The 55,657-nt window shown below is 65.0% G+C and carries 56 protein-coding genes and 1 tRNA gene (2 of these 57 running past the window's edge); 19 read left to right on the top strand and 38 right to left on the bottom strand.

All coding sequences use genetic code 11. The annotated features are described in order from the left end of the window. A protein-coding gene (locus ASC89_RS07910) for an ATP12 family chaperone protein (protein WP_055996492.1) crosses the window boundary here: on the top strand, positions 1-522 show its 3' portion. Its footprint begins 255 nt before the window's first position; the window shows 522 of its 777 coding nt (coding positions 256-777); the start codon falls outside the window, past its left edge; it ends in the stop codon at positions 520-522. A gap of 111 nt (positions 523-633) precedes the next feature. On the opposite strand, the gene folK is transcribed toward ASC89_RS07910, so the two are convergent. The 4 genes from folK to rimO are packed head-to-tail and all read right to left on the bottom strand — an operon-like array spanning position 634 to position 3,698. After that, the gene (gene folK, locus ASC89_RS07905; RefSeq protein WP_055996489.1) at positions 634-1,092 is read right to left on the bottom strand and encodes a 2-amino-4-hydroxy-6-hydroxymethyldihydropteridine diphosphokinase; all 459 of its coding nucleotides are present in this window, start codon (positions 1,090-1,092) and stop codon (positions 634-636) included. After that, on the bottom strand, positions 1,092-1,478 hold the full coding sequence (folB, locus tag ASC89_RS07900; RefSeq protein WP_244488413.1) for a dihydroneopterin aldolase: 387 nt from the start codon (positions 1,476-1,478) through the stop codon (positions 1,092-1,094). The genes folK and folB overlap by 1 nt, the downstream gene beginning before the upstream one ends. Positions 1,479-1,488: 10 nt before the next feature. Continuing rightward, entirely contained in the window at positions 1,489-2,334 is an 846-nt protein-coding gene (folP, locus tag ASC89_RS07895) for a dihydropteroate synthase (protein WP_055996483.1), read from the bottom strand. Continuing rightward, a complete protein-coding gene (gene rimO / locus ASC89_RS07890) occupies positions 2,334-3,698 on the bottom strand; it encodes a 30S ribosomal protein S12 methylthiotransferase RimO (protein ID WP_055996480.1) in 1,365 nt (454 codons plus the stop codon). Before rimO ends, folP begins: the two co-directional genes overlap by 1 nt. A 191-nt stretch (positions 3,699-3,889) precedes the next feature. Between rimO and ASC89_RS07885 the strand changes: the two genes are divergently transcribed. Then, positions 3,890-4,318, top strand: coding sequence for a DoxX family protein (locus tag ASC89_RS07885; RefSeq protein WP_055996474.1), 429 nt, complete (start codon positions 3,890-3,892; stop codon positions 4,316-4,318). Positions 4,319-4,391: 73 nt separating this feature from the next. Here the strand turns inward: ASC89_RS07885 and ASC89_RS07880 are convergent, their stop codons facing one another. Together ASC89_RS07880 and lipB are read right to left on the bottom strand one after the other, a co-directional pair. Further along, entirely contained in the window at positions 4,392-4,859 is a 468-nt protein-coding gene (locus tag ASC89_RS07880; protein ID WP_055996471.1) for a DUF4282 domain-containing protein, read from the bottom strand. 42 nt (positions 4,860-4,901) lie between these two features. Continuing rightward, on the bottom strand, positions 4,902-5,648 hold the full coding sequence (gene lipB / locus ASC89_RS07875) for a lipoyl(octanoyl) transferase LipB (protein WP_055996468.1): 747 nt from the start codon (positions 5,646-5,648) through the stop codon (positions 4,902-4,904). A 67-nt stretch (positions 5,649-5,715) separates the two neighbouring features. On the opposite strand from lipB, the gene ASC89_RS07870 reads away from it, so the two are divergent. Beyond that, positions 5,716-5,949 (top strand): FliM/FliN family flagellar motor switch protein, encoded by a 234-nt coding sequence (locus ASC89_RS07870; protein WP_055881391.1) that lies wholly within the window; start codon positions 5,716-5,718, stop codon positions 5,947-5,949. Positions 5,950-6,064: 115 nt separating this feature from the next. Beyond that, positions 6,065-6,149, top strand: a tRNA-Leu gene (locus tag ASC89_RS07865). Between the two features lie 82 nt (positions 6,150-6,231). Here ASC89_RS07865 and ASC89_RS07860 read toward each other — a convergent pair. Next, positions 6,232-8,478 (bottom strand): heavy metal translocating P-type ATPase, encoded by a 2,247-nt coding sequence (locus ASC89_RS07860; RefSeq protein WP_055996465.1) that lies wholly within the window; start codon positions 8,476-8,478, stop codon positions 6,232-6,234. 78 nt (positions 8,479-8,556) lie between these two features. Here ASC89_RS07860 and ASC89_RS07855 point away from each other — a divergent pair, with 78 nt between their 5' ends. Continuing rightward, complete coding sequence (locus ASC89_RS07855) at positions 8,557-8,979, top strand: helix-turn-helix domain-containing protein (RefSeq protein WP_055882505.1); 423 nt, start codon at positions 8,557-8,559, stop codon at positions 8,977-8,979. A gap of 114 nt (positions 8,980-9,093) precedes the next feature. On the opposite strand, the gene ASC89_RS07850 is transcribed toward ASC89_RS07855, so the two are convergent. From ASC89_RS07850 to metH, 4 genes are all read right to left on the bottom strand, one after another. Continuing rightward, the gene (locus tag ASC89_RS07850) at positions 9,094-9,360 is read right to left on the bottom strand and encodes a hypothetical protein (RefSeq protein WP_055996462.1); all 267 of its coding nucleotides are present in this window, start codon (positions 9,358-9,360) and stop codon (positions 9,094-9,096) included. A 100-nt stretch (positions 9,361-9,460) separates the two neighbouring features. Then, positions 9,461-9,778: a hypothetical protein gene (locus ASC89_RS07845; RefSeq protein ID WP_055881383.1), complete on the bottom strand. Its 318-nt coding sequence runs from the start codon at positions 9,776-9,778 to the stop codon at positions 9,461-9,463. Beyond that, complete coding sequence (locus ASC89_RS07840) at positions 9,778-10,152, bottom strand: hypothetical protein (RefSeq protein WP_055996459.1); 375 nt, start codon at positions 10,150-10,152, stop codon at positions 9,778-9,780. The genes ASC89_RS07845 and ASC89_RS07840 overlap by 1 nt, the downstream gene beginning before the upstream one ends. Continuing rightward, entirely contained in the window at positions 10,149-13,913 is a 3,765-nt protein-coding gene (gene metH / locus ASC89_RS07835) for a methionine synthase (protein WP_055996456.1), read from the bottom strand. The genes ASC89_RS07840 and metH overlap by 4 nt, the downstream gene beginning before the upstream one ends. A 232-nt stretch (positions 13,914-14,145) precedes the next feature. On the opposite strand from metH, the gene ASC89_RS07830 reads away from it, so the two are divergent. The 9 genes from ASC89_RS07830 (at position 14,146) to ASC89_RS07790 (ending at position 22,592) form a co-directional block, all read left to right on the top strand. Then, complete coding sequence (locus ASC89_RS07830; protein WP_055996453.1) at positions 14,146-14,841, top strand: alpha/beta fold hydrolase; 696 nt, start codon at positions 14,146-14,148, stop codon at positions 14,839-14,841. A 212-nt stretch (positions 14,842-15,053) separates the two neighbouring features. Beyond that, a complete protein-coding gene (locus ASC89_RS07825; protein ID WP_055996450.1) occupies positions 15,054-15,989 on the top strand; it encodes a septal ring lytic transglycosylase RlpA family protein in 936 nt (311 codons plus the stop codon). Positions 15,990-16,029: 40 nt separating this feature from the next. Then, entirely contained in the window at positions 16,030-17,181 is a 1,152-nt protein-coding gene (locus tag ASC89_RS07820; RefSeq protein WP_244488412.1) for a D-alanyl-D-alanine carboxypeptidase family protein, read from the top strand. Positions 17,182-17,300: 119 nt separating this feature from the next. Then, positions 17,301-17,984 carry a dTMP kinase gene (tmk, locus tag ASC89_RS07815; RefSeq protein WP_055996444.1) on the top strand — a complete coding sequence of 228 codons (684 nt, stop codon included), beginning with the start codon at positions 17,301-17,303 and terminating at the stop codon, positions 17,982-17,984. Between the two features lies 1 nt (position 17,985). Then, the gene (locus tag ASC89_RS07810; RefSeq protein ID WP_055996441.1) at positions 17,986-19,011 is read left to right on the top strand and encodes an AAA family ATPase; all 1,026 of its coding nucleotides are present in this window, start codon (positions 17,986-17,988) and stop codon (positions 19,009-19,011) included. Continuing rightward, the gene (gene metG, locus ASC89_RS07805) at positions 19,008-20,555 is read left to right on the top strand and encodes a methionine--tRNA ligase (RefSeq protein WP_055996438.1); all 1,548 of its coding nucleotides are present in this window, start codon (positions 19,008-19,010) and stop codon (positions 20,553-20,555) included. The genes ASC89_RS07810 and metG overlap by 4 nt, the downstream gene beginning before the upstream one ends. Positions 20,556-20,559: 4 nt before the next feature. After that, on the top strand, positions 20,560-21,336 hold the full coding sequence (locus tag ASC89_RS07800) for a TatD family hydrolase (RefSeq protein ID WP_055996435.1): 777 nt from the start codon (positions 20,560-20,562) through the stop codon (positions 21,334-21,336). After that, positions 21,336-22,175, top strand: a complete 840-nt coding sequence (locus tag ASC89_RS07795) for an MBL fold metallo-hydrolase (RefSeq protein ID WP_055996432.1) — start codon at positions 21,336-21,338, stop codon at positions 22,173-22,175. The genes ASC89_RS07800 and ASC89_RS07795 overlap by 1 nt, the downstream gene beginning before the upstream one ends. 36 nt (positions 22,176-22,211) lie before the next feature. Then, positions 22,212-22,592 carry a RidA family protein gene (locus ASC89_RS07790; protein WP_055996429.1) on the top strand — a complete coding sequence of 127 codons (381 nt, stop codon included), beginning with the start codon at positions 22,212-22,214 and terminating at the stop codon, positions 22,590-22,592. Between the two features lie 60 nt (positions 22,593-22,652). Here ASC89_RS07790 and ASC89_RS07785 read toward each other — a convergent pair whose 3' ends face one another. Both ASC89_RS07785 and ASC89_RS07780 read right to left on the bottom strand, forming a co-directional pair. Next, entirely contained in the window at positions 22,653-25,697 is a 3,045-nt protein-coding gene (locus ASC89_RS07785; RefSeq protein ID WP_055996426.1) for an autotransporter outer membrane beta-barrel domain-containing protein, read from the bottom strand. 249 nt (positions 25,698-25,946) lie between these two features. Continuing rightward, positions 25,947-27,512 (bottom strand): hypothetical protein, encoded by a 1,566-nt coding sequence (locus tag ASC89_RS07780; RefSeq protein WP_156384541.1) that lies wholly within the window; start codon positions 27,510-27,512, stop codon positions 25,947-25,949. Positions 27,513-27,799: 287 nt separating this feature from the next. On the opposite strand from ASC89_RS07780, the gene ASC89_RS07775 reads away from it, so the two are divergent. The 3 genes from ASC89_RS07775 to ASC89_RS07765 are packed head-to-tail and all read left to right on the top strand — an operon-like array spanning position 27,800 to position 30,198. Next, complete coding sequence (locus tag ASC89_RS07775; protein ID WP_055996423.1) at positions 27,800-28,537, top strand: hypothetical protein; 738 nt, start codon at positions 27,800-27,802, stop codon at positions 28,535-28,537. An 8-nt stretch (positions 28,538-28,545) separates the two neighbouring features. Further along, positions 28,546-29,352, top strand: coding sequence for a nucleoside triphosphate pyrophosphohydrolase (gene mazG, locus ASC89_RS07770; protein ID WP_055996420.1), 807 nt, complete (start codon positions 28,546-28,548; stop codon positions 29,350-29,352). Positions 29,353-29,370: 18 nt separating this feature from the next. Then, positions 29,371-30,198: a hypothetical protein gene (locus ASC89_RS07765; RefSeq protein WP_055996417.1), complete on the top strand. Its 828-nt coding sequence runs from the start codon at positions 29,371-29,373 to the stop codon at positions 30,196-30,198. On the opposite strand, the gene hflX is transcribed toward ASC89_RS07765, so the two are convergent. From hflX to dusB, 7 genes are all read right to left on the bottom strand, one after another. After that, complete coding sequence (hflX, locus tag ASC89_RS07760; RefSeq protein ID WP_055996415.1) at positions 30,184-31,566, bottom strand: GTPase HflX; 1,383 nt, start codon at positions 31,564-31,566, stop codon at positions 30,184-30,186. The genes ASC89_RS07765 and hflX overlap by 15 nt on opposite strands. A gap of 8 nt (positions 31,567-31,574) precedes the next feature. After that, positions 31,575-31,823, bottom strand: coding sequence for an RNA chaperone Hfq (gene hfq, locus ASC89_RS07755; RefSeq protein WP_055881338.1), 249 nt, complete (start codon positions 31,821-31,823; stop codon positions 31,575-31,577). Positions 31,824-32,006: 183 nt separating this feature from the next. Then, the gene (locus ASC89_RS07750) at positions 32,007-33,386 is read right to left on the bottom strand and encodes a sigma-54 dependent transcriptional regulator (RefSeq protein WP_055881337.1); all 1,380 of its coding nucleotides are present in this window, start codon (positions 33,384-33,386) and stop codon (positions 32,007-32,009) included. Continuing rightward, positions 33,386-35,779 carry a PAS domain-containing sensor histidine kinase gene (locus tag ASC89_RS07745; RefSeq protein WP_055881334.1) on the bottom strand — a complete coding sequence of 798 codons (2,394 nt, stop codon included), beginning with the start codon at positions 35,777-35,779 and terminating at the stop codon, positions 33,386-33,388. The genes ASC89_RS07750 and ASC89_RS07745 overlap by 1 nt, the downstream gene beginning before the upstream one ends. A gap of 188 nt (positions 35,780-35,967) precedes the next feature. Continuing rightward, on the bottom strand, positions 35,968-37,416 hold the full coding sequence (gene ntrC / locus ASC89_RS07740) for a nitrogen regulation protein NR(I) (protein WP_055996412.1): 1,449 nt from the start codon (positions 37,414-37,416) through the stop codon (positions 35,968-35,970). Then, on the bottom strand, positions 37,413-38,549 hold the full coding sequence (locus tag ASC89_RS07735) for a nitrogen regulation protein NR(II) (RefSeq protein WP_055881328.1): 1,137 nt from the start codon (positions 38,547-38,549) through the stop codon (positions 37,413-37,415). The genes ntrC and ASC89_RS07735 overlap by 4 nt, the downstream gene beginning before the upstream one ends. Then, positions 38,546-39,526 carry a tRNA dihydrouridine synthase DusB gene (gene dusB / locus ASC89_RS07730; protein WP_156384540.1) on the bottom strand — a complete coding sequence of 327 codons (981 nt, stop codon included), beginning with the start codon at positions 39,524-39,526 and terminating at the stop codon, positions 38,546-38,548. The genes ASC89_RS07735 and dusB overlap by 4 nt, the downstream gene beginning before the upstream one ends. A gap of 193 nt (positions 39,527-39,719) precedes the next feature. Here dusB and ASC89_RS07725 point away from each other — a divergent pair, with 193 nt between their 5' ends. Together ASC89_RS07725 and ASC89_RS07720 are read left to right on the top strand one after the other, a co-directional pair. Beyond that, a complete protein-coding gene (locus ASC89_RS07725) occupies positions 39,720-40,913 on the top strand; it encodes a bifunctional 2-C-methyl-D-erythritol 4-phosphate cytidylyltransferase/2-C-methyl-D-erythritol 2,4-cyclodiphosphate synthase (RefSeq protein ID WP_055996406.1) in 1,194 nt (397 codons plus the stop codon). 1 nt (position 40,914) lies between these two features. Further along, positions 40,915-41,406 carry a CinA family protein gene (locus tag ASC89_RS07720; protein ID WP_055996403.1) on the top strand — a complete coding sequence of 164 codons (492 nt, stop codon included), beginning with the start codon at positions 40,915-40,917 and terminating at the stop codon, positions 41,404-41,406. A 182-nt stretch (positions 41,407-41,588) separates the two neighbouring features. Here ASC89_RS07720 and ASC89_RS07715 read toward each other — a convergent pair whose 3' ends face one another. The 18 genes from ASC89_RS07715 to ASC89_RS07630 all read right to left on the bottom strand — a co-directional run. Next, positions 41,589-42,023: a type II toxin-antitoxin system RatA family toxin gene (locus ASC89_RS07715; protein WP_055877795.1), complete on the bottom strand. Its 435-nt coding sequence runs from the start codon at positions 42,021-42,023 to the stop codon at positions 41,589-41,591. Next, positions 42,016-42,972: a lipoyl synthase gene (gene lipA, locus ASC89_RS07710; RefSeq protein WP_055996399.1), complete on the bottom strand. Its 957-nt coding sequence runs from the start codon at positions 42,970-42,972 to the stop codon at positions 42,016-42,018. The genes ASC89_RS07715 and lipA overlap by 8 nt, the downstream gene beginning before the upstream one ends. 9 nt (positions 42,973-42,981) lie before the next feature. Beyond that, entirely contained in the window at positions 42,982-43,233 is a 252-nt protein-coding gene (locus ASC89_RS07705; protein WP_055877802.1) for a GlsB/YeaQ/YmgE family stress response membrane protein, read from the bottom strand. A gap of 120 nt (positions 43,234-43,353) precedes the next feature. After that, positions 43,354-43,611 carry a GlsB/YeaQ/YmgE family stress response membrane protein gene (locus ASC89_RS07700; protein ID WP_055879759.1) on the bottom strand — a complete coding sequence of 86 codons (258 nt, stop codon included), beginning with the start codon at positions 43,609-43,611 and terminating at the stop codon, positions 43,354-43,356. Between the two features lie 59 nt (positions 43,612-43,670). Further along, complete coding sequence (gene lpdA / locus ASC89_RS07695) at positions 43,671-45,113, bottom strand: dihydrolipoyl dehydrogenase (RefSeq protein ID WP_055996396.1); 1,443 nt, start codon at positions 45,111-45,113, stop codon at positions 43,671-43,673. Then, the gene (locus tag ASC89_RS07690; RefSeq protein WP_055996393.1) at positions 45,106-45,708 is read right to left on the bottom strand and encodes a GNAT family N-acetyltransferase; all 603 of its coding nucleotides are present in this window, start codon (positions 45,706-45,708) and stop codon (positions 45,106-45,108) included. Before ASC89_RS07690 ends, lpdA begins: the two co-directional genes overlap by 8 nt. After that, positions 45,705-46,349 carry an SGNH/GDSL hydrolase family protein gene (locus ASC89_RS07685; RefSeq protein WP_055996389.1) on the bottom strand — a complete coding sequence of 215 codons (645 nt, stop codon included), beginning with the start codon at positions 46,347-46,349 and terminating at the stop codon, positions 45,705-45,707. The genes ASC89_RS07690 and ASC89_RS07685 overlap by 4 nt, the downstream gene beginning before the upstream one ends. A gap of 16 nt (positions 46,350-46,365) precedes the next feature. Further along, a complete protein-coding gene (locus tag ASC89_RS07680; RefSeq protein ID WP_055996388.1) occupies positions 46,366-47,709 on the bottom strand; it encodes a pyruvate dehydrogenase complex dihydrolipoamide acetyltransferase in 1,344 nt (447 codons plus the stop codon). A 6-nt stretch (positions 47,710-47,715) separates the two neighbouring features. Further along, positions 47,716-48,162, bottom strand: a complete 447-nt coding sequence (locus tag ASC89_RS07675; RefSeq protein ID WP_055877817.1) for a nucleoside deaminase — start codon at positions 48,160-48,162, stop codon at positions 47,716-47,718. A gap of 5 nt (positions 48,163-48,167) precedes the next feature. Beyond that, a complete protein-coding gene (locus ASC89_RS07670) occupies positions 48,168-49,562 on the bottom strand; it encodes a pyruvate dehydrogenase complex E1 component subunit beta (RefSeq protein ID WP_055996384.1) in 1,395 nt (464 codons plus the stop codon). Next, positions 49,563-49,898, bottom strand: coding sequence for a hypothetical protein (locus tag ASC89_RS07665; protein ID WP_055996381.1), 336 nt, complete (start codon positions 49,896-49,898; stop codon positions 49,563-49,565). Between the two features lie 10 nt (positions 49,899-49,908). Continuing rightward, on the bottom strand, positions 49,909-50,919 hold the full coding sequence (gene pdhA / locus ASC89_RS07660) for a pyruvate dehydrogenase (acetyl-transferring) E1 component subunit alpha (RefSeq protein ID WP_055877824.1): 1,011 nt from the start codon (positions 50,917-50,919) through the stop codon (positions 49,909-49,911). A 127-nt stretch (positions 50,920-51,046) separates the two neighbouring features. Continuing rightward, a complete protein-coding gene (locus ASC89_RS07655) occupies positions 51,047-51,442 on the bottom strand; it encodes a septum formation initiator family protein (RefSeq protein ID WP_055996378.1) in 396 nt (131 codons plus the stop codon). Between the two features lie 303 nt (positions 51,443-51,745). Beyond that, the gene (locus ASC89_RS07650) at positions 51,746-52,324 is read right to left on the bottom strand and encodes a nucleotidyltransferase family protein (protein WP_320410457.1); all 579 of its coding nucleotides are present in this window, start codon (positions 52,322-52,324) and stop codon (positions 51,746-51,748) included. 175 nt (positions 52,325-52,499) lie between these two features. Beyond that, on the bottom strand, positions 52,500-53,774 hold the full coding sequence (gene eno / locus ASC89_RS07645; RefSeq protein ID WP_055877832.1) for a phosphopyruvate hydratase: 1,275 nt from the start codon (positions 53,772-53,774) through the stop codon (positions 52,500-52,502). Positions 53,775-53,876: 102 nt separating this feature from the next. Further along, positions 53,877-54,278 carry a hypothetical protein gene (locus ASC89_RS07640; RefSeq protein ID WP_055996375.1) on the bottom strand — a complete coding sequence of 134 codons (402 nt, stop codon included), beginning with the start codon at positions 54,276-54,278 and terminating at the stop codon, positions 53,877-53,879. A 3-nt stretch (positions 54,279-54,281) separates the two neighbouring features. Then, complete coding sequence (locus ASC89_RS07635; RefSeq protein WP_055996372.1) at positions 54,282-55,109, bottom strand: GyrI-like domain-containing protein; 828 nt, start codon at positions 55,107-55,109, stop codon at positions 54,282-54,284. Positions 55,110-55,154: 45 nt separating this feature from the next. Then, positions 55,155-55,657: the 3' portion of an NAD(P)-dependent oxidoreductase gene (locus ASC89_RS07630; protein ID WP_055996369.1), read on the bottom strand. Its footprint extends 463 nt past the window's final position; the window shows 503 of its 966 coding nt (coding positions 464-966); its start codon lies beyond the right edge, outside the window — the gene reads right to left on this strand; its stop codon occupies positions 55,155-55,157.

The raw sequence follows: 55,657 nt of genomic DNA, 5'->3' as shown, positions 1-55,657 counted from the left end.
AAGACCATGCCGATGGTTCGTCTGGTCAACTCGGCGGTCGAGGCTGGCGACGAACGGCTCGAAGCGCTGCGCGAGGAGATCGTCAAATATTCGGGCAACGACCTGCTGCTCTATCGCGCCGACACGCCGCGTGAGCTCGTCGCCGAGCAGGAGCGGGTGTGGGACGCGGTGCTGGTGAAGCTCGCCCGCCATTTCGAGATCGGCTTCCAGCCCACGATCGGCATCCTGCACCAGCCGCAGCCGGCGCCGACGCTGGAGCGCCTGCGCGCCTCGCTGGCCGATGCCGAGCTGATCGAGGCGGTCGCGCTCAACTCGCTGACCGGCATTACCGGTTCGGGCCTCCTCAGCATCGCGCTGCGGGAAGGGTTACTGACCTCGGAAGAGGTCTGGACCGCCGCCCATGTCGACGAGGACTACAACATCCGGCTCTGGGGCGAAGTCGAGGAAGCCACGGAGCGCCGCGCCAAGCGTCGGATGGAGTTCGACGCAGCAGTGCGGGTGCTGGAGATGGTGAGGGGCTAACTGCCGGCCGCCGTGCTTGCGGCCACCCCCACCCTCAATCCCTCCCCACAAGGGGGGAGGCGCATGGCGAGGCCGCGGTTCCATCGTCTCCCTCCCCTTGATGGGGAGGGATCAAGGGTGGGGTGGGGCCTCAGGCGCTGAATGCCGTCCCACGATCCACTCGGCCACCGCAGGCGCAATCTCGCGCAGTGGGTCGAGGACGAAGTCGCGCTCGTGGGCGTGCCGGTGCGGCACGTGCAGGCGCTCGGTGTCGAGTTCCAACCGCTCGTAGGCCACCACGTCGATGTCGATGCGCCGGGGGCCCCAGCGGATGTCGCGGACCCGCCCCATCTCGCGCTCAATGCCGAGACAGGCGTCGAGCAGCTCGAGCGGCGCAAGGCTGGTCTCGACCTCTACCACCATGTTGGAGAAATCCGGCTGGTCGGTCTTGCCCCAGGGTTTGGTGATCAGCGTCGTGGACTGCGCCACGATGGCGATGCCCGGCCAGGCGTTCAGCCGGTCCACTGCCTCGCGCACCTGCGCTGAGGGATCGCCGATATTGGCCCCGAGGCCGAGCCACGCGCGGGCCATCAGCGATCATCCCGGTGGCGATGCAGCTCGATGGCGGCCTCGCCAGCCACCATGGCGATCGGCGCCGAGGGCTTTCTCACCCGCACCTCTATCCAGCGGATCGCTGGAAACGCCTCGAACAGCCGGTCGACGATGTGCTGGCCTACCGCCTCGATCAGCTTGAACCGCTGCGCCTCGAACGCTGCCTTCGCCACCTCGTAGATCTCCGCATAGGAGATCGAGTGCTCGAGCTCGTCGCTGCGGCCGGCTTGGCCGAGGTCGACGCCGCACACCAGGTCGACGAAAAAGCGCTGCCCCAGCACCGCTTCCTCCGGCATCACGCCGTGATAGCCGAAGAACCCCAGGTCGCTGAGGATGATGCGGTCGCCGCTGAAGTCTTTGGTCACGTCTGAATTCCTAATCTGCGGGTCCATATAGGGCCGCCTCGGCGACGCGCAAGGCATCGCGGTTGGGCCGGATATCGTGGACCCGGAAGATGTGGGCGCCGGCGGTGTAGCCGAGCACCGAGGTCGCGATGGTGCCCGCCAGCCGCTCGTTGGGCGGCATATCGAGCAATTTGCCGATCATCGATTTTCGCGAGGTGCCGACCAGCACCGGAAAGCCCATAGCCACCAGCTCCGGCAGCCGCCGCAGGATCTCGTAGTTCTCGCTCAGCGATTTGGCGAAGCCGAAGCCGGGGTCGAGCACGATGCGGTCACGCGTCACGCCGGCCTTGTCGGCGATATCGAGGGTGACGTCGAAGTACCTGGCCATCTCGGCCATCACGTCGCGGCCGGTGTCGCGCGCCTTGTCCCAGTGCATCACCACCAGCGGGGTGCCGTGCTCGGCCGCTACCGCCGCCACCTCCGGCTCGCGCTGCAGTCCATGGACGTCGTTGATGATAGTCGCTCCGGCAGCAATCGCCTGTTCGGCGACCTCGGCCTTATAGGTATCGATTGAGATCGGCGCCGTGATCCCGTCGGCCCGCAGGGCCGCGATCACCGGCAGGACCCGCGTCAGCTCGTCGGCCACCGAAACCTCCTCGGCTCCTGGTCGCGTGCTCTCGCCGCCGATGTCGATGATATCGGCCCCCTCGGCCAGCATCAGCCGCGCCTGCGCCAATGCCGCCGGCGCCGCATCGAAGCGGCCGCCGTCGGAAAAGCTGTCGGGGGTGACGTTGAGGATGCCCATCAGCCGGGCGGTGCGGCCAAGCCGCAGGGCGGCGCCGCGAGGCGCCAGCTCATACTCGCGGTGCCCAGGCATCAGCCGGCGACGGCGGTCGGCTTCAGGTCGTCCTTGGCGGCCACCGCAGAGGGCACCGCGAACAGGTCGTACTCGTCCGACTCGGTCACCAGCACCGACACCTTGTCACCGACCTTGATGCCGTCGGCTTCGTGGATGATCACGGTGCCGTCGATCTCGGGCGCATCCCACTGGCTGCGACCGATGGCGCGGCCGGTGTCGGGCTCGACGTCGTCGACCAGCACGTCGATGGTGCGGCCAACCTTCTTACTCAACACGTGGGCCGAGATGTCCTGCGCCACTTCCATCAGGCGCTCGTAGCGCTCGCGTTTCAGCTCGTCGGGGACGATGCCCTCGATATCGTTGGCGGGCGCACCGGTCACCGGCTCATACTCGAAGCAGCCGATGCGATCGATCTCGGCCTCTTCCAGCCAATCGAGCAGGAACTCGAAATCTTCCTCGGTCTCGCCGGGGAAGCCGACGATGAAGTTGGAGCGGATGGCCAGGTCGGGGGCGATGGCGCGCCAGGCCTTGATCCGGTCGAGCGTCTTCACCTGATTGGCCGGGCGGCGCATCGACTTCAGCACCGACGGGGCGGCGTGCTGGAACGGAATATCGAGATAGGGGAGGATCTTCCCCTCGGCCATCAGCGGAATGACGCTGTCGACATGCGGGTAGGGGTAGACGTAGTGGAGCCGGGTCCACACGTCCATCTTGCCCAGTTCCTCGGCGAGGGTCTGGAAGCGCGCCTCGATATCGCGGCCGCGGAACTTCGAGCTCTGGTACTTGACGTCGAGGCCGTAGGCCGAGGTGTCCTGCGAGATCACCATGATCTCCTTGACGCCCGTCGCCACCAGCCGCTCCGCCTCGTACAGCACCGAAGCAATCGGGCGGGAAACGAGGTCGCCGCGAATCTGCGGAATGATGCAGAAGGTACAGCGGTTGTTGCAGCCTTCGGAAATCTTCATGTAGGCGTAGTGCCGCGGCGTCAGCTTCAGGCCGGCTTCCGGCACCAGGTCGACGAACTTGTTCGGCACCGGCGGCACATGCAGGTTCACCGCGTTGACCACATCCTCGTACTGGTGCGGCCCGGTGACGGCGAGCACACTCGGATGGGTGGCGCGGATCATCTCTTCTTCGACGCCGAGGCAGCCGGTGACGATGACGCGGCCATTGGCGCCGACGGCCTCGCCGATTGCCTCTAGGCTTTCCTTCTTGGCGCTGTCGAGGAAGCCGCAGGTATTGACCAGCACGACGTCCGCGCCGGCGTAGTCGCGCGAGAACGAATAGCCCTGCGAACGCAGCGTCGTCATGATGCGTTCGGAGTCAACGAGAGCCTTGGGGCAGCCGAGGCTGACCAGACCGATTTTCGGAGCTTGTGTCATTGGCGCGTGCCTATGCGCCAAACTCGGGAAAAAAGCAATGATCGGCACTCTGCGATGGAAGCAGGGCAGCCCTGATCACGGCCGATCACGAGCCCGTCAGATTACCAAACCTTCAGTTGACCCGAATCCTGAGCCTCGTGCTCTTGTTTCCGATGCGCCCACCTCCGAGGCGTCCAGCAGGAAAAAGACCCATGAATCTCGAAGCCCTCAACCGGTACCAGCCGCAGGCGCTGGCCGTTCTCCGCATCATCGCCGCGCTCTGCTTCATGGCCCATGGCACGCAGAAAATGTTCGGCTTTCCGGCCTCAGGTGGCGGCGGCGGGTTCGAGCTGTTCTCGCTGATGGGCCTCGCGGCTGTGCTCGAAGTGTTCGGCGGCCTCGCCATCCTGCTTGGCGTCTTCACCCGCCCGGTGGCTTTCATCCTCGCCGGCCAGATGGCCTATGCGTTCTGGTTCGTGCACGTGCCGATGATGGGGCAGGGCAACATCATCCCGGTCGCCAATGGCGGCGATGGGGCCGTGCTGTTCTGCTTCATATTCCTCTACCTGGTCTTCGCCGGCCCCGGCGCCTGGAGCGTCGACGAAGTCATGAAGTCGCGGCGCTCGCTTGTCACTGCCTGATCCCTGGAGATCATCGAAGTGGGCGAGCCACCCGCCCCAACGAAAAAGGCCGCCCTCGGGCGGCCTTGCTGTTTCAGATATCGGGCTTTTCGGTCGGTGGCGGCGTGCGCCTCGCGGTCCGTCGCACCGCAGGCGTGGTTGGCTCTACACCCGCGCCCTCGCTCGTCTCGTCTTCGTAAGGTTCGTCCTCGGCGATGTCGTGGATGGCGTCGCGCACTTCGTCGATCAGCGAGGTCGGCACGCGGCTGAGGCTCACGGTGCGGGTGACTGTCTCGTTCGCCTTGAAGAACACCAGCAGCACTTCGCACACGATGCGCAGCACGATCAGGAACAACGCGCCATACACCGCGATCTCGAGGATGCCCCACAGGCCATCGCCGAAATTGCGGCCGAAGCTGACGAACAGGTGCCCCACCGACCAGAGCAGCAGTGCCGCCAGCCCGGTGACGTAAAGCACCGGCACCAGTCGCGGCGAGAGGATGGTCTCGAGCCTGAACAGCGTCGGGCTGAGGAAGATTTTCTTGAGATCGTCCAGCGTCATGGCCTCACCCCCATGGAATCGGTCACCCAGAAAATGCGTGCGTCACGCGGCACTGACAAGGCCTTCCGGGCGCAGATCTGCCGTGGCGCCAAAGCGCCGCTCGAAGGCGGTGCGCAGCGCGGCATCGACTTCGGCCATCGCAACCAGCTGTCCGAGATCCTCAAAACTGGTCACGCCCTGGTCGGAGATGCCGCACGGCACGATGCCATCGAAGTGTGAAAGGGTCGGCGACACATTGATTGCAATGCCGTGGAAGGTCACCCAGCGGCTGACCCGCACGCCGATCGCCGCCACCTTGTCCTCGCGGCCAAAGCCCTTGTCCGGCCGCGCCACCCAGACGCCGATCCGGCCGTCGCGCCGCTCGCCGCGGATGTTGAAGGCGGCGAGCGTATCGATGATCAGCCCCTCGAGCCCCTGTACCAGGCAGCGTACGTCGCGGCCGCGCTGGCGCAGATCGAGCATGAAGTAGACCACCCGCTGGCCAGGGCCGTGATAGGTGTACTGCCCGCCGCGCCCGGCGTCATAGACCGGGAAGCGGTTGGGCGACAGCAGGTCCTCGGGCGCTGCCGAGGTGCCCGCCGTATAGAGCGGCGGATGCTCGAGCAGCCATACCTGCTCGCTGGCCGCACCGTCCGCAACGGCTGCCGCCCGCGCCTTCATCGCCTCCAGCGCTTCGGGGTAGGGCACGTACCCCTCCGAGATTCGCCACTCGACCGGCACCCCATCGGCGCGGAACAGCTTGGTCCCGGTGTCGCAAGTTGGGTCAGTCGTTAACGCTTCGGTAAGCATGGGTGTCCAATGCTCTCTCACAAGGGGCCCGCGCGATTCAGCCGGGATGGTCGGTCGCGGTTTATGTATGAACACTCTAGACAATATTGAAGTCGATATCACCGTCGAGCTGGGCGCGGCGATCATGCCGGTGCACCACCTGCTGCGCATGGGCCGCGGCGCGGTGATCGAGCTCGACACGGGCGAGAGCGACCCATTGCGCGTCTATGCCAACAACACGCTGATCGCGCGCGGCGAAGTGAAGGTCGAGGACGGCCGCCTCAGCGTCGAGCTCACCGAAAAAGTCCGCCGCCCGGCCTGATTTCGAGTTTGGCGGCGAGCGTTTGCATAACGGCAATTAATCGCTTGCACCCGCCAACGAGCGTTGCTACACGCTGCCTCGCTTCGCCGCTTCGGCGTCGCTCCTACCTCGGCGTGCGGTCGTGGCGGAATTGGTAGACGCGCAGCGTTGAGGTCGCTGTGCCGCAAGGCGTGGAAGTTCGAGTCTTCTCGACCGCACCAGGTTCTCATCAGATCCTGCAGTCCAAAACAAACGGCTCCCCTCGGGGAGCCGTTGTTGTTTGGAGCATTGGAAGCTGAACCGCTATTTTCCCTTCCAGCCCAACAGCCGCATGGCGTTGATCGTCACCAGCACCGTCGCGCCAGTATCCGCGAGGATCGCCGGCCACAGGCCCGTGACGCCGATAATCGTGGTGACGAGGAACACCGCCTTGAGCCCCAGCGCCACGGTGATGTTCTGGGCGATGTTGCCCATCGTGGCTTTCGACAGCCCGATCATGTTGGCGATGTCGACGACGCGGCCGTGGAGGATGGCGGCGTCGGCGGTTTCGAGCGCCACGTCGGCGCCGCCGCCCATGGCGATGCCGATATCGGCGGCGGCGAGGGCAGGGGCGTCGTTGATGCCGTCGCCGACCTTGGCGACGACGCGGTCCTGCTGCTGCAGCTCGCGCACGATGCGCTGCTTATCCTCGGGGAGGAGGCCGGCGCGGACCTCGATGCCAAGAGCGGCGCCGATGGCTTGGGCGGTCCGTTCGTTGTCGCCGGTGAGCATGACAGTCCTGACGCCCTCGGACTGCAACCGGCGCAGCCCATCGGCGGCGTCGGCGCGCGGCTCGTCGCGGATGGCGAGCAGCCCCGCCACCTCTGCGCCAACCAGCAGCACCGAAACGGTCTTGCCGGCATCATTGAGCGCACCGATCCGCTCGCGCAGCGCGGCTTCGAACGGCACCTGCTCCTCGGCCGCCTTGGGGGAGGCGAGGAACAGGGCTTCGCCGCCGACCTTGCCGGTGACGCCCTTCCCAGGCACCGCCTTGGCGCCGGCCGCAGGTGGTACGAAGGCCTTGTCGGTCTGGGCGCGGGCCAGCACGGCCAGCGCCAGCGGATGGCTTGAGCCGCTCTCCAGCGCTGCGGCCAATGACAACACCTGAGCTTCCGAGCGCCCGATGCCGACAATGTCCGTGACCTGCGGCTTGCCTTCGGTGAGCGTACCGGTCTTGTCGAGCGCGACGGTGTCGATCCGGCGCAACTGCTCGAGCACGGCGCCACCCTTCAGCAGCAGCCCGCGACGGGCGCCGGCCGAGAGGCCAGCGGCGATCGCCGCCGGGGTCGAGATTACCAGCGCGCAGGGGCAGCCGATCAGCAGGATGGCGAGCCCCTTGTAGATCCACTCGTCCCAGGGTTGGCCGGCCAGCAGCGGCGGCAGGATGGCGACCAGCGCGCCGACCACCAGCACGGCTGGCGTGTAGTATTTCGAAAACTTGTCGATGAACCGCTCGGTCGGCGCCTTGCTTTCCTGCGCTTCCTCGACCAGTCGCACGACGCGGGCAATGGTGTTGTCGGCGGCGGCCGCAGTCACCCGCACGCGCAGCACGGCATCGGCGTTGATGGTGCCGGCGAATACCTCGTCGCCGACGCTCTTGGTCCTGGGCACGCTCTCGCCGGTCACCGGGGCTTCGTTGATGGCGGAACTGCCGTCGACGATGACACCGTCCGCGGCGATGCGGTCGCCAGGCCGAACGAGGATGGTGGCGCCGACAGCCAGTTGCGCCGCGGGGACCTCGGTGGTCGTGCCGTCCTTCTCGACCAGCGCCAGCTTGGGCACCAGGTCGGCGAGGCCCCGAATGCTGGCGCGGGCCCGGCCGGCGGCAACGCCCTCGAGCAGCTCGCCGACGAGGAACAGCAGCACCACGGTAGCCGCTTCCTCGGTGGCGCCGATGAACACCGCGCCGATGGCGGCAATGGTCATCAGCGTCTCGATCGAGAACGGCGTGCCGGTCATGCCGGCGACGACGGCGCGCCGCGCCACCGGGATCAGGCCCACCGCCATGGCGACGAAGAACGCCCAATGGCCGATTTGAGGGAACAACTGCCCGGCAACATAGGCCGCCGCGAGCGCGCCACCGGAGATGAAGGTCAGCAGGGCCTTCCGCGTTTTCCACCACGGGCCATCAATGATCTCGCCATGCCCAGAGTGATCGTGATCATCTCCGGAGTGATCATCCCCGGAGTGGTCGTGGCTGTGATCGGAGTGGTCATGATCGTGCCCATGATCATGTCCGGCATGGCTATGGTTTCCCGCCGCGGCAGCGGCAGGCCCGGTATGGGCGGATCGGGCGGGGGCGATCTGGTAGCCAAGCGCCTTGACCTGCCGCTCGATGGCGCCCTTGGCGACCTCACCCGAGCGCGTCACGGTCATCGTGCCATTGGGGAGCGACACGCCGACCCCGCCGACGCCGGGAAGCCGACTGACGGCGTTCTCGATCTTGGTCACACAGGCGGCGCAGTCCATGCCGCCAATGCGGAATTTCAGCTTCTCGGCGGCCTCGGACATGCGGCACTCCTTGGATTCTTCATCATGTCCGCATACATCTAGGACCTCTAGCCACTAGAGGATCAAGGGGTGAATGCAATGAATTTGCCGATCGGCGAATTGTCACGGCGGACCGGCGTCAAGGTCCCGACCATCCGCTTTTACGAGCAGATCGGCCTGCTGCAGTCGCCGCCGCGGACCGAGGGCAATCAGCGCCGCTACGGCAAGCCCGAGGTGGAGCGGCTCAACTTCATCCGCCACTCGCGCGAGCTCGGCTTCGAGGTCGAGGATATCCGAGAGCTGCTGGAAATGGCCGCGTCGCCGCAGGCCTCGTGCCACCAGGCCGACAGCATCGCCCGCAACCACCTGACCGAGATCGATCGCCGTATCGCCAGCCTCTCGGCGCTGCGCGGCGAACTGACCCGGATGGTCGAGGAATGCGGCCATGGGCGAATCTGCGATTGCCGGATCATCGAAGTGCTGGCCGACCACGGCGAGTGCGTGACCGAGCACGCGCACTAGAGCGCTTCACATGGTGCGCAGCGGCCGAGCTGACCAACTACGATCACCTCACCCACGATGACAGCGGGTGGGTTGGTGAAGGGTCGAGCCCAAGCTGCAGCCCAATCCTGGACCTTACTCCCGGCGAGCCGACGGTGGGTATTTGCCGTTGGCGTAGCCGAGGAAGATGCCGGCGATGATGCCGAGCACCACGCCGCCGACCAGCAGCATGATGCCGGGTCCTACGGCGCCGCCGATCGCTTCTGGGCTGGCGTTCGGGCCGAAGGCGGTCAGCAGCGGCCCCAGGATGGCGCCGATCAGGCCGAGCCCCATCAGCATGATGGCGCCGAAGAGCAGCTTGCTCCCGACATTGACCGAGAACGGATCCGGATGCTCTGCCATTTGCCACGCCCCCTCAAGCGTCCACGCCCCTACCAATAGGCGTGAACCACAGCTTAGCGCGACGAGGCTACACTGCAAGTAATACTGAGGTTTGGCGCGGCTAGGCTTGCCAGGCGAGCACAGTGTTGCCGGCCCGACAGAAGCTCACGCCAAGCTGGCCGGATTCACCGACCCAGCTATGCGTCTCGCCGTCGCGGCTGAGGGCATGACCGGCACGGCGGAGTTCGGCGACGATCATGCCCACCTGATTGTGCCAGTCGCGCGTCCCGGGCGCCGCCGCCAACCGGGAGCGGATCGCTGCCTGCTGTTCGTCGAGCCGTTGGGTTCGCTCGGCTGCGTCGAGAGCCAGCAGCGCGGCGCGGCTGATTGGGTGGATGTCGTCGGCCGCGGGCCGGATGAAGAGATCAAGCGCGGCCATCAAACCACCTCCGCCAGATGAAAGTTGCGGGCCACGGTGAAGTCGCGGAGCCCGAAGGCCGGCAGCTTGCCGGGGACAATGGCGTCAGCGACGGCCGTGCGATCTTCAACGTCGGTGGCGTCCACCACCACCCGGACGAACGGCTCGGCCATGCCGAGCCGCACCTTTTCCTGCAGCTCGAACAGCAGGACCCGCACATTGCCGCGGCTCTCGCAGGCAATGCACTCGGTGCCCGGGTCATGGGCATGCAGTGGTGGATCGAGATGCACCACGGCCGTGTCGCGCCCACCGAAGCGGCCAAGGGCCGCCTTGTCGGTGACCACGGTTACCGGCACGGAAGTGGCGCGGCGGGCGAACGGGGCAGGGGAGGTCATACCGCCTCCTTGTCCGAGCTCGGGATGTAGTTGAGGATCGGGCCGAGCCAGCGTTCGACCTCGCGGATCGCCATGCCCTTGCGCCGGGCATAGTCCTCCACCTGGTCACGTTCCACCTTGGCGACACCGAAATAGAAGCTCTCGGGGTGGCTCAGATACATGCCAGACACCGATGAGCCCGGCCACATGGCGTAGCTCTCGGTCAGCTCGACGCCGATGCGCTGCTTGGCGTTGAGCAGGTGGAACAGCGTCGTCTTCTCGGTATGGTCCGGCTGGGCCGGGTAGCCCGGGGCAGGGCGGATGCCCTGGTAGGGTTCGCCGATCATTTCGTTGGGTGCAAAGGTTTCCGCGGCGCCGTAGCCCCAGAATTCCTTGCGTACCCGCTCGTGCATCAGTTCGGCGAAGGCCTCGGCGAAGCGATCGGCCAGCGCCTTGATCAGGATCGACGAGTAGTCGTCGTTCCGCCGTTCGAAGCGCTCGGCGATGATGTTCTCCTCGAGCCCCGCCGTGACCACGAAGCCCCCCAGATAGTCCGGGATGCCCTCCGGCGCGACGAAATCGGCCAGGGCCATATGCGGCTTGCCGCCGGTCTTCGAAAGCTGCTGGCGCAGGGTGAAGAACGTCGCCAGCTGGTCCTTGCGGTCTGCATCGGTATAGAGCCGAATGTCGTCGCCGACCTGGTTGGCGTGCCAGAAGCCGATCACCGCCTTGGGGCGGAACCAGTTCTTCTGGATCACTTCCTTCAGCATCTTCTGCGCGTCGTCCCAGAGCTGGCGCGCCGCCGGCCCCTGGTCCTTGTCCTCGAGGATTGCCGGGAAGCGGCCCTTCAGTTCCCAGGCCTGGAAGAACGGCGTCCAGTCAATGTACCTGGCGATCTCAGCCAGGTCGTAGTTCTCGAACACTCGCGTGCCGAGGAAGCTCGGCTTGGGCGGCACGTAGCCATCCCATTTCGGCTGGAAGCGGTTGGCGCGGGCGGTTGCCAGCGATGTCCGCTGCTTTTCGGCCTCGCTCTGCCGGTGCTTTTCGGCCAGCCGTTCGTACTCGGCCTTCACGTCCTGGACGTAAGCCGGGCGCTGCTCCTGCGACAGCAGCGACGACACCACGCCCACGGCGCGGCTGGCGTCGTGCACATGCACGGTCGGGCCGCCATGATACTGCGGGTGGATTTTCACCGCGGTGTGGACGCGCGAGGTGGTGGCGCCGCCGATCAGCAGCGGCACGTGGAAGCCTTCGCGCTCCATCTCGGAGGCAACATGCACCATCTCGTCAAGCGACGGGGTGATGAGGCCGCTGAGCCCGATGACGTCGACATTCTCCGCCTTCGCCACCTCGAGGATCTTGGCCGTCGGCACCATGACGCCGAGGTCGATGATCTCGTAGTTGTTGCAGGAGAGGACCACGCCGACGATGTTCTTGCCGATGTCGTGCACATCGCCCTTCACCGTCGCCATCAGCACCTTGCCGGCGCTGCGGCGGCCGGTAGCGTTGCCATCGGCGTTCTTCTCCGCTTCCATGAACGGGAGAAGGTGCGCCACGGCCTGCTTCATGACGCGGGCGGATTTCACCACCTGCGGCAGGAACATCTTGCCCGAGCCGAACAGGTCACCGACCACGCTCATCCCGGCCATCAGCGGGCCCTCGATGACGTGCAGCGGCCGTGCCGAAGCCAGCCGGGCTTCCTCGGTGTCGGCGTCGATGAACTCGGTGATGCCGTTGACCAGCGCATGCGAGATGCGCTCGGCCACGGGCTTGGTCCGCCAGGTCAGGTCCTTGGCCTTCTGCTCGCCGCCGGCCTGGCCCTTGAACTGCTCGGCAATCTCCAGCAGCCGCTCGGTCGAATCCGCCCGGCGGTTGAAGATCACGTCCTCGCAGGCCTCGCGCAGCTTCGGTTCCAGCGTGTCGTAGACCGCCAGCTGGCCGGCATTGACGATGCCCATGTCCATGCCCGCCTGGATGGCGTGGTAGAGGAACACCGAGTGCATCGCCTCACGCACCGGCTCATTGCCGCGGAAGGAGAAGCTGAGGTTGCTGACGCCACCAGAAATATGTGCGTGCGTAAGGGTTTGCCGGATGGTCCTCGTGGCTTCGATGAAGGCGATGCCATAGCCGACATGCTCCTCGATGCCGGTGGCGACAGCGAAGATGTTGGGGTCGAAGACAATGTCCTCGGGCGGAAAGCCAACTTCCTCGGTCAGGAGCTTATAGGCCTTGGTGCAGATCTCGACCTTGCGCTCATAGGTATCGGCCTGGCCCTGCTCGTCGAACGCCATCACCACCACGGCGGCGCCGTAGGAGCGCACCAGGCGGGCGGTCTCGAGGAATTTCTCGACGCCTTCCTTCATGGAGATCGAGTTGACCAGCGCCTTGCCCTGCACGCATTTGAGGCCCGCCTCGATCACCTCGAACTTCGAAGAATCGATCATCAGCGGCACGCGGGCGATATCGGGCTCGGCAGCGAGCAGGTTGAGGAACTCGACCATCACCTTCTGGCTGTCGAGCAGGCCCTCGTCGACGTTGATGTCGATAACCTGGGCGCCGTTCTGCACCTGGTCGCGCGCCACTTCCAGCGCGGCGGTGTAGTCGCCGGCGGTGATGAGCTTGCGGAACTTGGCCGAGCCGGTGACATTGGTGCGCTCGCCGATGTTCACGAACGGGATGTCGCCGGTGAGCGTAAACGGCTCGAGGCCGCTCAGCCGCAGGAAGGTCGGCACCTCGGGGATCCTGCGCGGCTTGTACTTTCCCACTGCTTCCTTGATCGCCCGGATGTGGTCCGGGGTCGAACCGCAGCAGCCGCCGACGATGTTGAGGAAGCCATCGCGCGCAAAGCCCTCAAGCTGGCGCGCCATGAATTCCGGCGTCTCGTCATAGCCGCCGAACTCGTTGGGCAGGCCCGCATTGGGATAGGCGCAGATCAGCGTGTCGGCGACATCGGAGAGTTCGTTGATATGGGCGCGCATGGCATTGGCGCCGAGCGCGCAGTTGAGCCCGATGGTGAAGGGCTTGGCGTGCCGCACCGAGTACCAGAACGCCGTCGGCGTCTGGCCGCTCAGCGTACGGCCGCTGAGGTCGGTGATGGTGCCGGAGATCATCACTGGCAGCTCGTTGCCGCGCTCTTCGAAGATGCGCTGCGCCGCAAAGATGCCGGCCTTGGTATTGAGCGTGTCGGTGATGGTCTCGAACAGCAACAGGTCGGCGCCACCGTCGATCAGCCCATTGATCTGCTCGCCATAGCCTTTCACGATCTCATCGAAAGTGATCGCCCGGTGCCCCGGCGAGTTCACGTCCGTCGACATCGATGCCGTCTTGTTCAGCGGCCCGAGTGCGCCGGCCACAAAGCGCCGCTTCCCATCGATGTCGAAGGCCTGCTGCGCCGCCTCGCGCGCCAGCCGGGCGCCCTGGAGGTTCAACTCATAGGCGAGCGCCTGCATGCCGTAATCGGCCATGACGATGTCGGTGGAGGAGAAGGTGTTGGTCTCCACCATGTCGGCGCCGGCGAGGTAATATTGCAGGTGGATGGCCCGGATCGCATCGGGCTGGGTCAGGTTGAGCAGGTCGTTATTGCCCCGCACATCCTTGTGCCAATCCTTGAAGCGTTCGCCGCGATAGGCGGCTTCATCAAGCTTCAACTGCTGAATCATGGTGCCCATGGCGCCATCGAGGATCAGGATGCGTTCGGAGGCCGCCTGGGTAAGCGCTGCCCGCACCTCCTCGCCCTTGGGCAAGGAATTTCTATCGATCTCAATGTGTTGAGCTTCAGTCATCGCTCGACTTTCCAACGTCTGTCACGCCAAACTGCGTTCACCGCCGGCACACTCGCATGGCGGGATATAAAGATATCTTTATATGAGTGCCGACCGCCCGGCAAGCAAGCCCGTTCCCGTTCTCGGCCGGGAGAACGAAAACGTTCCCCACGGGGAGAACGAAAACGTTCCCCAAGGGGAGAACGAAAACGTTCTCCGGGAACTGCAACGCTCGATCAGGACTTTCGCTTTCATGACAATGCCGATCCTCCTCGTTCCCGGTCTCAACTGCACCGCCGAGATCTATGCCCATCAGGTGCCGGCACTGTGGCAGTTCGGGCCGGTGACCATCGCCAACCACACCGAGGGCAGTTCGATGCAGCAGATTGCGGCATCGATTCTTGGCGACGCGCCGCCTGAGTTCGCCCTCATCGGCTTCTCGATGGGCGGCTACCTGGCGTTCGAAATGCTCAGGCAGGCGAGGGGGCGGGTGCTGAAGCTGGCGCTGCTCGACACCTCGGCGCGGCCCGATACCCCGGAGGCGATCGAGAAGCGGAGAACGGCCATCGCATTGACGGAGCAGGGGAAGTTCAACCTCGCCGTCGCGCAGTCGTTCCCCAATGCGGTGCACCCCGACCACGTCGGCGATGCGGGGCTGAAGGCGCTGCATGTGCGCATGGCCACGGCGAATGGCGGCGAAACCTATATCCGGCAGCAGACCGCCATTATGGGCCGGCCGGACTCTCGCCCCGAACTCGGCGCCATCGCGGTGCCGACGCTGGTGGTAGTCGGTGACAAGGACGCAATCACGGTTCCCGAGGCCGCCCGCGAGATGGCCACCGGGATTGCCGACGCCAGGCTCGTCGTGGTCCCCAGGGCAGGGCACATGGCGCTGGTCGAGCAACATCCCACGGTTACCGCGGAACTCACGGAATGGGCGGCTAAATAGCTGGCATTTGAAGCAAATTAACCCGGCCGCAACCACGTTGCGGTTCGATGCGATCATCCCCGCACGGCTTTCGGTATGGTGCGGAAATCTCTCGATGGGTTGATCTGGTTTTGGCAGTGTTTTCTCGCGACCTTCGCGCGGCCGCCCGGCTGCTTGCTCTTGCTGTGCTCCTGGCGCCGGTTGTGGCTGCCTGCAGCAGCGACGGGGGAGGGGTGCCGCACATCAAGCGCTCCGCTTTCAGCTCCAAGGAGTTCGGCGTCGCCGTCAGCCCGCGCGTCACCAATGCCAAGAACCCGCCCAAGGGCGGCGGCCGCTACATGGTCGGCAAGCCCTACACGGTGCGCGGCGAAGTCTATGAGCCGATCGAGAACCCGATCGGCTACGTCGCCTCGGGCGGCGCCTCCTGGTACGGCAACGACTTCCATGGCCGGCGCACCGCCAATGGCGAGATCTTCTCGGCCAACGCCATTTCCTGCGCCAGCCCGGTGCTGCCGCTGCCGAGCTACGTCCGCGTCACCAATGTCGACAACGGCCGCTCGATCGTCTGCCGCGTCAACGATCGCGGTCCGTACCTCCATGGCCGGGTGATGGACCTCAGCTACCGGACCGCCGAGATCCTCGGCTATGCCGGCAACGGCGTCGGCAATATCCAGGTGCAGTATATCGGCCCGGCGCCGCTCAATGGCGACGACACCCGCATGCTGCTCGCCAGCGTCGACAAGCCAACGCGCATGGAGCAGGGGGCTACCCGCCTCGCCATGAACGAAGAGCGTCCGAACCTCATCGGCGGCATCATCGACATGTTCGGCTATGTCGACAGCGGTGCGGCCGACGACGCCATTACCGGCGCCCACGCGGCTGCCAACGCCATGGCGACCCGCTCGGGCTCGCTCGACTCCTGGGTGGCGACGGTCGACGAGGACAAGCGCGCCATCAAGCTGGAGCTCGGCGTGTTCGCCGATGCCACGAGGGCCGATGACGTGGCGCTGCAGTTCGCCATGCTGGGCGCGGTCGACGAGGATGCCGTGCGCATCCCCGGCGCTGATGCCACACGCCTGACACTCACGCATCTTAAGCCCGGTGTGGCGCGGGATGATGTGATGTCGCTCGCCAGGCAACTTGGACTCAAGGACCTGGTGCTCTATTAGTTTGAGAGCGGTCGAGCATTGACCGCGATCGGGGTTGAGATTGCGGAATTTTGGCCAGAAACTGCTGATCGCTCTACTCGCCGTCTGCTGGGCGGCCTCCGCACACGCGCAGGATTTCGACACCAAGGCGCCGTTCGCCGTGCTGATGGATTACGAGTCCGGCACCATCCTGTTCAACAAGGCAGGTGACGAGCAGCTCGAACCCGCCAGCATGGCCAAGCTGATGACGCTGGCCGTGGTTTTCGACCAGCTGCAGTCGAAAAAACTCCAGCCGACCGACGAGTTCTTCATTTCCGAGCATGCCTGGCGCGATGGCGGCGCCTCATCGGGCGGCTCGACCATGTTTGCCGAGCTGAACTCGAAGATCCCGGTGATGGATCTGGTCCGCTCGGTCATCATCCAGTCCGGCAACGACGCGGCGATCGCGCTGGCCGAGGGCATCGCCGGGAGCGAGCTCAGCTTCGCGCAGATGATGAACCAGCTGGGGAAGGAAATCGGGCTCAGCGGCTCGAACTTCGTCAACGCTACCGGCCTGCCCGACCCGGCGCAGTTCTCGACGGCGCGCGACCTTGCGACCATTGCCCGCTTCATCATCGCGCAGTTCCCCGAATACTACCCGATCTTCTCGGAGAAGGAGTTCACCTGGAACAAGATCCGCCAGATGAACCGCAACTCGCTGCTGGAGATTGGCATTGGTGTCGATGGCCTGAAGACCGGCCACACCGAGGCTGCCGGCTATGGCGAGGTGGTTTCGACCGCCGCCACCGGCCGCCGTCTCATCGCCGTATTGCATGGGCTCAAATCGATGACCGAGCGCACTGAAGAGGCGCGCAAGCTCGTCACCTGGGGCACGCGCGGCTTCGAGCTGATCCCGGTGTTCCCGGAGGGCTCCGCCATCTCGCATGCCGATGTCTATGGCGGCAGCGCCGGGCAGGTGTCGCTGGTGGGCAAGGGCAGCATCGATCTGTTCCTGCCCAAGGGCGCGCAGAACTGCCCGCAGGCCACGGTCACCTACAAGGCGCCGATCCGCCCGCCTGTGCAGAAGGGCGATCAACTGGCCCAGCTCAATGTCATGTGCAACGGCGCCGTGGTACAGGTCACCCCGCTCTACGCGGGCGAGGACGTTGCCGACGGCGATATCGTCCGCAAGGCAACCGACGCGCTCAAGGAACTGGCGCTCGGCTGGTTGTAGAGCACTTCCCCGCCTCCTCGAGTCGTGGCAGTGCTCTACCTGTTTGATTTGTCGCGCTTTCGAACCGGAAAAGTCTGCAACTTCTCCTGAAAGCGCTCCGGGTTCGGGAACGCAAAGCAATGCTCGATGTGCCGGCGAAACCCGCCGCCCGTTTCATCACCTTTGAGGGCGGCGAAGGCGTCGGCAAGTCGACGCAGGTCAAGCGCCTGCTGGTGCGGCTCAACCGCATGGACATCGAAGCCGTCCGCACCCGCGAGCCCGGCGGTACGCCCAAGGCCGAAGCCGTCCGCGCCTTCATCCTGCAAGGCCGCTCCGAGAGCTGGGGCGCCGGCGCCGAGGCCGTGCTCTTCGCCGCCGCCCGCTACGATCATGTCAGCTCGCTCATCGCCCCCAGCCTCAGCAGCGGCAAATGGGTGATCTCCGACCGCTTCCACGATTCGACCCGGGCCTATCAGGGCCTCACCGGCGGGGTCGACGACAAGCTGATCCGCGGCCTTGAGACGCTGGCGCTCGACGGGCACCAGCCCGACATCACCTTCATTCTCGACATGGATCCGGCCATCGCCTTCGCCCGGGTCAATAATCGCGAGATCGAGAAGGTGCTGGCCGAGACCGGCGACCGCTTCGAGAAGGAAGACCTCGAGTGGCATCGCCGCCTGCGCCAGGCTTTCCTCGCCATCGGCAAGGCCAACCCGGAGCGCTGCGTCGTGTTGCCCGCCGGCCAATCGGAAGATGCACTGGAGCAGGAGATCTGGGATACGCTGAACCGGCGCTTCCCCGAGCTCGAGGCAAAGGCCGACTGAATTGGACTATCCCGAACGCGAACCCGACCAGCTCGAAGGCGTGCCGCTGCCCGAGTTCCAGACCGGCGTTTCCGGTCACGACGCGGCGCGCGCCACCTTGCTCGAGCGGCTCGATGCCGGGCGGCTGCCCGGCGGCATCCTGATCCATGGGCCGCGCGGCATCGGCAAGGCGACGCTGGCCTTTGATCTCGCCCGAAAGATCTTCGAAAAGACCGGCGACGAGTCGCCCGGCCACATCGCGGCGCAGGTCGCCGCCGGCGCCTATCCAAACCTGTTCGTGATGCGCAAATCGCTGCGCGACACCGGCAAGGGTTACTACACGGCCATCCGCGTCGAGGAGGTCCGTCGCTTCATCGAGGAAATGCGGATGACCCGCGGCCGCGCCGGGCACCGCATCGCCATTGTCGATCCGATCGATGACTGCAACATCTCGTCGGCCAACGCGCTGTTAAAGATCCTCGAGGAACCACCGGCCGACACCACGTTCCTCCTCGTCTCGCATCGCCCGGGCTCGCTCCTCCCCACCATCAAGTCGCGCTGCTTCCAGGTGGCGCTGCGGCCAATCGCCGACGGCGAGGTCCGCACGGTACTGGATCGGGTCGGCGGACAGCCACTCGCCATCGATCGCGCTGTGTCGCTCGCCGGCGGGCGGCCGCGCCGCGGTTTCGAGGCGATGCTGCTGGGGGAGGGGGGCGCGCTGCAGCTGCTGCAGGCTTGGCTCGCCGATCCCGCGGGGGCGCCGTCGGCGGCCCGCATCGCATTGGCCGATGCGCTCGGCGGCGAGCGCGACTCCGCCGAGCTGCGTTTTGCCCGCGACATTCTCAATGACTGGCTGGCCGATGCCGCCAAGGCCGCCGCGAGCGCCGGTGACCGGGTTCGCCTTGCCTCTGCCAACGAGCTATGGGACAAGGCCCGGCTTTCACTCGCCGATGCCGATGAATACAACCTCGACATGCGGCAGACCCTGGTCGCGCTTTTCGATGCGATCCGGAAACACCAGCTCCTGAGCGTCCAGCCGACACCATGACCGACACGTTCTACGTCACCACTGCCATCGCCTATCCCAACGGCGCGCCGCATATCGGGCACGCCTACGAGATGATCACCACCGACGCCATCGCCCGCTGGGCCCGGCTGGAGGGGAAGGACACCTATTTCCTCACCGGCACCGACGAGCACGGCATCAAGATGGTGCAGACGGCAGCGGCCGAAGGCATCACGGCGCGCGAATTGGCTGACCGCAACGCCGCCCGCTTCAAGGAGCTGGCGGGGCGTCTCGACGTCTCCAACGACGATTTCATCCGCACCACCGAGCCGCGCCACTACGAGTCGAGCCAGGAAATCTGGCGCCGGATGGCCGCCAGCAACAACGGCGACATCTACCAATCGACCTACAAGGGCTGGTACTCGGTACGCGACGAAGCGTATTTCGACGAGGAAGAGCTCACCGACGGCGAAGGCGGCAAGAAGTTCGCGCCGACCGGCGCCGAGGTGAAGTGGGTCGAGGAAGACAGCTACTTCTTCCGCCTCTCCGCCTATCAGGACCGCCTGCTCAAGCTCTACACCGACCGCCCGGATTTCATCGCGCCCGAGGAGCGGCGCAACGAGATCGTGTCGTTCGTGAAGGCCGGCCTGCGCGACGTCTCGATCAGCCGCACCACCTTCGACTGGGGCATTCCGGTGCCGGGCGCTTCCGGGCACGTGATGTATGTCTGGGTCGACGCGCTCACCAACTACATTACCGGCGTCGGCTTTCCCGATGGCGCCTCCGAGCAGTTCAAGAAGTTCTGGCCGGCGAACCTGCACGTCATCGGCAAGGACATCATCCGCTTCCACACCGTCTACTGGCCGGCCTTCCTGATGAGCGCCGGCATCGAGGTGCCGCACCGCGTCTTCGCGCATGGCTTTCTGACCTCGGAAGGCAAGAAGATGTCGAAGTCGGTCGGCAACATCGTCGACCCGCATGAGCAGCTCGACCTCTACGGCACCGATCCGGTGCGCTGGTACTGCCTGCGCGAAGTCAGCTTCGGCCAGGATGGCGACTGGGGCCGCGAGAAGTTCATCAACCGCAACAACTCCGACCTCGCCAACAATTTCGGCAACCTGGCGCAGCGCTCGCTGTCGATGATCCAGAAGAATTTTGGCGGCGCGCTGCCCGAGGCGCAACCGACCGAGGCTGAGCATGCCATTGTCGCCACGGCCGTCGCGGCCATCGGCAAGATGGATCTCGCCATGAAGACGCAGCAGATCCATGAGGCCGCCGGCGAGCTGACGACGCTGCTCAACGCCGCCAACCTCTACTTCGCCGACCAGGCGCCGTGGGGGCTGAAGGCCGATCTGCCGCGCATGGGCACGATCCTCGCGACCACGGCCGACATCGTCCGTCGCGCCGCGATCGCGGCGCAGGCGTTCGTCCCGGGCTCGGCGGCGAAGTTCCTCGATGCGCTAGCGGTGCCGGAGGACCAGCGCCTGTTGAGCCATGCGCTCAGCGCGTCGGCCGTTCCCGCCGGAACCGTCTTGCCGCCGCCCGAACCGGTGTTCAAGAAGTTCGAGCACCCAAAGACGGCATAGGCCAATGCTGATCGACTCGCACTGCCACCTCGATTTCCCCGAGCTCGCCGCCGATCGCGCCGGCGTGCTGGCCCGTGCCAAAGCGGCGGGGATCGATGGCATGGTCACCATCTCGACCCGGGTGAAGCGCTTCGACGAGATCAAAGCCATCGCCGAAGAAAATGCCGAGGTCTGGTGTTCGGTCGGCACCCATCCGCACCACGCCGACGAAGAACTCGACATCTTGACCGAGGATCTGGTCCGGCTGAGCGCGCACCCCAAATGCGTCGCCATCGGTGAGGCGGGGCTCGACTATTTCTACGACAACGCACCCAAGGAAGCGCAAGAGACCGGGCTGCGCCGGCACATCGCCGCATCGCGCCTCACCGGGCTGCCGCTGGTGATCCATTCCCGCTCCGCCGACGTTCACATGGCGGCCGTGCTGACCGACGAAGTGGGGCAGGGGGCCTTCCCTTTCGTGCTCCACTGCTTCACCGGCGGCGCCGAACTTGCCCGCCAGGCCCTAGAGCTCGGCGGCTATATCTCGTTCTCCGGCATCATCACCTTCAAGAATGCCGAGGAAATCCGCGAGGTCGCAAAGTTTGTCCCATCAGACCGTTATCTGGTTGAAACAGACGCGCCTTATCTGGCTCCGGTGCCGCATCGCGGCGGTACCAACGAGCCGAGTTATGTAGCCCATACCGCCGCCAAGGTAGCCGAGGTTCGCGGCATCAGCCTCGAACAACTCGGCGTCGAGACAACTGGCAACTTTTTCCGTTTATTCTCAAAGGCTAAGGCGTAATGCCTGAAGCACAACATATTGTAGCGACGATCATGGGATGCGGCTCGTCCGGTGGCGTGCCGCGCATTGGCGGTCACTGGGGCGTCTGCGATCCCAACAATCCGAAAAACCGCCGCAGCCGCTGCTCGCTGCTGATCGAAGGCTTCTCGGCCGGCTCGGATGAGCCGACCCGCATCATCGTCGATACCGGCTGTGACCTGCGCGAGCAGCTGCTGCGGGCCGAGGTCGATCGGGTCGAGGCGGTGCTCTACACGCATGAGCATGCCGACCACACGCACGGCATCGACGACCTACGGGTGCTGGCGCTGAACAACCGCAAGCGCGTCGACGTCTATTTCAGCGCCGAGGCCGCAAACCGGATCGTGCCGAGCTTTGCCTATTGCTTCACGGCCCCGCCGGGTTCGGGTTATCCGCCAATCCTCAACCAGCACCTGATTGAAGCCGGTAAGCCGCTGACGGTGGACGGGCCGGGCGGCTCGATCAGCATCCTGCCGTTCCGCCAGGATCATGGCGATATCTATTCGCTGGGCTTCCGGGTGGGCGGCTTCGCCTATTCGTGCGACCTCAGCGGCATCCCGGAGGTGTCGCGCGAGGCGGTCAGCGGGCTCGACACCTGGGTGCTTGACGCGCTGCGGCCGGCGCCGCATCCGAGCCACCTGAGCCTGTCCGAAGCGCTTGAGCTGGTCGAGGACCTCAAGCCGCGCCACGCCGTGCTGACCAACCTGCATATCGATCTCGACTATGTCCAGACCGACGCCATGACGCCGGACCACGTTCGGCCGGCGTTCGACGGGCTACAGATCGACATCACCGCCGGCGAGATCATCAGCCCTCGCTAGCTTCGCCATCATCGTACCGACGCTACGGAGCCGCCCATGATTGAAGTCATCGATACCGGCATCGCGCCATCCAGCGGCCCGATCAATGACTGCGTGCGCGCCGGCAATCACGTCTGGCTGGTGGTGCTGGCCGAGGATCCGAAGACCGGCAAGATCACCGAGGGTGACATCGAGGTGCAGACGCGCCAGGCGCTATCGAACCTCAAGCAAGCGATCAACGCCGCCGGCGGCGAGCTCACCAACATCGTCCAGGTGCAGATCTTCCTCGTCGACAGCGCCGACGCGCCAGGCATGAACCGTGTGTATGCCGAGTTCTTCAACACCAAGCCGTACCCGATCCGTGCCACAGTGGTGGTCAAGGAACTGCTGGCCACGGGGCTGCGGATCGAGATCACCGCAACGGCGGCACTGGGATAGAGCCATCAGCCCTCGACCATCGGTCCGCCCGTGATCCGATGGGAAGGGTAGGGGGCGGCCCTAGAATGCCGCCGACATCCCCAGGTTGGCGGATGCTGAAGTGACGCCGTCGGAGCGGAGTTCGAGACCGGCGGAAGCGGAGGCTCTTGCGGCTGGGCCGATGGGGCTATCGAGCGTGATGTCACCATAGGCGCCGTAAGCGAAGCTGTCGGGCGTGGTGGCGAAGGGGAAGCCGGCGATAGCGACCGAGGCGCCGAAATTCTGCTGGGCGAGGAGCCCCGCAGTGGTGGAGAGAGTCGCCTCACCATAATCGTTGGAAGCGACTTGCGTCGTGGCGGTGAGTTCCATGCGGGCATCGAGCAGGTTCACGGCCGCGGTGCCGACCGAGAGGTTTTGTGACGAGCCGGTTTCGGTGTAGCTGCCAACCTCGCCGCCGACATAGCGAAGCTTGAAGCCGGTTGCGGTCTCGATACCGTCGAGCAGCGGGACGGGGATCGAGAGCCCCAGTTCCGGGCTCAGGAACCAGCTGGCGTAGTCGGCGCTCGCGGTTTCGGTGACCATGGTGGTGACGGTGCGGTCGGAGTGGTTGGCTGCGACGCCCCCGAGAACCGAGTAGCTGAGAGTCACATCGCCCAGGTCCGTACTGCCGTAGAGGCCGGCGGCGCCGATGCCCGAGGCGATGGTCTGGCCGCCGACTGTGGTGAAACGGGAGCCGGAGACGCTGACAACGCCACCCAGCCGGGTGTTGGCGTCGATGGCGGTATGCGAGCCGGCGACGATGCCGCCGAGGACATTGCTGTAGTCATTGGTGCTGTTGGCGACGCTGCCGAATACCTTACCCCAGACTTCCGGGGCGCTCGCAGCAACGAGCTCTCCGGTGGCGGCCTCGGCGGCGCCGACCGGGCGAGCCGGGGCATAGCCCATGGGTTCGACGGACGCTGCGCCGCCTGTACGCGCGCCGAGAGCGCCAGTGATCTCACGGCCGATAGCGCCGGCCACCTCTCGCATGACGGTCGTGCCACCACCGGTTATGCCCGTGCCGTCGATGATGCTGATAGTGCCCGTGCCCGAGGTCAGCTGCTGGTTGACCAGGCGGTCGCCCGTGAGGACGGTTTCGAGATCAGCAACGGTGAGGATGGTGCTGCCCTTAAAGCCGGAGACGTCGAGCGTGTCGCTGCCGCCGGCGAACCTGACGCTGCCGAGGATGCGCGAGCCGGTACGCAACTCGAGGGTGTCGTCGTGCGCATAGTTGTAGAAGTTGTCTGCACCGAAATCGATGGCCGTGCCGCTGACACCCTCAATGGTGCCCGAGTTGATCACCTTGGCGGCATACGTTGAATTGTCGGAGAAGCCCATGCCAACCCAGCCGGTGACCAGCCCGCGATTCTCGAACGCTGTCGCGCCGAAGTAGAAGAGCGCACCATAATCCTCGCCGCGGATCGTGCCGCCGGCCTCGTTGACGAAGGGTCCGGTCCCGGTTCGCACAACCGTGAGGCCTGTATCGCCGAAGGAATTGATCGTCCCGCTGTTGATAAAGCTGCCGACGGTATCATTGAGGTGGACGGCGGGGCCGGTTCCGCCGGTTGTGGCAATGCGCCCCCGGTTGACGAAACCGTCGGTCTTGTTGGAGAGCCAGACACCATAATAGTTGCTGCTCTCGATCACACCGGTGGCGGTGTTTGTAAATGAGCCTACGGCCCCCAGGTCGACGGCAATATCGGTAGCGAAGATCGAGCCTGAGTTGACGAACGTTTCGGTGCGATCGGAGAAAGCCTCCACGCCCCGGCCGCTGCCGGCCCGGATGGTCCCCGTGTTGCTGAACGAACCGAAGCTGCCGGCGTGAATGGCGTAGTAGTTCGACGACGTAATGGTGCCGGAATTCACGAAGCTATCGATGTGGTACGATGAGCCATCGATCGCGTGGCCGGTACCCGCGGTAATGGTGCCGGTGTTTGTGAAGCTGCCCGTGGGGCTATCGAGATCGATACCCTTGTAGCCCGATGCAATGGTTCCGTCGTTGACGAAAGTCGTGACCGCGCCGTCGAAATCGACCGCCTTGCCGGTGGCGGATTTGATCGTCGCACCAGCCCGATTGGTGAAGGTGCCGGCGGTACCGGTGATTGCGACACCGTCGTGGCCAGTGGCCTCGATCCACCCGCCGTTGCTGAAGGTCGCCACGTTCCCGTCGAACAACACAGCGTCGCTGCCGGCACCGTAGATCTTTCCGCTGGCGCCGTTGGCGAACGAGTTGACATTGACGCCGGTGAACGCCACGCCGCCGGCGCCTCCCTGGACCAGACCATCGTTGAGAAACATTCCGACGCTGGTCGGATCCGCGAGGGCAGGGCGTTCGAACACGATTGCCGTACCGAGGGTGGATCGGACGGTGCCGCCGGCGTAATTGGTGAAGGCAGTCGCCGACGGAGCATAGATGCCAGCGCCACCGCCCGTAGTTTCGATCAACCCATGGTTGTTGAACGTGCCGACCCCGCCCTTGAGCAGCACTACGGTATCGCCGCCGTAGATTTCGCCGGTTGCCGCATTGGTGAAGGTCCCGACATAGCCATATCCAGACGGGGCGGTATCCTTGACCCGGAAGGCGTTGCCATCCGTGCTTCGCAAGGTGCCGGCGTTCTCGAAGCTGTTGAGGCCGTAGTAAATTTCGACGGCTGCGTTGTCGCCCTCGATGAGGGCGCCTGCGGCGTTGGTCATCGCGGACCCGCTAAACAGGCCGCCATAGTAGATGCCGAGATCGTCGGAGGCGATGGAGCCGCTGTTGAGGAAGGACTCGATCGCAACACCGGCATTGATGCCATCGGTTGATGCGCCGGTGGCGGTAATGGTGCCGGTGTTGGTCACCTGCTTGAAGTGGGCCGGATTGCCGCCCAGGATGAGCGCTCCGGCGCCGGTGTTGGCGGTAATGGTAGCGGAACTGGCGAGGGTATCGATCGGGGCATTGACGGTGATCGGACCCACTTGTGTGCCAGTGATCGTCTGGTCTGCTGCGAGGACGGGCGCGGTCAGCGACGTCGACAGCGCAAGCGCAGCGCTTAGCGCCCAGAGCCGGCGCTTCGTCTGAGCTTCTTCCCAATTCAGTGTGCGCATGCTCGATTTGCCCCCAAGTCACGCTGGAATCACGCAACCGGGGAAGACCCGGCCGTGTCAGCTTCATGGTGGCATCGGGCTGCGCCCAAGTCCTGAAGCCGCCTGGAGGGCGTTCTGAAATTATTCTGAAATTCCTGCTACGCAGTGCGACCCTTGCCTCTGTCAACTCCGCTGAACTCTCCTGCGCTTCGTGCTGGGTCGCTCGCCTGTTGAGATAGACGAGGATTCGGCGAAATATTGCTACCTGGACTACCCCGATTTCGCTTCGTCTTGAGCTCCCTGAAAGAGGGCCCACCACGGGAGTAGATCAGCGATCTCCAGAGGAAAGTCGCGTGGCTTCTGGTTGCCGGCACGGCGCCGAACTTCCATCAAATCCCAGCCGTGGTAGCGAGCCTCGGTGGCACTGGACAGCGCCTCGAAGAATTGCTCTTCGGACGAAACGATCATCACATCGGCAAGGTCCTGCATTGAACAGAATACGATTGGGCGCTTGTCGACGTCGATGACCTCGGCCTCGCCGGCGACAAGCTCAAGCGCCTGCGCTATGACCTTGTCGCGCGAAATAGCATCAGCCTGCATCCAGGTGTCGAGAGTTAGCAGCACTCCTTGCGCGTCGCCGGCAACAGGCGGGCCAACATAGATGCCGCGCCGCACGTGTGAGAAGAATCGCCAAACCTGTGCGACACCTTTGACCAGCTGATCGAAGGCGCTCTTTGCAGTGGCAATCGGATCCTGCGCGAACTGAGCCTCGTAGGTAAGCTTGGTCGCCTTACACTCGATGACCACGCGCACCTGTCCGTCATCGCCAACCAATACGTCTGGCGATGCCAACCGTGCCTTTTTCTTACCGTAGGATTGGCTCGGGTGAAGCTCAAATCGTGGATAGTAGGCAGCAATCAGCTTTCCAACGTAAGATTCAAACCGTCCATTGGCCTCGGCAAGGAGGGCCTGAGGACCGCCGGCGACATCATAGTACAGGCCGACGGTCATCCGATGGACGATAAGTTGGGGCAGGGGCGCGATGTAGGCCCCCAGAGCATCGTCGCGAACGATGGGATAGCGACGAAAAACGCTTGGCAAGTAGGAAGTCCCAGCGGCAATGGCACCGGCTTGAAGCTGGGCAATCAGCTTCTGGTTTTCGTTCCGCGAGCCCATGAGATTCAGTGACAGCAGGGGCAAGGCACGTTCAACGAGCTCAAGATCAACGCCGATGCCGTCCACGGTGACGGGCTTCGCCCAAGGCTGATGATGAAGCTGGGCAAAGAGGTAAAATCCTGTGCGCATAAAATCGGCAATCGGCAGGCCATACGTATGCTCAAAGTACTCAGCGCATTTGCCCTGGCCGTAGATGTAGAAGTAGCGGTACACGCGCTCGGTGGTCGCAAAGCCACGCTGCCAACCGAACTGGCGGTGTCCGATCCGCGCCATCTCCAACATGACGTCAGCGGGTCCCAAGTTGGCGCCACCTTCATGGTTGTCGACGTCTCGGAGCAGATTTATTGCCGCTGCCATGGTGGCGTATTCCATCACCAAGGGCTGCCGATGGTTCAATTTGGCCGTCGAAAGCGTCAATGCAAGCAGCGTCTCGAGCTCCCACTTGCGCACGGCATACGGCGACTGAACCGCGGCCGTCGCCGCAGCAGCCGGAAAGCGAATGTGCTTTCGCGCCGCGGCCGAGAATTCGGTTTGAAGGACATTTACGGCCCAGGCGAGGAACAGCCAGTCACCATCATCGGCTGCGGCCAGCATTTCGCCGAGCCGACCGAGTTTCTTCGCTGCACGCTTCTGGTGATAGAGGCGCTGCTTTTCGCTCACGATGGGTTCCGCTGTTGCCACGTTCGCAAATAGCAAGACTCTCGCGGTCTTGGATAGCCGCGCGACCAACTAGTCGCGATGCTCGCACGTAGCTTCTAGCGAGCCTGGGCGGCAGGAAAACAATGGCGAGTCGCGATATCGCCATGTATGCGGTCGTAAAGGCCTTGAGGTGGCGCGGTGCTAGGGAGTGAGATGCCGAACGGAAGGGATGCTCAACCGGTTACGCAACATCAGCGGTCAACGCGTTAGTTCCATAATATATCTTATGCGAATGGAGGAATAGCGATATGCCGACCGAAGCCGACCTCACCCAGCAGCTTATCGAGGCCCAGCGTGCCGGCCGACATGATGTCGATGCTGTCCCCTATGCGGCGCTCGATCGCGCTGCCGCCCTGCGCATTCAGTCCGCCACCATCGGCGCGCTCAGCGAGACGCCAGCGCTGCTCAAGACCATCGTGACGCCGGATGGGCTTGGCGCCTGTGCGCCGATCTACCGGTCGCGCGTCGGCAATAGCGGCGCGTTCCAGCTGTCGTCGCCGACGATCGTCGGGCTCGAGGTCGAGGTTGGCCTCGTGCTGGCCAGCGACCTGACGACCGACGCCGCTAACCGCGACGAGATCGATATCATCGAAGCGATCAGTCACTACTTTGTCGGCATCGAGGTCTGCGGTACGCGTTATGTCGACCGCAGCCTCGCTGGCCCTTATGGCGGCCTTGCAGACAACGCCACGGCTTATGGTTACGTCATCGACCCCACGCATCGCGACGCCGGCGCCGAGATCGGTAATTACGACGTACACCTGGAGTTCGCCGGCAAAGAGATCTGGTCGGCGCCGGCCAAGCACTCGTTCGGCACGGTGCTCAACTCGTTCATCGCCTATGCCAAGAACCAGAATCCGGCCTTCCCGCTGAAGGCCGGCACGGTGGTCACCACCGGCTCGCTCTGCGGCCTCGTGCCCATCTCTGGTACCGGCCACGTGATCGGCCGCCTGGGCAACCACGCCGTCAGCTTCGACATCACCTGAGATCCGCCATGCAGCCGTCCCGCGACATTTCCCGCCTCATCGAGATCATGGCAGCCCTCCGTAACCCGGACGGCGGCTGTCCGTGGGATCTGGAGCAGGATTTCGCCAGCATCCGGCACTACACCATCGAGGAAGCCTACGAGGTCGCCGACGCCATCGAGCGCGAGGATTATGCTGACCTCCGCGAGGAGCTGGGCGACCTGCTGCTGCAGCCGGTCTATCACGCGCAGATGGCGTCGGAGAAAGGCCTGTTCGATATCGGCGACGTGGTTTTCGCTATTACTGAGAAGCTGATACGCCGACATCCTCATGTGTTCGGAGAGGAAGCAGCGCGCAACGCCGGCGGCGCCAAGGCCAAGTGGGACGAGGTGAAAGCCGACGAGCGGGCGAAGAAGGCGGAGCGGAAGCAAACCCCCTCGTCCATCCTCGATGACGTACCGCACGCCCTGCCTGCCCTCGCCCGTGCAGAAAAGCTCAGCCGTCGCGCCGCCTCGGTGCAGTTCGACTGGCCCGACTGGCGGCAGACGCTGGCAAAGGTCCGCGAAGAACTGGACGAAGTGGCCGCCGCGGCGGAAGCCGGCAACACCGCTGAGATCCAGGAGGAACTGGGCGACCTGCTGTTCGCCGCCGCTAATCTCGCCCGCAAACTCGGTGTCGAAGGTGAATCCGCGCTGCGCGACGCCAACGTCAAATTTGACCGCCGCTTCCGCTACGTCGAAACCCGCGCCAGCGAGGACGCCGTGCCGCTGGCGGAAGCCGGCCTCGAGCGGCTCGACGGCTACTGGAACGAGATCAGGGCCAAGGAGCGCGGCTAAGCGTCGGGGCCGCGAGCGATGCTCCGGCTTGTCGCTCGCCTGCTGATCTTCGCCCTGCTGACGCTGGTCACGCAGATCGGCGGCCTGGCCTATCTCGCGACGCTGGGCCTGGCGCGGCTGCTGCGAGTGCGCCACGAGGCGCTGCGGCTCGGCCTGTTCCTGTTGTGCTATGGCGCTGCGTCGATCATCGCGATGCTCGTCGCGCCAAGCTTTGGTCGTGTTCCCCTGCCGTGCCTTGCCGGCAATGGAGAAACGCTCGCCGCCCAGTCTCCGCTCTATTGCGTGCTGAACCGCAACTACGTCGCCCCGGAGTTGCGCGAGGTCGCTCTTGCACTTGCCGAGCATGTCGATGCGGAGTTTCCGGGGACAACCACCCTCGTCCTCGATGGCAGCTTTCCATTCCTCGACGGCTTTCCGCTGCTGCCGCACCTCTCGCACGGGAACGGCCGGGCCCTCGATGTCGCCTACTATTATGAGGATTCCGAGGGTAGGTTTCGCAATGGCGTGACCCGGTCACCAATCGGCTACTTCGCCTTCGAGCAGCCAGCAGCCGGTGATGTGCTGCCCTGCCCGGCGCCGCAAGACGGTATCACCCTGCGCTGGGACCTTGACGCTTTGCAGCCACTATTTCCGAACTACCGCCTCGAACCACAACGCACCCGCGCGGCCCTGCGCTGGCTGGCGACAGCGGGCGTGACGCGTTTCGGTGTCCGATCAGTGTTCATCGAGCCGCATCTGAAGCAGACGCTGGGCGTCAACTCGAGCCACATCCGCTTTCAGGGGTGTCGCGCGGCGCGCCATGACGACCACCTGCACATCCAGCTTGGCCGCTCAGGCGGCGTCTGAGCCTTCGATGCGGCCGGCGAAGCGTTCGGTGAAGGCGTTCTTGTGCCGGGCCTCGACCCGGACCTCGTAAACCTGCCCGTTCTCGTCCGGCTCGTCCTTGCCGATGATCTCGGCGTGGCCGTAGAGCCAGCCGACATCGGCGCCGGCGGTATGCGGCACCAGCACGCGGTAGGTCCGCCCCTGCCCGGCCAGCACCTTCTCGATGGTGTCGAGCAGTCTATCCAGCCCCTCGCCGGTCTGCGCCGAGACCGGCACGGATGCGGCGACCTTGCCGAGCGGCGACAGCGTCGCCAGCGCCGGATAAGAGCCGTCGGCGTCGCGCCCGAGGAGATCCACCTTGTTCCACACCTCGATGATCGGGGTGGTCTCGGCCGACATGCCGAGTTCCTCCAGCACCTTCAGCACGTCCTGCGCCTGCGCCGCATGGTCGGGGTTGGCGACATCGCGGACATGCAGGATGACATGGGCTTCCAGCACCTCTTCGAGCGTGGCGCGGAAGGCGGCGATCAGGTCGGTCGGCAGGTCGGAGACAAAGCCAACCGTATCCGACAGCATCACCTCGCGGCCATGCGGCAAGCCGATCTTGCGGACGGTGGTATCGAGGGTGGCGAACAGCAGGTCCTTGGCGAACACCCCTGCCCCGGTCAGCGCATTGAATATGCTGGATTTACCGGCATTGGTGTAACCGACCAGCGCTACCACCTGGAACGGCACGGCGTCGCGCCGGCCCTTCTGCTGGCCGCGGGTCTGGCGTACCTTCTCGATGCGCTCTTCCAGCATCTTGATGCGGTCCTGCAGCTGCCGGCGATCGCTTTCCAGCTGAGTTTCGCCCGGGCCGCCCATGAAGCCGAAACCTCCCGAGCCACGCTGGCGCTCAAGGTGGGTCCAGCTGCGGACCAGCCGGCTCTTCTGATAGTTGAGATGGGCCAGCTCGACCTGCAGCACACCCTCGCGGGTGGCGGCGCGCTCGCCGAAAATCTCGAGGATCAGCCCGGTGCGGTCCAGCACCTTGGCGCCAGTTTCCTTCTCGAGGTTGCGCTGCTGAATCGGATGCAAGGCGGTATCGACGAGCAGGAGCTCGATCTCCTCCTCCTTCACCCGCTTGGCGATCTCCTCGACATGGCCGCCGCCGATGAAGGTCGCGGGCTTGATCTCGCGCACCTTGGCGATCTCGGAGAACACGATCTCCACGCGGATGGCGCTGGCCAAGCCCTCGAACTCGGCCTTGCGGGCCTCGATACTGTGGGTGGTGGCGCGGCCGCGGACATCGGGAATGACGAGGCCCACGCGGGTCGGCGCGGAACGCTGGTCTATGAATGCCTGTGGGCCGCCCTTGCGGGCGGCCTCGTCGTCGAAGTCATCGCTCAAGTTTTGTCTCAGTCCTCGGCGGTGTGCTCGGGATCGAACAGCTGGATCGGAGCGCCCGGCATGATGGTCGAGATGGCGTGCTTATAGACGAGCTGCGATTGCGCATCGCGTCTCAAGAGCAGGCAGAAATTGTCGAACCAGGTGATCACGCCCTGCAGCTTGACGCCGTTCACGAGGAAGATCGTGACCGGCACCTTCTGCTTGCGGACATGGTTGAGGAACGCGTCCTGGAGGTTCTGGGTCTTTTCGCTGGGCATTCGTTGGCCTCTTCTCGCGGGATGTTACGCGGGCCGCAAGCCAACGGCCACGCCCTGTTGATGGGAACAACGGCCGCCACCGCCCCTGCCCCCTTTTATGGTCACTCTCCCATCGCCTTTGAAGTATGGCACAGAAGAATCTTAGTGCCTACCCGTACACGCGCATGGCACCTGAGCGCGTGGTTAGAGTCCTAGCGACTTGATTTTGCGATGCAAAGCGCTGCGCTCCATGCCGACGAACTCGGCGGTCTTGGAGATGTTGCCACCGAACCGCTCGATCTGCGCCATCAGGTATTGCCGCTCGAACACTTCGCGGGCGTCGCGCAGCGGCAGGCTCATCAGGTGGGCCGACGAGTCGCTGTCGCCGACGGTCGGCAGCACTTCGCCGATATCGGGCGGCAGCATCGCTGCGGTGATCATACCGTCGGCGGGGGTCTGGTCCTTGACGAGGATCAGCAGCCGCTCGATCGAGTTGCGCAACTGGCGGGCATTGCCCGGCCAATCCTGGCCCTGCAGCACTGCCACGGCATCGTCGCCGATCGACAGGCTCTTGAGGTTGTGCAGCCGGCAGACCTGTTCGATGAACACCTCGACCAGCGGCGGAATGTCCTCACGGCGCTCCTTCAGCGGCGTCAGGTGCAACGGCACGATCGACAAGCGGTGGAACAGGTCGGAGCGGAACTGCCCGTCCTCGATCAGGCCGGCGACGTTCTGCGAGCTCGACGAGATGATGCGCACGTCGATCGGCACGGCTACGGCGCCGCCGACACGGTTGAACTTGCTCTCGACCAGCGTCCGCAGCAGCGCCTGCTGGGCTGCCTGCGGCAGGGCCGCCACCTCGGAGAGGTAGAGCGTGCCGCCATGCGCCTTCTCCAGCGCCCCCACCTCGGTGCGCAGCGTGCCGGTCTTCTCGCGGGTTTCGCGGCCGAACAGCACGACCGCCACTTCCTCGGGCGAGTAGAGCGAGCAGTTGATCTCGACGAACGGCGCTTCGGCCCGGGCGCTGCGCTGATGGATCAGCCGCGCCGAGAGGCCCTTGCCGGTGCCGGACGAGCCCGAAATGAAGATGCGCGAGTTGGTCGGCGCCGATTTTTCGATGACCCCCTTTACCGCCTGCATGGCCTGCGAGTTGCCGACCAGCTCGACGGTCTTGTTCGAGCGCTCGCGGAGATCGGCCACCTCGTTCTTGAGGCGTGCCGCCTCCATGGCGCGCTGGGTGATCAGCAGCAGCCGATCCACCTTGAACGGCTTCTCGATATAGTCGTAGGCGCCGCGCCGGATGGCGCTCACCGCCGTTTCGACATTGCCGTGGCCCGAGATCATCACCACCGGCATATCCGGGTGCTGGCTCTGGAACTCATCCAGCAGTTGCAGGCCGTCGAGACGGCTGCCCTGCATCCAGATATCCAGGAACACCAGGCTCGGCCGGCGCCGGGCGATCTCGTTCAGCCCGGAATCGGCGTCATGCGCCTGCCGGGTCTGGTAGCCCTCGTCCTCGAGGATACCCGCGATCAGGTCGCGGATGTCGTCCTCGTCATCGATAATGAGAATGTCGAGGGCCATCAGGTATTATCAACCGCTTGCAATTGCGGCTCCTCTTGCTGTCCGCTGTCAGGGTCTGCCCCACCCGCTGCGTCATTCGTGGTCTCGGTAGCGGTCTGCTGCCCCGCCACCGTCTGAGGAGCTGCTGGCTCCCCGTCGTCCGTTTCGCCCGGCCGCTTGAGCGGCAAGGTGAAGGTAAAGCAGGCGCCGATGCGCCCGTTCTCGTCCGGCTCGGCGTCGATCAGATCGACCTTGCCGCCGTGCTGTTCAATGATCTTGGCGACAATCGCGAGGCCGAGCCCCGTGCCCTTCTCGCGCGTCGTAACATAAGGCTCGAGCAGCCGGTGCCGGTTTTCCTTCGGCCAGCCCTTGCCGTTATCGGAGATGGACAGCCGAACCATGTCCCCTTCAGGGCCGGCCTCGACGGTGATCACCGGATTCTTGATGCCTTCGAGCCCGGCGCCTTCGATCGCCTCGACGGCGTTCTTGATCAGGTTGGTCAGCACCTGGCTGATCAGCCGATTGTCGAACCACGCAGTGATCGGCTGCTCGGGCAGCTCCATATTGATGGTCACTTCCGGCAGGCGGACGCTCTCGAGGAACACTGCCTGGCGGATCGACTCGGTCAGGTTACCCTTTTCCAGCTTGGCTTCCGGCATGCGCGCGAACGAGGAGAACTCGTCGACCATGCGGCCGATATCGCCCACCTGCCGGATGATGGTGTTGATGCACTTGTCAAAGACTTCGAAGTCGTCGGCGAGCTTACTGGCATAGCGGCGGCGCAGGCGTTCGGCGCTGAGCTGGATCGGGGTCAGCGGGTTCTTGATCTCGTGCGCGATGCGCCGCGCCACGTCGGCCCAGGCGCCGGTGCGCTGGGCCGAGAGCAGGTCGGTGATGTCGTCGAGCGTCACGACGAACCCCTTGGACTCGGTCATCGTGCCCTCGCGGGTCAGCTGCACCTGGTAGGTGCGGTAGTCCGGGCCCGAGCCGATCTCGATCTGGTCGCGGATGGTGCCGCGACGCGCCGACTTGGCGCGCTCGATCACCGGCGCGAGCCCCGGGATCACCTCGTCGATGCGCTTGCCGACCAGCGAGATTTCGTCGGAGCCGACCATCTCGGCGGCGCGCAGGTTCACCAGCGTGATGGCGCCGAACGGATCGAGCCCGACGATGCCGGCCGACACGCCCTCCACCACAGCCTCGGTAAACTGGCGGCGTTTCTCGTTGGTCTCGTTGGCCTCGACCAGGGCGACGCGCTGCGTTTTCAGCTGCTGCGTCATGGTGTTGAAGCGGCTGGAGAGATCGCGCAGGTCGCCCCTGCCCTCCTGCACCGGCACCCGCACATCGAGGTCGCCCTCGGAGACGCGGCTCGAGGCGATCATCAGGTTACGGATCGGGTCGACGAAGCGGTTGGCGAGCGCGATGCCGATCCACACGGCGGCGAGCAGCAGCACCAGCGCCATGCCGATATACATGAGGGTGAAGGTGATCTGGAAGACCAGCCGGTTGCTCTCGTAATTGCGGTATTCGGTTATGTTGGCGTCGGTAAGCCGGGTGAACTCCAGCACCTCCGGGTCGACCGGGCGGGCCACGAACAGGTAGGTGTTGTCGTAGCCGCGCAGCTTCACCACCGAGCCGACGAGGTTGGTGCGGCCGGGGCCGATTTCGGTCGGCGTCCCCTCGACCACGCCCTGCGTCAGGCCGGCGGGCACCCGCGGCGCGGTGCCTGGCGCGTTGATCTGCGCCTTCATCAGGGTATCGCCATCGGCCGAGATCAGCGAGGTGAACGGCAGCGAGCGCGTTACCGCCAGGGCAGTCAGGATGCGCTGGAATTTGGTGCGGTCGGTCTCGAAAGTGCCGCGCGCCTGCTCCAGCTCGTTGGCGACCCAGATGATGTCATCGCGCAGCACCTGCGAATGCTCGAGCAGATACGAGCGGGCGACGAGGCGCGAGCTCTCCACCATGGTGCGCGTGCGTTCGGAGAACCACTGGTCGAGGCCCTGGTTCAGCGAAATCATGGCGACGACCGCCACCAGCAAGGCCGGAACGGCAGCCACGGTAGCGAACATCGCCACCATGCGGACCTGCAATCCGGCGCCGGCCTGCCCGCGCACCCGGGCCTGGACCAGCAGCGTCGCCTCGGTCAGCACCAGCGCCACCACCGAAACCACCAGCAGGCCGTTGATCACCCAGATGACCGTCCAGACCTCGGGGGTCGGCTCGATATCCGTCGCGCCGGTCATGATCAGGAACGAGCCCGACGACACGAAAACCGACAAGAGGACGATGATCAGGCCGATGGTGCGGATGGCCTTGCGGCCGGTGTCCCCGAACAACAGCGGACGGGACCGTGCCGAGGACGGCGCGGGAATCGACTCGGGTGGTGCGTCGCCGGTGAGCGTTGCGTCGTGCATCCAGAAGCCGGGTTGTGGACGGATCGCGGGCGGCCTCGCCCACCGATTCACCCTTCAAGACAATTGTTGCCAAAATGTGACACCAGGGAGTGGCGCCAGAGCAACTTACTGGCTTGAGTAGTCCCGTCGATGCATTTTCGCAACAGCCGACTGCGGCCGCCTCGGCAAAGTGATGTATCAGCGCGCTGTCAGCCTTGGCGGCGCGACTGCTTGACGATCTCGATCGAGTGCGCCCGGATTTTCTTGCGCAGCGTGTTGCGGTTGAGACCGAGCAGGTCGGCGGCCCGGATCTGGTTACCACCGCAGGCATTGAGCGCCATGGCAATCAGCGGCGCTTCGACCCGGTCGAGCACGCGCTGGTAGAGCCCCGCTGGAGGCAGGTTCGGCTCATACTCGCGCAGCACCTGGGCGACGTGGGTTTCGACCGCGGTCGAAACGTCCACCGGCCCATTGCTGCTCTGCACCGGCTGGCGGTCGGCGAGGTTGAGCTCGCTCTGCACGATCTCGAGCGAGATGTTCTCGTCAGCGTAGAGCGCCGACAGGCGACGCACCAGGTTCTCCAGCTCGCGGATGTTTCCCGGCCAGGAGTAGTTGTGCATCAGCCGGATGGCGTCGGCGGAGATGGTCTTGACCGGTTCGCCCTCGCGCTGCGCGGCGCGCAGGAAGTGCTGCACCAGGTCGTTGATGTCGTCGACGCGCTCGCGCAGTGGCGGCAGGCGGATCGGCACGACGTTGAGCCGGTAGTAGAGATCCTCGCGGAACAGGCCCTGGCGGATCATCTGGCTCAAATCGCGGTGCGTCGCGGCGACGATCCGGACGTTGGATTTGATCGGCGTGCGCCCGCCGACCATGGTGTACTCGCCCTCCTGCAGCACGCGCAGCAGTCGGGTCTGGGCATCCATCGGCATGTCGCCGATCTCGTCGAGGAACAGCGTGCCGCCTTCGGCCTGTTCGAAGCGGCCCGAAGAACGGGCGGTGGCGCCCGTAAAGGCGCCCTTCTCGTGCCCGAACAGCTCGGCTTCAATCAGGTCGCGTGGGATGGCCGCCATGTTGATGGCAACGAAGGGGCCATTACGGCGCTTGCCGAAATTGTGCAGCGCCCGCGCCACCAGCTCCTTGCCGGTGCCGCTCTCGCCGGTGATCATCACCGTCAGATCGGTCTGCATCAGCCGCGCCAGGGCGCGGTAGATGTCCTGCATGGCCGGCGAGCGGCCGACCAGCGGCATGGTCTCACCCGGCTCGTCCGCCTTCTTTTCGGCAGGAGAGGCCTTCTTGGCGTCGGCCAGCGCCCGCCCGACCACCGAGAGCACCTCGGTGATGTCGAATGGCTTCGGCAGGTACTCGTAGGCGCCGACTTCGTTGGCCCGGATCGCCGTCATGAAGGTGTTTTGCGCGCTCATCACCACCATCGGCAGATCAGGACGCAGCTTCTTGATCTTGGGCATGATGTCGAAGGCATTGCCGTCGGGCATCGCGACATCGGTGATCAGCAGGTCCCCTTCCCCGCGGCTCACCCAGTTCCACATGGTCGAGAGGTTGCCGGTCGGGCGCACCTCGTAACCGGCCCGGGTCAGCGCCTGGTTCAGCACCATGCGGATCGCGGCATCGTCGTCTGCGAGCAGGATAGTATGGCTCATTCGGCCGGAACCTCTTGGGAGACAGTCTCAGTCATGGTGCTCTTGGCGGCGACCGGCAGTAGGATGCGGAAGCGGGTGCGGCCGGGCCGGCTGTCCATGTCGACGACGCCGCCATGGTCGCCGATGATCTTGGCGACCAGCGCGAGGCCAAGTCCCGAGCCGTTGGCCTTGGTGGTAACGAACGGATCGAACAGGATCGGCACCAGGTCGGGCGGCACGCCGGGACCGTTATCCTCGATGACGATCTCGAGCGGCAGCGAGATTCGCTCCGACACACCCTGCACTGAAATGCGAATGCCCGGGCGGAACGCCGTCGAGAATCGAATTTCAGGTTTCGGTGTCCGCTCAAGGGCTTCCGCGGCGTTCTTCACCAGATTGAGGAACACCTGGATGAGCTGATCGCGGTTGCCGCCGAGCGGCGGCAGCGACGGATCATACTCCTCATGGAAGGAAATGCCCCTCGCGACGCCGTTCTTGGCGAGGAGCTTCACCCGGTCGAGGATGACGTGGATATTGATCGGCTCGCGTTCGATCGGCCGATCGTCGCCGAACACCTCGACGCGGTCGATCAGGTCGACGATGCGGTCGACCTCGTCGCGCACTAGGCGCGCCAGCGGCAGCTCGTCGGCCGTGACGCTCTGCTCGAGCAACTGCGCCGCGCCACGGATGCCGGAGAGCGGGTTCTTGATCTCGTGCGCCAGCATTGAGGCGAGGCCGGTGACCGAGCGCGCCGCGCCGCGGCTCACCAGCTGGCGATCGATCTTGTCAGCCATGGTGCGCTCCTGGAACAGGAGCGCGATACGGCCATCGGCATCGGAGAGCGGCGAGGCGAAGACATCGACCACCCGGTCGTCGCCAACATCGGAGAAGCGCGACGAGCCGACGCGGACGCGGTACTCGGTCATCGGGCCGCGGCGATCGGCGACGGCCTGCATCAGGCCGATGATGGGCGAGCCGAAGGCGATGAGGTCGTCGAGCCGCTGGCGCGACAAGACGCTTTGCGAGGCTCCGAAGAACGCCTCGGCAGCATAATTGACGAAGACGATGGTGCGGTCTTCGCTGCAGACGATGACGGGCTGTGGCAACGCCTGCAGCACAGCAGTGCTGAGGGCCGGCGGCGGAACCTTGCTCATGCCGCGAGCCTCCAGTCGCCGGAGTAGATATCGCCGATCATCTTGCTGACCTCGGCCGGCTCCAGCGCATTGAGCAGCTGGCTGCGGACCGGCTTGTCCAGCACGATGTTGGCCGCCTCGAGATACCAGTCGAGATGCTTGCGCGCGACGCGCACCCCGAGCTGGGTGCCGTAATCGGTCAGCATGGCGTCGTAATGCTCCGCGACCAGTTCGGCCAGCTCTGCGCCGGTCGGTGCGGCCTCGGGCTGCCGGCCGGCCAGCTGTGAGCCAATCTGTCCGACGGCCCAGGGCTGCCCCTGTGCCCCGCGGCCGATCATCACGGCGGCAGCGCCGGATTGCTCCAACGCCTCGCGCGCTGCGTCAATACTGGTGATATCGCCGTTGACGACCACCGGAACACTCACCGCCTCGACCACCGGGCGCACCAGGTTCCAGCGCGCCTCGCCCTTGTAGAACTGCTGCCGGGTGCGGCCGTGGACGGTGATCATCTGCGCTCCGGCATCGACGGCGCGCCGCGCCAGGTCGGCGGCGTTGAGGCTGTCCTCGTCCCAGCCGAGCCGCATCTTCACGGTCACCGGCAACGGTGTCGCGGCAACCACGGCGTCGATCAGCTTCAGGGCTTCATCGGGCACCCGCATCAGCGCCGAGCCGGCATAGCCGTTGGTGACACGTTTGGAGGGGCAGCCCATGTTGATGTCGATGATATCGGCGCCGGCCGCATAGGCGATCTCGGCGCCCTTCCGCATCCACTCCGCCTCGCAGCCGGCGAGCTGCACGACATGCGGCAGCGAGCCGGATTTGTTGAGGCGGCGCACCATGTCGTCGTTGTTGGTGGCCAGCGCGTTGCTGGCGATCATCTCCGAGACGACAAGGCCGGCGCCAAAGCGCTCGGCGAGTTTCCGCATCGGCGCGTCGGTGATCCCGGCCATCGGCGCCAGAAAGGCGCGGTTCGGCAACTCATGACCAGCAATGCTCAATGTGCAGGCAATATCAGACACACCCTGCCCCAGATTTGCTCATTTCCACGAAATGCCCGCAGAATAGTCAAAAGCGGGCGGCGCGCAACCACATATCTCGCCCTATTGCGCAATGTTCGGCGCCGGGCTTGCTGCGGGGAAAGGCCGCCGGTAGACCAAGCCCGCGCCACTAAGCGCGCGATATGAAAAGACAATGACAGGCACTAGAACCATCGCGGTGATCGTGGTCGCTGCCGGGCGCGGAGAGCGCGCCAGCAGCGCCGGCGACACCAGCCCGAAGCAATACCGCGATCTCGCCGGCACGCCGGTGCTAAGCCGCAGCATCGCGGCATTTCTGCGGCGCGACGACATTAGCTGGGTGGTGCCGGTCATCCACTCAGAACAAGTCGATCGCTATGCGGCGCTCGGCCTTGTCGACCCGCGCCTGCTGCCGCCCGTCACCGGGGGCGAGACTCGGCAGGCCTCGGTGCTGGCAGGGCTCACCGCGCTGAGCGCCAGGCGCCCCGACCTGGTGCTGATCCAGGATGCGGCGCGACCGCTGGTCTCATCGGAAGTGATCGGTGGGGTGATCGAAGCGCTGAGGGGGAGCGAGGCCGCCCTGCCCGTCGTGCCGGTGACCGATACGATCAAGCGTTCGGTCGACGGCCGGACGGTGACCGCGACCGAGGATCGCAAGACGCTGTTCGCGGCGCAGACCCCGCAGGGGTTTCGCTTCCCGCAGATACTCTCGGCCCACCTCCGCGCCGGCCGAATGCCGCGTGAGTTCACCGACGATGCAGCGATCGCCGAATGGGCCGGGCTCAGCGTCGCGCTGACGCCAGGCAGCACGCATAACCTCAAGATCACCCACCCCGAGGATTTCGCCCGCGCCGAGCGCCTGCTGGGCAAGGAGACGGCCATGGAAACCCGCATCGGCACCGGCTTCGATGTTCACCCGTTCGACACTGGCAGTTCGGTCTGGCTGGGCGGGGTCGAGATCCCGCACACCCATAAGCTCAAGGGCCACTCCGATGCCGACGTGGCGCTGCACGCGCTGACCGACGCCATCTATGGCGCGCTGGGTGAAGGCGATATCGGCAAGCACTTTCCGCCTTCCGACCCACAATGGAAGGGCGCGGCATCGTCGATCTTCCTGAAGCATGCCGCCGGCCTTGTCGCCGAGCGGCGCGGCCGGATCGTCAACCTCGACATCACCATCGTCTGCGAGGCGCCGCGGGTCGGACCGCATGTCGAGGCGATGAAGGCTGCCATCGGCGCGGTTTGCGGCATTTCCACCAGCCGGGTGGCGATCAAGGCCACCACCAGCGAACAGCTCGGTTTCACCGGCCGCGGCGAAGGCATTGTCGCCATGGCCAGTGCCAGCATCGAACTGCCCAGGGAAGATTGAGATGAAGCTGCCCGACGATATCGCCGCCCTCGCCGAGGAAACCGTCGCCGCCCTCAAGGCCGCCGGGATGACCGTGGCGACCGCCGAGAGCTGCACCGGCGGGCTGATTGCCGGGGCGCTGACCGCCATCTCCGGCTCGTCCGACGTGGTCTATGGCGGCTTCGTCAGCTACGCCAACGAGGCCAAGATCTCGATGATCGGCGTGCCGTTCGGCCTGCTGAAGCAGTTCGGCGCGGTGTCGAAGGAAGTTGCGATGGCGATGGCCGACGGCGCCATCGGCGCCGCCGGCACGCATGTGGCCATCGCGGTCACCGGCATCGCCGGGCCGACTGGCGGCAGCGCCGACAAGCCGGTCGGGCTGGTGCACTTCTCGGTCGCCACCGAGGCCGGTACCACCCACCTCAAGAAGGTGTTCCCCGGAAACCGCGACGACGTCCGCCACGCCACCGTGGTGCAGGCGCTGAAGCTGCTGCTGAAGGCGGCGAAGGCTTAGGTTGCGGCTGCAGGCTGGCTTGCCACCACGATTGTGCAACACCCACCGGTGTCATCCCAACGAAAGCTGGGACCCAACTCGCCACAGTGCAAGCGGTTAGATGGGTCTCAGCTTTCGCTGGGATGACATCGAGTATGTGGGTGAGCTAGCGGGGCAAGTCCGTAGCCGGAAGCTCCCAACCCCTACCCAAACCGCCTGTCGGCCTCATCCTCAAACGCGTCGATGATTTCGGTCTGCTTGGCGGCAAAGGCCGGCTCAGCCACCGCGGCGACCAGTGGATTGGCGATCTTGAAGTCGATGTCGAAGCGGATGCGGGTCCCCTCGCCTTCCGCTTCAAAACTCCACTTGCTGTCGAGATAGGCGAATGGCCCGTCGACCGCCTTGGCGGTGATGGTCAGCGCCTGCGGGTCGGCGACCACCCGGCTGGTATAGGCCTGGGTGATCGGGCCGAACTGGATGGTCATCCGCGCCAGGATGCCCTCGCCGGTGGCGTCGTCGCGCACCTCCATCGCCTTGCAGTTGGGGATGAAGCGCGGATAGGCCTCGAGGTCGGAGACCAGATCGAACATGCGCTGCGGCAAATGCGGCGAATGCCGCTCGAGGAAGAGATCAGCCATGGGCGAGTTTGGCCATCCGGTTGGCGCGAAGCTGTTCGAAATCTTCGCCGGCGTGATGCGACGAGCGGGTCAGCGGGCTCGACGAAACCAAGAGGAAACCCTTGGTCGTCGCCACCGTGGCGAACGACTTGAACTCTTCCGGGGAGACGAAGCGCTGTACCGGGTGGTGCTTCTTGGTCGGCGCCAGGTACTGGCCGATGGTCAGAAAATCGACATCGGCCGAGCGCAGGTCGTCCATCAGTTGCAGGACTTCGTTCCGCTCCTCGCCGAGCCCGACCATGATGCCCGACTTGGTGAACATGGTCGGATCGAGTTCCTTCACCCGCTGCAGCAGGCGGATCGAATGGAAGTAGCGGGCGCCGGGACGGACCTTGAGGTACTTTGACGGTACCGTCTCGAGGTTGTGGTTGAAGACGTCCGGCTTGGCGGCCACGACGATCTCGAGCGCGCCGTCCTTGCGGAGGAAATCCGGCGTCAGGATCTCGATGGTGGTCTTTGGCGTGCGGGCGCGGATGGCGCGGATCACCTGGGCGAAGTGTTCGGCGCCGCCATCCGGCAGGTCGTCGCGATCGACCGAGGTGATCACCACATGGGCGAGGCCGAGCTTTTCGACGGCGTTGGCGACCTTCTCGGGTTCCATCGGATCGAGGGCGGTCGGCAACCCGGTGCGCACATTGCAGAAGGCGCAGGCCCGGGTGCAGATCTCGCCCATGATCATCATGGTGGCGTGCTTCTTGCTCCAGCACTCGCCGATATTCGGGCAGCCGGCTTCCTCGCAGACGGTGACGAGACCGTTCTCGCGCACGATCTGCTGGGTCTCCTTGTAGATGGGAGAGCCCGGCGCCTTGACCCGGATCCAGTCCGGCTTTCGCAGCATCTCGTTTTCGGGCCGATTGGCCTTTTCCGGGTGCCGCGGGCGGGTGTCTAAGCTGTCGATCAGCGTAACCAAGAGGCGTTCCTAGCCGGCAATGAGCCTGGCAATGACGACAACGATAATAGCACCAACCGTCGAAGTGATGATCTGCGTGACGATCGGGCTCTTGATGCCGAGGTTGATATTGAGGGCAGTGAACAGATAACCGCCCACGAACGAACCGATGACGCCGCTCACCAGATAGGTGATCAACCCGCCGCCGCCGACCACGAGACTGGCAAGGAAGCCAGCGACGAGACCGATGACGAGAAAGATGACCAGCGAGCGCGTGTCCATACGACCCATTTGAGACTCTCCCCCAAACTGCTTTTCCGGCAGACCCATTGTCTTACCCCCATTTGACCCGATTTCGATATCGCGTCTCGACATGGCGGGTTCAACCCCGGCCGGCCTGCTCTATTTGGTAATCAGCCGTGCAATCAGCAGCACCACGATGGCGCCGATGGTGGCAGTGACGATCTGGCTGACCAGGGCATTGCCGATCGGCAGCTCAACCTTGGCCAGCGTCAGCAGATAGGCGCCGACGACCGAGCCGATGACGCCGACGATCAGGTTGCGCAGCAACCCGCCGCCGCCCAGGATCAGGCTGGCGATCCAGCCGGCGACGAGGCCGATGCCAAGGAAGATGAGCAGCGAGGTGATTTCTGGCGACATGAACGGAATGTCCTCGGGTGGAACCGGGTGATTCATTTGGTTTGGCCGCTACGCACTTCTCAGATGTTGAGCGCGCGGCCGTAGGCGTCGAGCACCGACTCTTTCATGGTCTCAGAAAGGGTCGGGTGCGGGAAGATGGTGTGCATCAACTCTTCCTCAGTGGTCTCGAGGCCCATGGCGACGACGAAACCCTGGATCAGCTCGGTGACTTCCGCACCCACCATGTGGGCGCCGAGCAGCTCGCCGGTCTTGGCGTCGAAGATGGTCTTCACCAGCCCCTCGGGTTCGCCGAGGGCGATCGCCTTGCCATTGCCGACGAACGGGAAGCGGCCGACCTTGATCTCGCGCCCAGCTTCCTTGGCCTTGGCTTCGGTCAACCCGACGCTCGCCACCTGCGGCTCGCAATAGGTGCAGCCCGGGACTTTCAGCTTGTCGAGGCCGTGCACGCCCTTGAGGCCGGCAATGGTCTCGACGGTGATCACCGCCTCGTGCTCGGCCTTGTGAGCCAGCATGGGCGGGCCGGCGACGTCGCCGATGGCCCAGACGCCAGGCACATTGGTGCGGCCATAATTGTCGATGACGATGGCGCCGCGCTCGATCTTCACCCCGAGCTTTTCGAGTCCGAGATTCTCGGTATTGCACTGGACACCCACGGCCGAGATCAGCGCATCGGCCGAAATCGTCAGCTTGTCGCCGGTCTTGGGCTCGATATGAGCGGTGATGCCGTCCTTGGTCTTATCGACCTTCGACACCTTGGCATCGGTGATGATCTTGATGCCGCGCTTTTCGAAGCGCTTCTTCACATGCGCGGCGATCTCGGCATCCTCGACCGGCAGGATGGTCGGCAGCAGCTCGACCACCGTCACTTCGGCGCCGAGCGAGCGGTAGAACGAGGCGAACTCCATGCCGATAGCGCCCGACCCCATGATCACCAGGGACTTTGGGAACTTCGCCGGCTTCATCGCCTCGAAATAGGTCCAGATCTTTTCGCCATCTGGCTCGATGCCGGGCAAGACGCGCGGCCGCGCCCCGGTGGCGATGATGATGTGCTTGGCCTTGTAGGTGCCTTCCGGCAGCACAGTCTTGGGCTGCGGCCACTGCGGCTCGACTGGCTTCTTGGTCATCTTCTTGACCACGATCTCGCCGGGCGCCGTCAGCTGCGCCTCGCCCCAGATGATGTCGACCTTGTTCTTCTTCATCAGGAACTGGACGCCATTGTTCATCTGCCCGGCGATCTTGCGCGAGCGATCGACGATGGCGGCAATGTCGAAGCCGAACTCACCGGCCGAGAGGCCATAGTCCTTGGCGTGGCCCATATGGCCGTAGATCTCGGCGGAGCGCAGCAGCGCCTTGGTCGGAATACAGCCCCAGTTGGAGCAGATGCCGGCCATGTGCTCGCGCTCGACGATGGCGGTCTTCAAACCCAGCTGCGCCGCGCGGATCGCGGCGATATAGCCGCCCGGACCGGCGCCGATGACGATGAGATCGTATGAGTCAGCCATGTTGTTGGTCCTTCATCATCAATAGCCAGTCGCTGCCACGGGCCGGCCCGTTTGGGTAGTTGCGCATCGGCCGCGACGCGGAAACCTTGAAACCTTCGCGCTCGTAGAGCTCTCTTGCCCGTACGTTCACGTCTTCAGTGATCAGCGCCAGGCCGGCGCTGCCGGCTTCGGCGCGCTTCGTCTCGGCCAGCTCGAGCAGCAGGCTGCCAACGCCATGCCCACGCCACGGCGCATGCACCGCCAGCATCGAAATGAACCAGTGCCCGCCGGACAGCCGCTCGAGCTCGACGATCGGAACCAGAAAGTCCTCGAGGTCGCCGGGAAACGAGCCCATGTCGTCAGGCTCCGGGTAGCCGAGCAGCATGCCGACCACTTCGCCATCGCTCTCGGCGATCGTGGCATTGCGCCAGTTCAGTTCGTCGCGCTCGTCGAGCATATCCAGCCGACCAACTTCGATCGGGTCATAAGTGCCGTTCGAGCGCGCATCGTACGCCCAGCCCAAGCCGATGCCGCCATGCGTCGCAATGTTGACCAGGAGCGCGATCTCACTCGCGTCAGCCTTGGTCGCCGGGCGAATGGCGATCGGGGCGGTCACAGGCCCAATACCTGTTTGACCAGCGGTGCGAGGCCCTCGCCGATGGCGCGGGTGTTGGCAGCATCGAGATGTACGCCATCAGCCGGGTGCGGCTGGGCGACGGTCGCGGCATCGAAGAAGCCGGTGCCGTATTCGTCGGCGCGCAGCTTGTACCACTGCGCGAAGAGCTTGGACTGGTCGATCGCCGCGTCGCCGAAATGCAGCAGCATCTCCGGATGATCGGTGTCGCTGATATGCGGCGGCGCCACGAGGATAATCTTCGGCGCGATGTCGCCGGGCTTCTGGTAGTGCCCGCGGGTGATCTGCACCAGCCGGCGCATGCCGTTGGCGGCTTCCTGCGCCGTACGGCCATGGAACGGCTTCAGGTCATTGGTGCCCAGCATGATGATCACCAGGTCGAGCGGCGAGTGCGACTCGAGCAGCGTCGGCAGCAATCGCGCGCCGTTGCGATCGGCTGCAGCCCAGCCGTCATTGTGCACGGTAGTGCGGCCACCGAGCCCTTCCGCGATGACGCGGGCCTTGCCATCGAGGGCGCGCTCGAGCGCCGTCGGCCAGCGGTCCTCGTAAGGATGGCGCGGGCCACCGGGGATCGGGTTGGCGCCGAAGGTGAGGCTGTCGCCGAAAGCGAGGATGGTCTTCATCGCGAAGCCCCTGCCCTCAAGCCAGCATCATCACGGGGTTTTCGATCAGGCCCTTGAATGCCGCCAGCACTTCGGCGCCGAGCGCGCCGTCGACCGCGCGGTGATCGCAGCTCAAGGTGACGGTCATGAAGTTGGCGACCTTCACCTGACCCTTCTCGGCGTAGACCCGCTCCTCGCCGACACCGACCGCAAGGATGGTGCCGTGCGGCGGGTTGATGACGGCCTGGAAGTTCTTGATGCCATACATGCCGAGGTTGCTGACCGAGGAGGTGCCGCCCTGGTATTCCTGCGGCATCAGCTTTTTGGAACGGGCGCGGCCGGCGAGATCCTTCACTTCATCGGAGATCTGGCGCAGCGACTTGGTATCGCAGGCCTTGACCACCGGGGTGAACAGCCCGCCCGGCACGGCCACCGCAACCGCCACGTCGGCGTGCTTGTGGTAGAGGATCGAGTCCCCCGCCCAGGTGGCGTTGGCGGTCGGCACCTTCATCAGCGCTGCGGCCCAGGCCTTCATGACGAAGTCGTTGACTGAGAGCTTATAGGTGGGCTTGCCGTCCTTGAGAGGCGCGGCGGCATTGATCTGTTCGCGCGCTTCGAGCAGAGCGTCGATCTTGCAGTCGAGCGACAGGTAGAAATGCGGAATGGTCTGCTTGGCCTCGGTGAGGCGCGCCGCCACGACCTTGCGCATCCCGTCATTGGGGACGATGTCGTAGCTGCCCTCGGGATAGAGGGCCATGACCTGTGCCTTGCTCATGCCACCGGCGAGAGCCGCGCCACCCGATGCAGCGGCAGCCGCGGGGGCCGGAGCAGCCTTCAATGGCGCCTTGCCGGACTTGGCGGCTTCGACGTCGGAACGCACCACGCGGCCATGCGGGCCCGAGCCTGCGATGGCGCTGAGCTCGATGCCGGCTTCCTTGGCGAGGCGCTTGGCCAGCGGCGAAGCAAAGACACGGGCGCCGTTCGCGGCGGGAGCAGCGGCAGGCTTCGCCGGCGCGGGGGCCGGGGTAGCAGCAGGAGCGGGCGCGGCGGCCGGAGCCTCGGCCTTCGCCGGTTCCGGGGCTTTGGCGGCAGGAGCGGCAGCGGCTGGCGCTGGGGTCTTCACGTCGGCGGCAGTTTCGCCTTCGGTGAGGATCACCGCGATCACTGCGTTGACCTTGACGTTCTCGGTGCCCTCGGGGACGACGATCTTGCCGATCTTGCCCTCATCGACGGCCTCGACTTCCATCGTCGCCTTGTCGGTCTCGATCTCGGCGATCACGTCGCCGGAGGAGACGCTATCGCCCTCCTTGACGTGCCACTTGGCGAGCTTGCCCTCTTCCATGGTGGGAGAGAGCGCGGGCATGGTGATGTTGATGCTCATGGTGCCTTACTCGCCGATATCTTCGTTCCAGAGTTGCGGATGCTTCTCGATGAAATCCGCCATCATGTGCTCGCAGCGTTCGTCGTGGTAGTCCACCACGTCAACGCCGGCCAGTGACAGGACATCCTGGAAGCCTTTGAAATTCTTCGATTCTGCTACCACCACGCGCGCAATGCCGAACTGGATGATGGTGCCGGTGCACATCATGCAGGGGCTGAGCGTGGTGTAGCAGGTCACGTCCTTGTAGGTGCGCTGCCGGCCGGCGTTCTGGATCGCGTCCATTTCGCCATGCAGGATCGGATCACCCTTCTGCACGCGCCGATTGTGGCCACGGCCGATGATCTCGCCGTTGCGCACCAGCACCGAGCCAATCGGGATGCCGCCCTCCGAGAGGCCCAGCTGGGCCTCCTCATAGGCTGCATCGAGGAACTTCCGATCGAGCTCGGTCACCATCAGCGTCAGCTCCGATAGGTCACGGCGTTCACCGCCGCGATGACCTCATCGACATTCGGCAAAGCCAGCTTCTCGAGGTTCGCGGCGTAAGGCATCGGGACATCCTTGCCGGTGACCCGGGTCGGCGGCGCATCGAGATAGTCGAAGGCCTCGGCGGTGACGACGGCCGAGAGTTCGGCGCCGATGCCGCCCTGCGGCCAGCCTTCCTCGACAGTGACGAGGCGGCCGGTCTTTTTGACCGACTCGACGACCGTCCTGGTGTCCATCGGACGCAGCGTGCGCAGGTCGATCAGCTCGACATCGACACCGGCCGCAACCAGCTTCTCGGTTGCCTGGGTGGCGTAGCGCATCCCCATCGAGAACGAGACGATGGTGACGTCCTTGCCCTGCCGGGCGATACGCGCCTTGCCGATCGGCAGCACGTAGTCGTCGACCTTGGGCACGAGGCCGGTCGAGCCGTAGAGGATTTCGTTCTCGAGGAAGACGATCGGGTTGTTGGAACGGATCGCCGCCTTGAGCAGGCCCTTGGCGTCGGCGGCGCTATAGGGCGCGACGACGTAGAGCCCGGGCACGTGGCTGTACCAGGCCGAATAGTCCTGGCTGTGCTGCGCGCCGACGCGGGCGGCGGCACCGTTAGGACCGCGGAACACGATCGGCGCGGTGACCTGACCGCCGGACATGTAGAGCTGCTTGGCGGCGGAGTTGATGATCTGGTCGATCGCCTGCATGGCGAAGTTCCAGGTCATGAACTCGACGATCGGGCGGAGGCCGGCAAAGGCCGCGCCGACGGCGAGGCCGGCAAAGCCGTGCTCGGTGATCGGGGTATCGACAACGCGCTCTGGGCCGAATTCCTGCAGCAGGTTCTGGCTGATCTTATAGGCGCCCTGATACTCGGCCACTTCCTCGCCCATGAGGAAGATGTCCTTGTCGCGGCGCATCTCTTCGGCCATCGCCTCGTTCAGCGCCTGGCGGACGGTCATTTCGACCATCTCGACGCCGGCAGGCAGATCGGGATCGGATGCGGCTTCGAGGATCGACACCGGGGCGACGCCCGCTGGCGCCGTCGGCGTCGGCGACGCCACAGCTTCCGCGACCGCAGCGGCGGAAACAGTCTCGGGCGCACGCTGGGCCGACTGGGCGCTGACGTCGCCCGGCTCCTCGCCTTCACCCAGCACGACGGCGATCGGGGCGTTCACCTTCACGCCCTCGGTGCCCTCGGGGACGATAAGCTTGTTCACCACGCCGCTATCGACGCTTTCGACTTCCATCGTCGCCTTGTCGGTCTCGATTTCGGCCAATACGTCGCCGGGCTTTACCGTGTCGCCTTCCTTGACCAGCCATTTCGAGAGTTTCCCCTCTTCCATGGTCGGCGAGAGGGCGGGCATCAGGATCGTGGGCATTCAGCTCTCCAGACTGGAGGATGGATTGGCGAGGACGGCTTGGTCCTCATGGGTATTGTTCTGCTGCTCGGCACCGAGCAGGATACCGGCAGCCGCGCCAGCGATCACCGCCAGCATGAAGACCAGAAACGCCATCCGGTAGCGCCGGATATGCGGCTCGACCGCGGCTCCGGCAGCGGCGCGAATTTCGCCGAAGCGCCAGCCGCCCAGGGCAAACCAGCTTTTCCACCGTTGCCCGGCGGGCGTCAGCGCAACGATCTGCAGCGCCGCCATCAACGCCACCAGCCAGGCGCCGACTGTGGCGACGGCAACGATAGCGATGAGCGCGCCGGCCACCGGATCCGCCTCATGCCGCGTAGATGTCGGTCCAGAGCTCCGATGCCGCCGGCTCCGGATCGGAAGTGGCAAAGTCGGCCGCCTCGGTGACGATGGCGCGGATCTCGGTCTCGAGCTCCTTGAGGCTCTCTTCGGTGCCGTAGCGCTTCTCGAGGATGCGCTGCTTCACCTGCTCGATCGGATCGTGCTCGGCCCGCATGGTCGAGACTTCGTCCTTGCTGCGGTACTTCGCCGGGTCTGACATCGAATGACCACGGTAGCGGTAAGTCAGCATTTCGAGGATGTAGGGGCCCTTGCCCGACCGCGCATGCTCGATGGCGCGCTTGGCGGCGTCATAGGTCATGCGGACATCCATGCCGTCGACCTGCTCACCGTCGATGCCAAAGGAGATGCCGCGCTTCGAAAAGTCCGGCTGGCCAGAGGCGCGCTCGACCGAGGTGCCCATGCCGTAGCGGTTGTTCTCGACGATATAGACGGCCGGCAGGTTCCAGAGCTTGGCCATATTGAAGCTCTCATAGACCTGGCCCTGGTTGGCCGCGCCGTCGCCGAAATAGGAAATCGAAACAGTGTTGTCGCCGCGGTACTTCGAAGCGAAGGCAAGGCCGGTGCCGAGCGACACCTGGGCGCCGACGATACCGTTGCCACCATAGAAGCGATGCTCGTTGGAGAACATGTGCATCGAGCCGCCCTTGCCCTTCGACAGGCCGCCCTGGCGGCCGGTCAGCTCGGCCATCACGCCCTTGGGGTCGAGGCCCATGACCAGCATGTGGCCATGGTCGCGGTAGCCGGTGATCTGGGCGTCCTCGCCCTTCTTCGACGCCATGGTGACGCCGGTGACCACGGCTTCCTGGCCGATATAGAGGTGGCAGAAGCCGCCGATCAGGCCCATGCCGTACATCTGGCCGGCCTTCTCCTCGAAGCGGCGGATCAGCAGCATTTCGCGGTACGCGGCGAGTTCCTGTTCCTTGCTGAGTTCGGGGACATTGGACTTGGCCGTTTTGGCCACCGCTTTACGCGCCATGGGCGAGAGCTCCGGAATATGGATAAGCCGCATCGATGTCGCACGGCACAGGAGCCGCGAACCGGCGGAGCTTAGCGCAATAATGTGACGGAGGCGAATCCGCGCGGCGTGTGAAGAAACGGCGCTATCAGTCTATACCGTCTTCGATAATTCCGCTTAACTGATCTGTGGTTGATGCAGTGTCTGAACTGGAAAGTGGTTTACCGTTGGCCAGATTGACCATCACCACGATGTCATCGGCCTGCGCCATCGAGAGTAGCGCCCGGGCCCGCTCCGAGACCAGGTCCGGATCCATCCGCGTGGTCTGGAACAGGTCGATCCGGTGGCGGAACGAGTCGATCTCGGCCTGCAGCGCTCCGGACTTGGCGCCGAGCTCATCGATCTCGGCCTCGAGCACATCCTGGCTCTCGATGCCGAACTGCCCGGTAACGACACTGTAGCCGAGATAGCCCTGGAAGGCGATGAGTCCCAGACCGAGGACGACATGGCGCCAGAAGGCAGGACGTTTCAAACGGGTGGGCATGGACGAGCTTCGCCTGGTTCTCTTGCAGGGCCTTTATAGTTCACCGCGGCTTAACGGGTGGTTGCGGGAGGCGGGCTTTAGGTGAAGGGGGGCCGGCTAGTCGAGGCTTCGAGCGCGTGGCACACCCCTCCCCAACCCTCCCCGTCAAGGGGAGGGTGCCGGCTGGTGGGTGTAACTCGATCGTGCCCCAAGCTCGATCGGCACCTCCCCCTGGACGGGGGAGGTTGGGAGGGGGTGCGCCGAGCCGCGATGGCCCTGGATAGCCTTCAGTCCAAAGCGACGCTTTCAATGCCAGTGGAAGGCCTACCAAGCCTCCACAACAATCTCCGGCCACACCGACCTTGCCCGCTCCGCCTTCTTCTCGTGCGTGGCGCGGTTGTTCATCCGCCGGTTCGGCACGAGACGGAAGCTGAACAGGTCGTCGAGGCCGAAGGGGACGTAAAGCTCGATCTCCCCTCTGCCATCAAGCCGCGCGCCGACGGCATGGGTGAGCGAGGCGAAGCGGTCGATGGAATCGCGCGACGAGCTCAGCGCCGGATAGGGCTCGCCGAAGCGCTCGGGGTACCACAGGTGCACCCGCGCCTGGTTGCGCAGTTGCACCGGCAACGGCAGGCCGGCGAAGGCCTGGTCGGCGCGCTTGATGGCGCGGTCCTCGGCCTCGTAGCTCAGGTCCGAGGCGTCGAAATAGAACAGGTCGATGTCGTTGATACCGGTCAACGGCGGCCGCCCGGTCAGGTGGTTCCAGACCGTGTTGTAGATGGCGCCGGAGACCAGCCAGCTGTCGGGCAGGTGCAACGCCGGCAGCCGCTCGAGCACATCGACCAGCAGCGGCGTGGCGCGGATGATGTCGCGCAGAGCTTCGGCCTGGGTGGCGGCGGGCAAGCCCGCATATCGGAGGTGGTCGATCATCAGGCGACGGTAGCCGATTCAGCTACCGCCGCGTGTCAGGGTTTTGGAGCGGGATTGCGTTTCGTTGAATCGCAATCCTGCTCCAAGTGCTTGTTTGTCGCGAGATCGAACCGGAAAAGTCTGCAACTTTTCCTGATCTCGCTCCAGGTCACGCCTTCAAAATGCTGCGGCCGGCATACTTGGCCGAGGTGCCGAGCTGCTCTTCGATGCGGATCAGCTGGTTGTACTTGGCCAGCCGGTCGGAGCGGCTGAGCGAGCCGGTCTTGATCTGCCCGCAGTTGCAGGCGACCGCGAGATCCGAGATCGTCGAATCCTCGGTTTCGCCCGAGCGGTGCGACATCACCGAGGTGTAGGCGGCGCGATGGGCGGTATCGACGGCGTCGAGCGTCTCGGAGAGCGAGCCGATCTGGTTCACCTTGACGAGGATCGAGTTGGCGACACCCATCTTGATGCCGGAGCGCAGGCGCTCGGTGTTGGTGACGAACAGGTCGTCGCCGACCAGTTGCACCTTCTTGCCGAGCAGGTCAGTGAGCGCCTTCCAGCCCTCCCAGTCGTCCTCGGCCATGCCGTCTTCGATGGAAATGATCGGAAACTTGTCGACGAGGCCGGCGAGGAATTTGGCGTTGTCTTCCGACGACAGCGTCTTGCCTTCGCCTTCCATGGCGTACTTGCCGGCTTTGAAGTACTCGGTCGAGGCGCAGTCGAGGCCGAGATAGACGTCCTTGCCGGCGGTGTAGCCGGCCTTTTCGATCGACTTGACGATGTACTCGAGCGCCGCTTCGGCGGACTTGAGGTTGGGTGCGAAACCGCCTTCGTCGCCGACATTGGTGTTGTGGCCGTCGGCCGCGAGACCCTTTTTCAGGGTGTGGAAGATCTCCGAGCCGATCTGCACCGCATGGGCGATGCTCTCGGCGCCGACCGGCAGGATCATGAATTCCTGCATGTCGATCGGGTTGTCGGCATGGGCGCCGCCATTGATGATGTTCATCATCGGCACCGGCAGGACGTGAGCGTTAGGGCCGCCGATATAGCGGTAGAGCGGCAGTTCGCTCGATTCGGCCGCCGCCTTGGCCACGGCGAGCGAGACGCCGAGGATGGCGTTGGCGCCGAGCCGCGACTTGTTCGGGGTGCCATCGAGTTCGATCAGGGCCCGATCGACCCCGATCTGGTCGAGCGCGTCGAGGCCCTGGATCTCGGCGAAGATCTCGGTATTGACGAAATCGACCGCCTTGGTGACGCCCTTGCCGAGGAACGGCTTGCCGCCGTCGCGGAGCTCCACGGCCTCATGCGCGCCGGTCGAGGCGCCCGAGGGCACCATGGCCCGGCCAAAGCTGCCGTCATCGAGCACCACATCCACCTCGACGGTCGGATTGCCGCGGCTGTCGAAGACCTGCCGGCCGGTGATGTCGATGATGGTAGACATGTGCGTGACCCCTTGTCCGTGCAATCGATTGCTCGGCCCTTGTTAGAGAAGGGCAATGACACAGTGAAGGGGGACCGGGAGAAAATTTCGCGTCCCCTACCCTCAGCGCTCGGCCGCCCGACGGGTGGCGACGAAGGCTGGCCCGTTCGGCAGGCGGCCGGTAGTCGGGCTCGCTGCATCGAGAACGCGCCAGAACGGGGTGATCGCCTCGACCGGCACGCCGGCTGCGTAGGCCTCGAGGGCGGCTTCGGCGACGGTGCGGAGGTGGTAGCCGGTGTAGATCGGACAGGTCACCTCAGCATGGTGGCGCTCCGCCAGCTCGCGGCGCATCGCTTTGGTGTCGACGCTGTGGCCCGGCGGGATGGCCGACATGAAGTCGGCGATCATCCGCGCCGTGGGCACCAGCATGATCTGGCCGGCGCGCATGCCGGCGATGCTGATCGGGGCCGGCTTCACCACCGGCTCGGCTAGAGCGTTGAGCTTTTCGGTCCAGGTCTTTCCCATCTTTCACACCAGCGGCAGGTAGAGGATGGTCAGCAGCTCGGACGGCGCGGTGTCGCGCGGGCTGTTGAGATATTCCTCCAGGACCGGCGCGTCGGCAATGTCGCGGCCGGACTGCGGCAGCCAGGCGCCGAACAGCCAATTGTACTCGGCGCGCATGTCGGCATAGGGCCCCTGGTGGCGGAGCACGGCGTAGTCGCCGGCGCGGGTCGTGGTGACCGGCAGACCCGCCGGCGGAGAGCTTAGCGTCGCAGCCGCTGAGGAGCGGAGCTCGTCCACCGGCACGGCGCTCGGATCATCGCCATAGACGCCGAACATGCGGGTGCTCTGGTCGATCAGGCCGGCGGCGCCGAGGCGGCCGAACAGCCGGTCGAACGCCATGCCGATGTTCATGTAGTCGCCAAGATGCGGTTCGGTGGCGATGGTCATCGCCGGCAGATGGCGAACCTCGACCGCGTAGTGCGGGGTCGGGGCGCCGTTCTGCGCCGGGTTGAATGCGGTGTGGCTGCCCTCGCGGCGATAGCGGGCCGGCGGCATGCCGTAGGCCTCGGCGAAGATGCGGGTGAAGGACTGCAGGTTGTCGTAGCCGGAACGCCTGGCGATGGCCTCAACCGACGCGTCGGAATTGGCCAGCTCATTGGCGGCCCGCATCAGGCGGAGGCGGCGGACCGCTGCTGCCGCGGTCTCGCCGCGCATCGCCGAATAAACGCGATGCCAGTGCCAGGGCGACATCGCCGCGACATCGGCAAGACGCTCGAGGTCGAGCGGCTCGTCGAGGTGCTCGTAGATATAGGCGGTGACGCGGTCGATGCGGTCTTCGTAGCTGTGGGTCATTGGCTTACCTCGTGGTGAGCGATGGTGTGCCATGAGCCGATTTCACTAGTCTTGCGGACCTTGGACCTTGCCGTTGGCGACGAGCCAGCTGACCGCCTCCTGCACCGCTTCCAGCGAGGAATGGTGTGGGGCGAAGCCGAGCAGGCGCTTTGCCTTCTCCATCGAATGACTGGGGCTGCGGACAATGTGTTCCCAGGTGGCGTTGGCTTCGTCGGCGTCCTGTCCGGCCTTCCACTGCTCGAACGGCAGGTAGCTGAGCTTGGGCTCATGACCGAACCAGCGGTACATCGCTTCGGCGTAGCCGCGCAGGTTGATCGCCTGCGGCGAAACGGCGTTGAAGGCCTCGCCGATGGCCGTGGAGCGGTTGGCGATGATCGCCATGATCAGCCGCGCCAAGTCGTCGGCGTGGACGTGATGCACGGTCTCGAGCCCGAAGTTCGGCAGCACCAGTTCCTCGCCGCGGGCGATCTGCGAGAACACCTCGGCGTTGAAGTGGCCGGCCGGGTTCAGCGGCGCCCAGCCGGGGCCGACAATATGGCCGGGACGGA

Origin of the sequence: Devosia sp. Root413D1, assembly GCF_001425235.1 — a bacterium.
GTDB lineage: Bacteria > Pseudomonadota > Alphaproteobacteria > Rhizobiales > Devosiaceae > Devosia_A.
The sequence above is the reverse complement of the archived record's forward strand: the minus strand, read 5'-3'. Positions and strand labels throughout refer to the sequence as shown.

Excerpts from the sequence above, each read along its gene's own strand:
- folK (WP_055996489.1), bottom strand. The coding sequence starts at position 1,092 with ATGGCCCGCGCGTGGCTCGGCCTCGGGGCCAATATCGGCGATCCCTCA.
- folP (WP_055996483.1), bottom strand. The coding sequence starts at position 2,334 with ATGCCTGGGCACCGCGAGTATGAGCTGGCGCCTCGCGGCGCCGCCCTG.
- rimO (WP_055996480.1), bottom strand. The coding sequence starts at position 3,698 with ATGACACAAGCTCCGAAAATCGGTCTGGTCAGCCTCGGCTGCCCCAAG.
- ASC89_RS07885 (WP_055996474.1), top strand. The coding sequence starts at position 3,890 with ATGAATCTCGAAGCCCTCAACCGGTACCAGCCGCAGGCGCTGGCCGTT.
- ASC89_RS07880 (WP_055996471.1), bottom strand. The coding sequence starts at position 4,859 with ATGACGCTGGACGATCTCAAGAAAATCTTCCTCAGCCCGACGCTGTTC.
- lipB (WP_055996468.1), bottom strand. The coding sequence starts at position 5,648 with ATGCTTACCGAAGCGTTAACGACTGACCCAACTTGCGACACCGGGACC.
- ASC89_RS07870 (WP_055881391.1), top strand. The coding sequence starts at position 5,716 with ATGAACACTCTAGACAATATTGAAGTCGATATCACCGTCGAGCTGGGC.
- ASC89_RS07860 (WP_055996465.1), bottom strand. The coding sequence starts at position 8,478 with ATGTCCGAGGCCGCCGAGAAGCTGAAATTCCGCATTGGCGGCATGGAC.
- ASC89_RS07855 (WP_055882505.1), top strand. The coding sequence starts at position 8,557 with ATGAATTTGCCGATCGGCGAATTGTCACGGCGGACCGGCGTCAAGGTC.
- ASC89_RS07850 (WP_055996462.1), bottom strand. The coding sequence starts at position 9,360 with ATGGCAGAGCATCCGGATCCGTTCTCGGTCAATGTCGGGAGCAAGCTG.
- ASC89_RS07845 (WP_055881383.1), bottom strand. The coding sequence starts at position 9,778 with ATGGCCGCGCTTGATCTCTTCATCCGGCCCGCGGCCGACGACATCCAC.
- ASC89_RS07840 (WP_055996459.1), bottom strand. The coding sequence starts at position 10,152 with ATGACCTCCCCTGCCCCGTTCGCCCGCCGCGCCACTTCCGTGCCGGTA.
- metH (WP_055996456.1), bottom strand. The coding sequence starts at position 13,913 with ATGACTGAAGCTCAACACATTGAGATCGATAGAAATTCCTTGCCCAAG.
- ASC89_RS07830 (WP_055996453.1), top strand. The coding sequence starts at position 14,146 with ATGACAATGCCGATCCTCCTCGTTCCCGGTCTCAACTGCACCGCCGAG.
- tmk (WP_055996444.1), top strand. The coding sequence starts at position 17,301 with ATGCTCGATGTGCCGGCGAAACCCGCCGCCCGTTTCATCACCTTTGAG.
- metG (WP_055996438.1), top strand. The coding sequence starts at position 19,008 with ATGACCGACACGTTCTACGTCACCACTGCCATCGCCTATCCCAACGGC.
- ASC89_RS07800 (WP_055996435.1), top strand. The coding sequence starts at position 20,560 with ATGCTGATCGACTCGCACTGCCACCTCGATTTCCCCGAGCTCGCCGCC.
- ASC89_RS07795 (WP_055996432.1), top strand. The coding sequence starts at position 21,336 with ATGCCTGAAGCACAACATATTGTAGCGACGATCATGGGATGCGGCTCG.
- ASC89_RS07790 (WP_055996429.1), top strand. The coding sequence starts at position 22,212 with ATGATTGAAGTCATCGATACCGGCATCGCGCCATCCAGCGGCCCGATC.
- ASC89_RS07785 (WP_055996426.1), bottom strand. The coding sequence starts at position 25,697 with ATGCGCACACTGAATTGGGAAGAAGCTCAGACGAAGCGCCGGCTCTGG.
- ASC89_RS07775 (WP_055996423.1), top strand. The coding sequence starts at position 27,800 with ATGCCGACCGAAGCCGACCTCACCCAGCAGCTTATCGAGGCCCAGCGT.
- mazG (WP_055996420.1), top strand. The coding sequence starts at position 28,546 with ATGCAGCCGTCCCGCGACATTTCCCGCCTCATCGAGATCATGGCAGCC.
- ASC89_RS07765 (WP_055996417.1), top strand. The coding sequence starts at position 29,371 with ATGCTCCGGCTTGTCGCTCGCCTGCTGATCTTCGCCCTGCTGACGCTG.
- hfq (WP_055881338.1), bottom strand. The coding sequence starts at position 31,823 with ATGCCCAGCGAAAAGACCCAGAACCTCCAGGACGCGTTCCTCAACCAT.
- ASC89_RS07750 (WP_055881337.1), bottom strand. The coding sequence starts at position 33,386 with ATGGCCCTCGACATTCTCATTATCGATGACGAGGACGACATCCGCGAC.
- ASC89_RS07745 (WP_055881334.1), bottom strand. The coding sequence starts at position 35,779 with ATGCACGACGCAACGCTCACCGGCGACGCACCACCCGAGTCGATTCCC.
- ntrC (WP_055996412.1), bottom strand. The coding sequence starts at position 37,416 with ATGAGCCATACTATCCTGCTCGCAGACGACGATGCCGCGATCCGCATG.
- ASC89_RS07735 (WP_055881328.1), bottom strand. The coding sequence starts at position 38,549 with ATGAGCAAGGTTCCGCCGCCGGCCCTCAGCACTGCTGTGCTGCAGGCG.
- ASC89_RS07725 (WP_055996406.1), top strand. The coding sequence starts at position 39,720 with ATGACAGGCACTAGAACCATCGCGGTGATCGTGGTCGCTGCCGGGCGC.
- ASC89_RS07720 (WP_055996403.1), top strand. The coding sequence starts at position 40,915 with ATGAAGCTGCCCGACGATATCGCCGCCCTCGCCGAGGAAACCGTCGCC.
- ASC89_RS07715 (WP_055877795.1), bottom strand. The coding sequence starts at position 42,023 with ATGGCTGATCTCTTCCTCGAGCGGCATTCGCCGCATTTGCCGCAGCGC.
- ASC89_RS07705 (WP_055877802.1), bottom strand. The coding sequence starts at position 43,233 with ATGGACACGCGCTCGCTGGTCATCTTTCTCGTCATCGGTCTCGTCGCT.
- ASC89_RS07700 (WP_055879759.1), bottom strand. The coding sequence starts at position 43,611 with ATGTCGCCAGAAATCACCTCGCTGCTCATCTTCCTTGGCATCGGCCTC.
- lpdA (WP_055996396.1), bottom strand. The coding sequence starts at position 45,113 with ATGGCTGACTCATACGATCTCATCGTCATCGGCGCCGGTCCGGGCGGC.
- ASC89_RS07685 (WP_055996389.1), bottom strand. The coding sequence starts at position 46,349 with ATGAAGACCATCCTCGCTTTCGGCGACAGCCTCACCTTCGGCGCCAAC.
- ASC89_RS07680 (WP_055996388.1), bottom strand. The coding sequence starts at position 47,709 with ATGAGCATCAACATCACCATGCCCGCGCTCTCTCCCACCATGGAAGAG.
- ASC89_RS07675 (WP_055877817.1), bottom strand. The coding sequence starts at position 48,162 with ATGGTGACCGAGCTCGATCGGAAGTTCCTCGATGCAGCCTATGAGGAG.
- ASC89_RS07670 (WP_055996384.1), bottom strand. The coding sequence starts at position 49,562 with ATGCCCACGATCCTGATGCCCGCCCTCTCGCCGACCATGGAAGAGGGG.
- pdhA (WP_055877824.1), bottom strand. The coding sequence starts at position 50,919 with ATGGCGCGTAAAGCGGTGGCCAAAACGGCCAAGTCCAATGTCCCCGAA.
- ASC89_RS07655 (WP_055996378.1), bottom strand. The coding sequence starts at position 51,442 with ATGCCCACCCGTTTGAAACGTCCTGCCTTCTGGCGCCATGTCGTCCTC.
- eno (WP_055877832.1), bottom strand. The coding sequence starts at position 53,774 with ATGTCTACCATCATCGACATCACCGGCCGGCAGGTCTTCGACAGCCGC.
- ASC89_RS07640 (WP_055996375.1), bottom strand. The coding sequence starts at position 54,278 with ATGGGAAAGACCTGGACCGAAAAGCTCAACGCTCTAGCCGAGCCGGTG.
- ASC89_RS07635 (WP_055996372.1), bottom strand. The coding sequence starts at position 55,109 with ATGACCCACAGCTACGAAGACCGCATCGACCGCGTCACCGCCTATATC.